Origin of the sequence: Scopulibacillus darangshiensis (assembly GCF_004341035.1) — a bacterium.
In the GTDB taxonomy this organism is placed as follows: domain Bacteria; phylum Bacillota; class Bacilli; order Bacillales; family Sporolactobacillaceae; genus Scopulibacillus; species Scopulibacillus darangshiensis.
Map to the genome: position 1 here is coordinate 7,258 of NZ_SLXK01000005.1, position 57,671 is coordinate 64,928.

Below are 57,671 nucleotides of genomic sequence, written 5' to 3' on the forward strand. Positions count from 1 at the left end.
AGTCTTCTTTATACTTTAATATGTTTTATGTTCGCTAAAGCGAATAGGCGGAATAAAGTATAAGTGCGACTAAGGCTTTCACCATTATGTGCTTGGTGAAAGCCAAGTCTTCTTTATACTTTAATATGTTTTATGTTCGCTAAAGCGAATAGGCGGAATAAAGTATAAGTGCGACTAAGGCTTTCACCATTATGTGCTTGGTGGAAGCCAAGTCTTCTTTATTTCAATGTGTTCAAATACTTTACCGCATCGTCGAACGTGCTGACAGGGACGATTTTCATGTCTGTACCAATGTCCTTTGCTGCTTCCTTGGCGTCTTTCGCTTCGTGATCAGCTGTCGGCGCGAAGAAAATCTGTGCGCCTGATTTATCTGCGCCAACGACCTTTTCTTTAATTCCGCCGATCGGACCCACCTTGCCGTCCATTTGGATGGTTCCGGTACCCGCTATTTTAAAGCCTTTTGCTAAATCATTATTAGTCAGCTGATCATAAATTTCTAACGTCATCATCAGACCAGCTGACGGACCGCCAATATTTTTAATATCAAAGGAGATTTTCGGTTTCACCTCAATATCACGTTCATTGCTTTGGATAATCCCAATGCCGTACTTCGTTTTTCCTTGTGTCAATTTACCTGGGAATTTCCCGACATCAACATTAACCGTCTTCACTTTCCCGTCCCGTTTGATTTTCAATGAGAGACTGTCATCTGGTTTTAATCCTTTTACAAATGGCTGGAGGTCCTTTATCGTTTCGACTTTTTTACCGTTCGCTCCTACTATAATATCCCCCTCTTCTAATTCCTTAGCGGCAGGCATATCGGAAATAACATTTAAAATTAAAATCCCTTTATTATTAATCTTAGGTTTCTTCCCAGCAGCTTTATAGGCGACATATGTTGCTGTTTCCTGTGCATCCACCATATAATTTTGCTGTCTTAAGGCATATTCTTTCTGATTTTCATCAGGAAGTTTGACGTTCTGTGCCTTAAGAAGATTCGTATAGTCATTGCCATCATATTTTGCCCATAGATATTGGTAGACATTTGCTGCACCGACATATATGTATACAAGCATGAACTGACCGTTAACTTTGTGGCCGTCCTTTACTTTGATAATCCCATTAACCGATTCTGCAGCCCCAGGTTTTTCTACATAATAAGGGAGCTTATAGAAATTTAGTGCAACAGCAATAATTAAGATAATGATTAGCCCATAAAAAGTGATCGTACGACGCTTAGATTTCAAATCGATTGCTCCTTCCAGTTCTTTATTGCATTAAGGATTTCAGGAAGCTGTTCCCTGGCAGTATCTTCCCCTATTTTAATGATTTCATCGATGCTTGTGAATGCTTTTGAATGGAATTGTCCCACGTTTGGCCTAATCACAACATCTGCATTCAACTCCTGTGACTTCACCATTTCCTCTTGCATAATGTCGATGCTCTGCATAATCACGTCGTAAATCGAGGATATTTCAGGCTGCCTTTTAAATCTTGCTACATCCACACCAATAACGATGTCGGCACCCATATCCTTTACAACGGTGACTGGAACCCGGTCAATGACACCGCCATCCACAAGCAATCGCCCGTTTTTTTTAACTGGCGTAAATATTCCCGGTATCGATATGCTTGCTCTTACGGCCTCATAAAGATAGCCTTCATCAAAGACAACACGCTCACCAGCCAGTAAATCAGTTGCGACGATCTTTAATGGCGTCTGGCAATCCTTAAAAGTTTTATTGTGGGTTATGGCTTTTATAAGCGATGTTACCTTTTTCCCGGACACAAATCCCATTCTTGGGAAAATAAAATCGAGATAGTGCTCTCTTTTAAAAGTCATCGCCATTTTATACATACTATCATATCGGTGTCCCACGCTGTATAAAGCGCAGACAAGCGCTCCTATGCTAGAACCGGCGAGATAATCAATAGCTATTCCTTCTGCTTCAAGAACCCTTAGCACTCCCGCATGGGCAAAACCTTTGGCCCCGCCTGAACCTAGTGCGATCCCAATTGTTGGTTTCATTATGATCTACTCCCCTTCGGCAGGTCTAAAATATAAGTCTCCTTCGTATATTTAATTTAGGGACAGGTTCGTTCCTTGCTCCTTATTATATGCCTATGTAAAGAAAACTTGGCTTATCGCCAAGGTTAAAAATGGCGAAAGCCTTAGCCTGCACCATGTACGCCAGAAAGGAGTATCCATCGTTGAATGCTTCCAAAGTCAAAACATATGTATTAGCACTTAGTGCTTTATTTATTGCTGCAGCAATCGTTGCCTTTCCAAAAGTTTCGGTTGATGCATCATTGAAAGGGCTGACATTGTGGTGGAATGTTGTTTTCCCATCTTTGCTCCCCTTCTTCATTGTAGCAGAACTATTGATCGGTTTCGGTATCGTGACATTTATCGGTGTATTATTTGAACCGATCATGCGTCCTATTTTTAAGGTTCCGGGTGTCGGCGGATTTGTTTTTGTTATGGGACTCGTATCAGGATTCCCTGCGGGCGCCAAGTTTTCAGCCAGACTTTATGAAGAAAAAAAGTTGACCAAAACCGAAGCTGAAAGGCTCGCAAGTTTCACCAACTTTTCGAATCCTTTATTTTTATTCGGGGTTGTGGCATACGAATTTTTTCACCACCCCGCTTTGGGCATTGTCTTCGCCTTAGCCCATTACTTGGGCAATATTTGTGTTGGTTTGATCATGCGTTTTTATAAACCGCATGAAGCCGATGAAAGCAACGGAAAGGATACTAAACGCCTGTTTTACGGCAAGGTCATTATCGATGCTTTAAGGAAAATGCATGAAGAACGGCTAAAAAACAGAAAACCCGTGGGTAAAATGCTTGGCGATGCTGTCCAGTCATCCGTGTCGACCTTGCTTATGGTAGGCGGTTTTATTATTCTCTTTTCAGTACTAAATCAATTGCTTGCATCATTAAATGGGACTGAAATAATCGGTTTTCTGATTCAATACATCTTTGCCTTTGTCCATTTTACTCCGGAACTTAGTCAAGCGATCGTGCCAGGATTATTTGAAATTACCGTGGGGGCTGATAAAATCAGTTCCGTATCCGCTCCTCTTATTGAACAAGTTATTTTGACAAGCTTTATTTTGGGGTTCAGCGGACTGTCAATTCAAGCCCAGGTGACAAGCATTTTGTCCGAATCAAATTTAAGCGCCAAGCCATTTTTTATCGGACGCTTTTTCCACGGCACCTTTGCGGCTATTTTTGCCTATTTCCTCTTCCAGCTTGTTGATATCGATACCATTGGCAGCCGCAACGCTATTCCGGTTTTTGGATTTTTCGAGCACCATCAAACACTCATGTCATTCGTGCCTTATTTGCAGGCCGGATCAATCATTACCCTCACGACCCTTATTATTTATATTTTATCCAAAGCCGTCGTCATTTCAAAGCAAAACCCCCGCTAGGACTTTTTAGGCCTGCGGGGTCCGGAATTTTTCTTTCAGGGCAGCTTCAACATGGTCCGGAACAAGGTCCGTGACAGAGGAATGGTATTTAGCGACTTCCTTTACCATGCTTGAACTCAAAAATGAGTACTTATTGTTTGTCATCATAAAACATGTCTCGATATTATCATCAAGGTTCTTATTAAGCGATGCGATCTGAAGTTCATATTCATAATCCGATATCGCCCGTAATCCCCTCAAAACCACACCGACATTTTTCTTTCTGACGTAGTCAATAAGCAGCCCTTCAAAAAAATCAACTGTGACATTTGGAATGTCTTTGGTTGTTTCTTTTAACAGTTCAACACGCTCCTCAACTGTAAATAACGGTTGTTTTCCCGAATTATGTAATACCGCAACAATAACATGATCAAATATTTTAGCACCGCGCTTAATAATATCAAGATGGCCATATGTTACCGGGTCGAAACTCCCCGGGCAAATTGCTATTCCTGTCACTCATAATCCCCCTCATTCTCTTCTCTTAGATATCTATAAATAGAGACGGCTGTTTTCCCGTGGTATGTTTGATGTTTCCATTGTTTAAGTGATGTGGAAAAATACTCAGGCAAGCAAATGGCATCATCATGTTCGACAACGACAATCGCCTCTTCTTTTAGAAGGTTCCCTTTTAATAATAAATTTATTTCTTTGGAAATTTGCTGTTTCGCATAAGGCGGGTCCATAAAGACTAAATCGAATTGCGCTTCTCTTTTGGTCAATATGGCAAGCGCTCTATTAACAGTATTGCGGTAAATATCCGCTTTTTCCTTAAAGTGGCAGCGGCTGACATTTTCTTTAATAGCAGCAATCGCAGGACCGAATTTATCGATAAAAACAGCTTGGTCAATCCCCCTGCTGAGTGCTTCAATCCCTAACCCGCCGCTGCCGCTATACAAATCAAGCGCTTGTCCCCCGGAAAAAAAGGGACCGATCATATTAAAGATCGTTTCTTTGACTTTATCAGTTGTCGGCCTGGTGTTATTCCCGCCAACCGCTTTAAGTGGCCTGCCTTTGCATACACCTGCAATGACTCTCATCGTGATCATTCCTTAAACAAAAATTAAAGTTACAGTTATGTAAAGTGTCGCTCTTATCCTACCACAAAATGTTTGAGAAGCCCAAGCGCCTTAGTCACATTCTTATATACAAAAAATGTATAGGACGTTTCACGCCTGTCAATAATAGGTGTTGACAACATCCATACAGATGTTGTCAAAGACCGCGGAGACTTACGTTTCCCCATAAGTTTTTCCGCCGGTTTCTCCTCTCCCATTGTCTTGGCATACAATCGTATGCGTGAGGCAACCCGCAGTTTTCACTGCGGGTTTTTTTATACCTTAATAAAGTTTAAGCTCGCTAACACGAAAATTTATAAGACAGTTTCTATAACTGGATCCTTTTCACCGAAGCTCTTTTTCTTTTCGTACGTCGTCTTTACTTCTTGTAAATATGATCGCTCTACATCTCTAATATATTTTATTGATGCCAGTTCGGAAATAATTTTGTCTAGCTGGCTGCTGTCACAGTAGAGCACAGCATATTTCATTTTCTTTGAAACATAATGAACATGTCCAAATTTCCGCAGCGTCCTAACATGCTTTAAGTTATTCAGCCAAACGATTAAGCCTGATCGATGTCCTAATATCATTTTTTTTGCTCCTTGCTTAGATTGCATTCTTTATCCGGCTAATGACAGCCGCACGCACCGCCGCTGCCGCATCCCCCGCCGCAGGCTTTGTCAAAAAAGGGATCGCCGGTTGGTACTTTAACTGATTCTGATACAGCTCTGGCAATATGAAGACTGATCTCGTTCAGCAATTGTTCCATTTGTTCCTCAGCTTTCTTGTAAGTCGATATCGCGTCATTTAGATCGACATCTCTTTTTATATCCATCATCTGTTTGATGACTGTTTTATAATCTGGATGATACTTACCGAAGCGCTGCACTTCATCGTATTTTTCTCTTATTATAAGAAATTCGCTGATCAAAGATTGGGCATCTTCATCGCTCTCCAGTTTATCCTTTAATCTGCGATAAGTTAAATACACATCAGAGTGTTTCAACATGTCAACCAGTCCATCAGTTTCATCTAATACAGAAACATGGTCCATGGTGGCAATCATCCTATCACCTCCACCTTTATTTTATCATGTGTCCACAAAAATGCCATACTTTCGACACTTCCGCTTGTAAAAGAAAAAAACTGATTACCGCTAATCAGCAATCAGCCTTTCATTCTAATCTTTACTTTCCTTCTTGCCTTCCTCTTCACTGCCCATTACCGCGGCCATGTCAAAAAGCATGGAAAGGAAATCGACTCTTTCATTAAAACGATCTATTTTTTTGGAAAAGGTTCTGCCAAAGAAATCATCTGCCTCTTGTTTAAAATTGGGGAAATCACCAGGCGCACGGCTTAATTGGCGGTACCATTCCGGGTGCATTCTGAGAAAATACTTAAGCTCCGACTGCTGATCAAGATAATATTGAATATCATTCCTCATGAGTTTATCACTCTAATCCCTCTTATACATATAAGGTTGGTTTTCATAGGTTTGACTTTGAGTTTGGTACCCTTGTGTCGGTTGAGAGATGTACGACTGTCTCATCAACCCTGTATCTTTTTTCGGCTGAAATTGTACGATTAAATCCTGTATATTATTGAGCGCACCATTAAGAAGTTCAAGTCTTTCTTGCAAATTATTCGTATCAATATCATTTATAAAGGACAGAATTTTTTTAAAGCCGTCTCCAGATGAACTTTTTTCACTCTTCGTTTCTATGCCATACGTTTCCCATATCTCATGGTCCTCTCCAAAAAGCACCCATTCCTCAAAGATGTCATTCCATGTTTTATCTTGTTCTTTTACACCTTTAACTAATTCGGGATGCTCCTGAACAAAGCGTTTGAAGGCTTTTATCGACTCAGCTGTTTTCTCCCTAGCCACGACCACCCCTCCTTCTGCTGGCACAAAACTAACCTATTACATCATAAGATTAGAAAAGGCTCTGGGTGAGCCCATTTTCTTAATTTACAAAGATTGATAAAATGAGAACAGTGATTAAAACTATCTTTACAAAAAAAGAGGGATTAACATGAGGGCAGATGAAAAGTCAGCGGTCAATGACCTATTAAAAAAAGTTTTAGAAGAGGCAAATAGGGAGGAATTAGATGTCCTTGAACAGCTTCTTAACGGTATCAGAGCAAAACAAACCAAACAATCCCGTACATACATTAACGGGGTTCTAGAATATAAGGGCGGATTAACCGGGGAGGGCACCTATGAAGCCGAAATCAAGCTGAACCCCTTCATTATGAATCCGTTAAATATCGTTCACGGAGGAATGACCGCAACGTTCGCTGATACCGCCATGGGAACTTTAGTTAACGATATCCTTGGCCAGGACATGACAAGTGTTACTTCCGAGATTAAGGTGAATTATTTGAAGCCTGCGGCAGGTGATACATTAAAATGCAAGGCAATAGTTGTCCATAAGGGAAAGAATCTTTGCTTCGTCACCGCCGATATTTTATCCGACCGAGGCAAACTTGTGGCCCATGCCAGCGGATCTTTTTTTATCGTTCCTGTCCCAAAAGGGTTAACTAAAAATAGTTCTATGTAAAAGAAGAGACCGTCGGCGTACGGTCTCTTCCAGCCATTTATATGACCTCATCACTTTTCCTCCCCGTAAGATAAGAAATGATGCGCTGCCCTGACAAAGATATTGATCCCCTTTTCCAAAGCCGCCTCGTCAATATTAAAGCGTGCATGGTGATGCGGATATATCGCATCCTTTTCCTTATTCCCAGCACCAACATAAAAGAATGCTCCAGGAACTTTATTTTGGTAAGCAGAAAAGTCTTCTCCAGCCATGTTTTTCTGATCATAATCCAGAGCACCATCGCCGTAAACTTCCCGAACGGTGTCCTCTACCATCTTCGTGACCTCTTGATCATTAATGACAGGGCGGTAGCCTCTTTCATACTTGAATGTGTATGCCGCACCATGAGCCTCAGTGACGCCCTTAATAACACGTTCCATTAATTCGGGAACCATTTCCCGTAATTCAGGATTCAAACTTCTTACGGTACCGCAAATGTCAACAGAACCAGGTATGACATTGTGAGTTGTCCCGGCTATAAATTTGGTAACCGAAATAACAAGATTTTCTAAAGGATCAATATTCCTCGCAACAATATGTTGAAGATTAGTTATCGTTTGCGAAGCTACTGCAATGCTGTCTATTGTTTGATGCGGCATAGCAGCATGGCCGCCTTTACCTTCAATGGTCAAATAGAAGGTGTCTGGCGATGCCATCATCGGACCATAAACGATGCCAATTTTCCCGTATTCAAGAGGAGACCATAGGTGGGTGCCAATTACCCAGTCGACATTGTCCATTACGCCTGTCTCGACTAATTCTTCCGCACCGCCGGGGAAAAGCTCTTCGGCGTGCTGAAAAATCAATTTCACGTTGCCGTGGCATTCATCTTTCATTTGAGACAGGATCTTAGCTGTCCCAAGCAACATGGCGGTATGACCGTCATGACCGCAGGCATGCATGACACCATCATTTTTTGACGCGTAGTCAAGTGTATTCTCCTCTTTTATTGGGAGGGCATCAATATCCGCACGTATTGCTAATGTTTTTCCAGGATAACGTCCATTTATCACACCAACCACACTCGTTCTGGCAGGCCGTGACAGCTCGATATTTCCAAAGGATTGCAGGGTTTCGTAGACAAACTGGGCGGTTTCAACTTCATGATAAGATAATTCTGGGTGTTCATGGAGATAACGCCGCCATTTAACCACCTCAGGTAAGATGTCTTTAATCTTGTCGCTTAATTGATGTGTTTGTTCAATCATCACTCACCCCTCCATTCCCACATGACTATTGAATGTTCTGATAATATTATAGTTGAAATAATCATTATTTACCAACCCGATGGGTAAGTGAAAAACCAACCCCCGAATGAGAGAGTTGGTTATTATTGTTGAAAAGGGTGGACAAAATCTTGTGTATAATAGTCGTGGTATACACCGACACCTAATTCTGTAAACATATCACTTAACATGTTTTTACGGTGCTCTTCACTATTAAGCCATCCCAAAACCACGGCACTGGCGTCTGTGTACTGTGCAGCAATATTCTCTCCTGCGGCTTCAAATGAAACACCCGCTTTTTCCAAACGTTTGCTTAGGTCACCTTGCCATTTCGAATCGTGAGAGAAGTAATTTTTGACACTCATTTCTTTACTATGCTGGAATGCTGCCCCAGAAGCGGACGCGCTCCAGTCTAATTGATTGACATTGTAGCGGTGGCGAAGGATATTTGTCATGTCAAAAATTTCTTTTGCCGTTGCCTGATCAATTGCCTGCCATTTCTCATCGGAAAGTTTCGGTTCCTCCGGTATTTTCCCCCGAAAAGTCAAAGTATAAGGCTTTTGTTTAATTAGAACCTCAGGTGTCATATAACGGACACCCATTAGCCGGTCAGTAATATGATCAAAATTGAGCTGCACCCAAGAATCGCCAAATTTTATAAGAGGACGGACCATGAGATCGTCCTCGGTGAACTCAAATTCAATTTTTGCTTGATCGTACTTAAATGATACCGTATCGGATAACGGCACTTTCTTGTAGATATCATCTGAATGCTTTCCTATACCAAAAGGCTCAGTCATTAGTTCTTTTCCTAATGCATAGATGGTTGTGACTTTACCGCTATCATTATCCAACCCTATTTGTACATAAGATTCTGTACCGATGCCATACACCCACCATTTGTAACCATAAGGTGTCGGGTCAATCCTCTCAGGCTTTCCGAATTTCTTTTGTATGTCGTTTTTCGTTTTTCCCATAAAAGTGTAAAGCCCTTTGTCAGGTACTTTAAAACCAGTTTGGGTCGGCCCGTCCGCTAAGTTGTCTGTTTTCTTCGGGTCCATGTCTTTTGAAGGTGTTCCGGATAAATTGAATAAAAACGTAAATGCAAACACAAACACCGCTATAATTAGAATTAGAACATTCGTTTTACGCGAGACGGCTCACTCCCTTTCTTACTTGATTAGTTATATTATATCAACGATTCATATGAAAAAGACACCAAAACGTTGTCATTAACAATAGTTTAACAACTAAACAACGAATTTAACGAAGCCCACACGACAAGAATGGAACTTCCCCTGGGCTCTAGACTTAGTTTTACCACTTTCTTCCCATTCAAAACGATTGATTCCCTAGTGCTCCATCCGAAATACGCGCTTAAAACATTGCAATTCGCCTTTTTTCGTACTATTATAAAAATGGAGACTAAACTGATTGTAAGGAGGTCAAGATATGAAATTTGAAGAATTCGATTTAGAAGGCATTGTTTTACCCTTCCCGGAGCTCGAGCATATCATGTCCAAAGCTGGTTTCCTTCGAGGCGGTCCATGGGATTGGGAACGGGTGACCTACGATTTTAAGTTTGAAAACAAGAATGATGGAAGCATCTATTATCTGCGCTTTCCTGTTGTCGCTGTGGAAAGTGAAATTGAACGGAATGATGCTCACGTGAAGCTTTTTACACCTTATTTAGGTAAACATTATTACCCGCATGGCATAGAGTATGATGAAGAATTCCCTGAATATGTCGTGAACATTTGCAAGGATCGCTTGAGTAAGATAAAAGAATCCATAAATGAATTCAGGAGCTAAGGCCTATTACATAATTATATAAATAAAAAAGTGACCAAGCGCCATAGGCAATGGTCATTTTTCTTTATCTGCTTTCAATATTTTGCCCATATAAAATTCATCGATTGTCCTATCCTCTAGGACGATGGCCGATTTCCGCATACCTTCCACCCTATAGCCCATTTTATTATATAAATACATTGCATGACGGTTATGTTCCATCACCGTTAGTTCAAGTCTGTGAATCCCCTTTTCTTTTGCCCATTGATGTGTCACACCAAGCAGCTTGGTGCCAAGTCCCCTACCTTGAAATGGCGGCAGAATCCCTATTACGATCGAAGCCCTGTGACGGACCCTTTTCAATGCGCTTCCAAATATGCCTGCATACCCAACAAGCTGTTCTTCATCCTCAGCAACAAAGATGGTTGAGAAACCCTTATTATGAATTTTTTCTATCCGCGCTCGTTGTTCCTCTAAGGTTGTTGATCTCTCCCCGGGTTCATAAAGCATATACTGAGTTTCTTTATCTAACCCGCGACTTAACCGCAAAAAAGCTTCAGCGTCACTGACTGAAATCTCCCTAATGATCATATTATCACCCTTTATTTATTACAGGTTAGAAAATAACTATTCCTAAAAGGACACAGTCATGCCTATAAATAATAAAAACCACCAATAAAGTGGTTTTTATGTCCCGAATATTGCTTTTAGCATACTGATTTCCATTTCCCCCGGCCATAACACAATCAGAAGAACGTAAACAACGATCCCTGTTACAGCTGTTCCAAACCAAATGACAGCAGTATAAGGGCTAATCTTCCTGTGAAGGGCAAATTTCTTTTTGATTGCGAGAGTAATGCTGATCACTCCCATAATCCCGCCTGTCGTTGCCAAAATAATGTGAAACACCAGGAAGATGGTATATGGCAGCTGCCATTCTTTTGGACCGCCGAATGAGACATTGCCAATAAAGATCGTCCTTGACATATAGATAATAAAAAATGTTAAGGCAAAGCACGAGGCGGTAACCATAAGTTTCTGGTGTCTTTCTTTATTTCCTTTTCTTATGGCATACCAGCCAAATGCAATGAGAATCGCACTAATTTGTATACATGCTGAGCTGATGGTTGAGAGTACGTAAGTTATCATATCGTCATTCCTTTTGCTTAACTAAGCGGATCGCGCGTCACTTCTAAATAACCGTATCCGCTTACTTCATTGTTTTCTTCCTCTTTATCTTGTTTTTTCTGCTTCTTCACCCATTGGTAGAATACAAATCCAAGGGCACATCCATAAACAATTTCCTGCATGATCTTCATGATAACACCGCCTAGTTGCTGGTCGGCCACAGTAGGCAGCACAGCAAATAATTGAGGCGCATCAATATAAGCGCTGTAAATAACCCTTTCACTAAATATAATCAGCGCACACGCAGGTGTTAATAATACCCCATTGGCAAAGATATATCCCATTTTTTGCAGTTCTGAAAGTCCGTCCTTTTCCGGAACGGGGCAAAACACTGGCCACCACATAAAAAAGGCAAACATGATTAAGGCATAATGATAGATCATATGAAGCCCCATGTTTGACGTCATTTGATTAAATATGATGGGGACATGATATATTGAGAAAAAAATATTAAAAAACAATATAGCTATCAAGGGTCTAGTCATAAATGAAACGATGGGGCCAATGATCGGCAATGATATCACTTTTCTTGCCAGCCATGCCGGTGTCCCGACAAGTAATAGCGGCGGCATAGCCAGATATATTAATGCCATTGAAGTCATATGGGCACTGAACAAATAAGTATGCCCAAGTTCCGAAATCGGGCTTCCATAAGCTAAAAACAATAAAAATAATCCTGAAAAAAAGCTCCACATTCGAATGCGTGATAATTGCTCACCTTTATCGCCAAACTTCCTCGTCAATGGACCTATTAGGATCAAATAGATGACCGCCAATATAATAACATATATTATCCATTCATAGTTCCACATTGACAATATTGACACATTTGAAGTTGATGAATTCATCACGGACGACTCCTTTCTATTCCTTCAGCCAAGTCTTTTAGAAATGCTATCTACAACTCATTTTATAGGAACCACCTTTTTCTTCAACACCCTTTTGAAACATTAAAAATAATGACACAAATACAGTTAAAACCCCTCTTCTTCGCAGATCACTTGCGGGTGAGAGGGGTTTTTTGCATAACCTAAGAAATCCATACGATAGAGACAAAAGTTAAAACCGTGATGAAGGCAACTAATGCCCCGCTAAAGATGAACAACGTCGGAAAACCGTGGTCCTTATCCTTCAAATGCATGAAATAATAAAGCTGGAACAACACCTGAACAATTGCAAGGGTAACGATAAAAAATGATGTAAAATGCTTTGGAATGCCATCGATCATAACCGTTCCAAAAGCGAGTAGTGTAAAGATGATCATTAATCCAAAGGAAACAAGATAATGCTGCATTTCACGCTTCCGCTGTTGTTTTTGAATATACATTGTCGTTTCCGATTGTTTTGTAGCCACTTTTTACCCCCCTAATATGCCAAGAAGATAGACAACCGTAAAGATAAATACCCAAACGACATCAATAAAATGCCAATATAAACTAGCGACATAATATTTTGGCGCCGTTACAGTCGTAATGCCCTTTTTAAAACTTTGGATCATCAGAGTTGAAATCCACACCACTCCAAAAAGCACGTGACAGCCGTGAAAACCGACCAGAGTATAAAAGGCTGAAGAAAATGCACTGGTTGTATAACCTAGATCCTCATGCATATACTCTGTAAATTCCGTGATTTCAAGACCTAAGAAAGCAAGACCGAGAATAACCGTAATCCAAAACCACAGCTGCATTCTCCCTAAACTGTTGTCTCTCATCGCCATTATGGCAAAAACGCTGGTTAAACTGCTTGTTAAAAGAATAATTGTGGACAAAAAGGTCAGCGGCATACCGAATATATCTTCAGCCGCAGGACCGCCGCTCGTTTGGTGGCGCAGGGCAACGAAGGTTGCAAACAAGGTACCAAACAAAACCGTTTCTCCACCAAGGAAAAACCAAAAACCAAGGAATTTATTTTTTCCTTCCAAGGTTGATTTTTCTGGATGAAGGGGTAGCGCTGTGACGTTATCTTTTACACTGCTCATCCTCTACCGAACCCCCTTTTCGGTTTCAATAACCTCTTCTTTATGAATATGGAAGCCTGGGTCATCCTTAATAGAACGCGCTAGCATGCATAGGAAGAAGAGAACAACACCGGCACCGGCAACAAATAATGCCGGTTTGCGAACGCCATCATGGGCGCTGAAAATGAAACCCAAACTCGCTATCGTTAAACTGATTGACATCAAGAATGGAACAATTGATGATGACGGCATATGAATGTCACCAACCGGTTCGGCAGCAGTCATTTTGTCTTTACCATCCATTTTTTCCTTCCAAAATGCATCAATTCCTTTAACTAGGGGTGTTTGTGCAAAGTTATATTCCGGCGGCGGTGATGCGATTGACCATTCAAGTGTCCGGCCCTGTTCCCATGCGTCACCTTTTGCTTTTTCACCCTTTACTGCTGAATAAGCAATATTAATCAGCATAACAATCACAGCGAAGAACATTAGGAAAGCGCCGATCGTACTGACCATATTAAAGGCGTCGAACCCTTCACCCTTAAGATAGGTGAAATAGCGGCGCGGCATCCCCATGAGTCCAAGAAAATGCTGGAAGAAAAATGTTAAATGGAAACCAATAAAGAATAACCAGAAGTTTATTTTACCAAGGGTTTCATTTAGATGCCGGCCAAACATTTTTGGCCACCAATAATAAAATCCCGAGAATAAACCGAAAATTAAACCGCCTACAATAACGTAATGAAAGTGTGCTACAACAAAATAACTGTCATGGTATTGAAAGTCAGCAGTTGGAACCGCTAACATAACACCGGTGACACCGCCCATGACGAAGGTTGGAATAAAACCGACGGCGTATAGGTTGGCTGTATTAAAGGTGATTTGGCCGCCCCAAAGGGTGAAAATCCAGTTGAAAATCTTGATACCCGTCGGAACAGCAATTGCCATTGTCGCAATAGCGAATATAGTGTTGGCAGACGGGCCGAGACCTACAGTGAACATATGGTGAACCCACACCATAAAGGCTAAGAATCCAATCAATATTGTCGCGAACACCATCGATGAATAACCAAAAAGGCGCTTTTTCGAAAATGTGGCAATGACTTCAGAAATGACCCCAAATGCCGGAAGGATCAAAATATAAACTTCTGGGTGTCCAAAAATCCAAAATATATGCTCCCAGATAATAGAGTTCCCGCCGTTTGCTTCATTAAAGAAATTGGCGTCAAAGAGTCTGTCGAAGAAAATAAGAAATAATCCGACAGTTAATGCCGGAAAGGCAAATAAAATCAGAACGGCTGTAATGAAAACAGTCCATGTGAATAATGGCAGTCTCATAAATGTCATTCCAGGTGCCCTCATATTAACGATTGTGACGAGGAAGTTGATTGCTCCCATTAGCGTTCCGGCACCGGCAACTTGTAATCCCAATACATAAAAATCCATGCCGTTGCCTAAAAATTCGGATGATAAAGGGGCGTAGGCTGTCCAGCCGCCCGCAGGAGCACCTCCCAAGAACCAGCTGAGATTTAAAATAATCCCCCCCATGAAAAACAACCAAAAACCTAATGCGTTAACAAACGGGAATGCCACATCCCTTGCACCAATTTGCAGCGGGATGACAGCATTCATCAAGGCGAAAATGAACGGCATAGCTGCCAGAAATATCATTGTCGTACCATGCATGGTAATCACTTCATTGTAATTATGACCTACAAGGAAGGTGTTTTCAGGAACAGCCAGCTGAATACGGATCAACATGGCTTCAATACCGCCTATGAGGAAAAACAGCCCGCCGCCAAATAAATATAAAATAGCAATTTTTTTATGATCTACGGTTGAAAGCCATTCCCAAAGCCAGGAAAAAAAACCGCTGTTCTGTTTAGGCTGGGATAGACTATGAGCATTAACAGACACGATGGTTACCTCCTTTTAATCAATATTCAGTCTATTTTTTCACGGATAAGGAAAACAAATAATCCGCCAATGCGTTGATTTGATCGTCTGATAGTTCATCCTCGAATGAAGGCATTTCTGCGCCCGGCTTAATCTTACCAGGATTTTTTATCCATGCTTTTAAATTCTTTTTATTATGCTCTTTAAACCCTGCAATGTTCTCACGGTCGGCAAAATTCGATAGATTAGGAGCGGTTTGCCCGCCTTTTTCGCCTACGGCGTGACAGCTCATACAATTGTTTTTAAAGATCTGCTCCCCTTTTTTGGCTGAAGCGGTCGTTGGCGCTGAAGGACCGTCCTTCATGTCTTTTGACCATTGCTTAAACTCATCCGGGCTAACCGCTTTCACATTAAAATACATGAGTGCGTGTGAAGATCCACAAAGCTCGGCACAGCGGCCTTTATATGTACCCTCTTTATCAGCATCAAGCCATAACGAAGTCGTTTGGCCTGGGTTGGCATCTATTTTACCTGCCAATGCCGGTACCCAAAAAGCGTGAATCACGTCTTTAGATGTCAGCTCAACAACAACTTTTTTGCCTGTCGGGATGACAAGATCTTGAGCTGTCTTAATTTTTTGATCAGGGTATTCGAACTCCCACCAATATTGATGGCCGGTGACCTTTACCTTAATAACATCGTCACCTTTGGCAACATGCGTATCCGAATGTGCGAATGTTTTTGAAATTGTAGGGACAGCTAGGATGATTAATAGAATGATCGGTATGATCGTCCATAATAATTCTAGCTTGGCATTCCCTTCAACTTGCTTCGGAATAAAATCTTCCTGACCGCGCTTCTTACGAAACTTAATAATCGCGTAGGTAAAAAGGACAATAACTACAACCATGACCAGAACCATGATCAGCAAACTGAAGAGCATTAGATCTGCCTGCTCTTTTGCAACAGTTCCCATCGGGATGAGCGTTGATAAACCTTCTTTTCCACATCCGGACAGCAATAATGCTATTGCGAACAATGGAAAGAGGCGAAGCGATAGTCGCCATTTCTTCATGACTTTAAACCTCTCTTTCCCTAAGATAGTTGAATAAATAAAAAATTATAAATAAATTGACCGCAGTTGACTGCAAATTTCCGATTGAATATATAAGTTCCTAATAAATGCGAAGCTTATACCATCTTACAACTTGCAGGCTGCGGCCAATTATACACATAGGTTGTTGATTCTAAATAGCTGCGATAACCATAATAATAAATAAAATCGTCATATAATTCAGTGAAAAGACAAACATGATTCTTGCCCACTTCATAATATCCTTCATATAAAGTCCCGCGATTGCAAATCCCAGCCAACCAAAGCCGAGAACAACAGCAGCAATCATATAGATAGGCCCTAATGTATAAAGGAAGAATGACACAGGCACCAGAAAGGCAACGTAAATAATCATTTGCCTTTTTGTCATTTCAAAACCGGCTACAACCGGCAGCATTGGAATGCCCGCTCTTCGGTATTCCTCAACACGTTTCATTGCCAAAGCCAAAAAATGCGGCGGCTGCCATAAAAACATGATTAAAAATAAAATCCAAGGTTCACCAGAGCTGAATGCCGGGTCAATTGCAGCCCAGCCGATCACGGGCGGCACTGCACCGGATATCCCGCCGATCACTGTGTTGATTGAATGGGTTCTCTTCAACCACCAGGTATAAACAACAACATAAACAAATAACCCTATTAAGCCAAAAACAGCTGCAACATACGAAGCTTGTAACAAAACCAAGATACCTAGGGCGGACATAATAATCCCTGACCAAAGCACTTGTTTGCCGCTTAAGCGCCCTGTTGCAGACGGCCTTTCTTTGGTTCTCTCCATTAATTGATCAATATCACGATCAATGTAGTTGTTCAAGGCGCAGCCCCCGGCCATAACTAGTGCTGAACCTAATAAACCAAAAACAACATGCCAGATGTTATCAAAAAATGACTGCCCCGTAATTTCAAGCGCGAGCCATATGCCAGTAAAGGTTGTTATTAAATTTGAAATCACGATACCCATCTTGAATATTGTTAAAAAATCCTTCCAAGTTCCCGCCGATTTGGCTTCTGATAGGGTACCCGCTTCCATCACTTGTGATGTCTCATAGGATGTCACAGGTTTATTCATAAATCAAAACGCCTTCTTTCCATTATTTATACAGCATCATGTGCACAAAATCCATAGTATTATTTGTAGATAAATGTCTAATCCTGTTCACAAATGAATGATTTACCTCGTATGATATATGTTACGATAAGAAGGAATTAAAAACCATACCATTAATTATTATATACGAACATAAAAGGTTTGTATACTTTGTGAGCAATTGACATAAAATCGACAAATTTACGAATTGTTTAGACTTGAATATTAATGTAGAAGATTAAGAAGGTGTTACTATGGATCGAATATTACGTTGGCTCAGTGTCCTAACCTCTTTTGTTGTGTTACTTGTCGTTTTAATGGGCGCACTTGTAACGAATACTGGTTCAGCTGACGGCTGCGGGGCGACCTGGCCGTTATGTTATGGAGAAGTGATCCCTACCGGTGCACACAAGGAAACCATGATTGAATTCAGTCACAGGGCCGTTGCGGGATTGGCGGGTATCCTCGTTGTTGTGCAAGCTGTATGGGCTTGTATAAAGTTTCCCAAAAGAAAAGAAATTAAGTTTATGACCATTTCATCCGTGTTTTTTATCGTCTTGCAAGCCCTTATGGGAGCGGCTGCCGTCATTTGGAGCCAGTCGTCGATCGTTCTGGCATTACATTTTGGTATTTCATTACTTTCATTTGCCAGCACTCTGCTCTTAACAATACTTATTTTCGAAGAGCTTAGCTTTAGAAAACGAATGATTCCGGACATTAGCAAAGGGATGACATGGAACTATATTCTTTTAAGCCTTTACTCTTACATTGTTATTTACTCAGGCGCTTTTGTCAGACACACTGATTCAAGTCTTGGATGTCTTGATTTTCCAAGGTGTAATGGCGAATGGGTTCCGGATCTTTACAGCCGAGCGGGGATTCAATATATCCATAGAACGCTTGCCGGACTCATTGTGATTTGGCTGCTCATTACAATTATTATTGTCCTTTTACGCTACAAACGGGAAGGTTATGTGTTAAACGGCACTTTAATCGCATTCCTTTGTGTTGTCCTTCAGGCTATATCCGGTGTCATTGTTATCTATTCACGGATGGAACTGCCATTTGTCCTTATGCACTCCTTATTCGTAACCTGCTTTTTCGCTACCCTCACTTTTGTTGTGATGATTGCTTTGCGAAGAAAGGAAAAAAGGTATTGATCAGCAGACGATCAATACCTTTTTTATACCATTTTTAATTCAACTCAATGAGTAAATCACCTGATTGAATCGCATCGTTTTCCTGTACATGAACTTGTTTGACAGTGCCGGCAAACGGCGCCTGGACGGTAGTCTCCATTTTCATGGCTTCCGTTATAATTAGGTGATCCCCTTTTTGCACTTTTTTGCCTTTTTCAACAAGGACCTTAATAACAGTCCCTGGCATTGAAGCCCCCAGTTGATTAGGGTTAGCTGGATCCACTTTTGGTTTTAGCACTTCTGTTGTTTCAATATTTTTATCAATGATAACGACTTCACGCGGCTGTCCATTAAGTTCGAAATACACAGTGCGTTTTCCATCTCTTTGTGCTTCGCCAAGCGAGACTAGTTTTACAATAAGGGTTTTTCCTTCCTCAATTTCAACTGCAACCTCTTCTCCCAGCCTTAGGCCATAGAAGAATATCGGCGTATCAAGCACTGACACATCACCATACGTTTCCGTTGATTGATGATAGTCCAAAAAGACTTTTGGATAGAGTGCGTAAGAGAGCAGCTCTTCAACCTTCGCCTTACGGTTTAGCTTCTGTTCTAACGTTTCCCTTACATCCCTGAAATCAATAGGATCCAGAAACTTTCCAGCACGGTCTGTCAAAGGTTCTCTTCCTTTTAAAACAATTTGCTGCAGCTCTCTTGGAAACCCTTGATAAGGCTGACCCAGCACTCCTTCAAAAAATGAAATGACTGAATCTGGAAAATCGAGCTTTTCACCTTTTTCAAAGATATCGTCTTCGGAAAAGTCATTTTGCACCATATAAAGCGCCATATCGCCGACCACTTTGGAGGATGGCGTTACCTTAACGATATCGCCGAACATTTGGTTAACCTTGCGGTACATTTCTTTAACCTCTCCCCAACGGTCACCCAAACCAACCGCCTGAGCCTGCTGCTGAAGATTGCTGTATTGTCCGCCCGGCATTTCATATTTATAAATTTCTGAATTAGGCGCCTTCATCCCGCTTTCAAACGGTTGATAGTAATCTCTGACACCTTCCCAATAGTGACTTAGACTATCGAGAGCTTCTATACTGACCTTCGGCTGGCGCTCATGATAGGCAAGAGCGTAATGAAGGGCGTTCGCACTTGGCTGTGAGGTCATGCCAGACATTGACTCAATTGCCACGTCAACAATATCCACTCCGGCATCGATCGCCTTGGCGTAGGTATAAATCCCATTCCCGCTAGTATCATGCGTATGCAAATGAATTGGCAAATCAACAGCTTCCTTAAGTTCTGATATTAGCTGATAGGCTGCCTCTGGTTTTAGAAGGCCCGCCATATCTTTAATGGCAAGGATATGTGCGCCTGATGCTTCAAGCTCTTTTGCAAGGTTTTTGTAGTAGTTTAAATCGTATTTCGTTCTTTGAGAATCAAGGATATCCCCGGTATAGCATATTGTGGCTTCAGCCAGTTTGCCAGTTTCCCGGACCGCATTAATAGCAAGTGTCATCCCTTTAAGCCAGTTCAAACTATCGAACACCCGGAAGACATCCACACCGCCTTCAGCTGCTTCTTTAACGAACAACTTAATTAAATTATCGGGATAGTTCTTGTATCCTACGGCATTTGAGCCTCTTAAAAGCATTTGGAACATGACATTCGGCATTTTTTGACGAAGAATGTTAAGCCTGTCCCAAGGATCTTCTCTCAAGAAACGGAGTGCTGTATCATATGTTGCCCCGCCCCACACCTCAGCTGAAAACAGGTTTGGCACAAGCCTTGCTGCATGTTCTGCGACCCGCGTTATGTCCCGTGTCCTCATCCGTGTCGCCAATAAGCTTTGGTGGGCATCACGATAGGTGGTATCAGTTAAAAGCACCTCTTTTTGGGCTTTAATCCAGTCGACCACGCCTTCTGGACCTTGCTCATCAAGCACTTGTTTTGTGCCGCTCGGCACCTTTTCCGACAGTTTAACGTGCGGGAGTTTTGGTTTATCAAATAAAGGTTTCTTGCTTTGTTTGATGCCCGGAAAGCCATTCACTGTCGTGTTGGCAATATATGTGAGCATTTTTGTACCACGGTCAAGGCGCCTTGGAAACACGAACAATTCAGGCGTCGTATCAATAAATGATGTATTTATATCACCGGCTAGAAATGTCGGGTGTTTGACGACATTTTCGAGGAAGGAAATGTTTGTTTTAATCCCTCGGATTCTGAACTCTTGTAAGTTTCTTAACATTTTAAATGCAGCATTTTCAAAGCTTAATGCCCAAGTCGACACCTTCACAAGCAATGAATCGTAATGAGGAGTTATGACGGCGCCCTGGAATCCGTTGCCTGCATCAAGCCTTACACCAAAGCCTCCGCCAGTCCGATAAGCCATAATCTTACCGGTATCAGGCATGAATTGGTTACTTGGATCCTCCGTCGTGACCCTGCATTGGATTGCATAGCCATTTGGAAGGATTGCATCTTGTTCAGGTATGGCCAAAGGTTTCTCGTTAAGCTTGTACCCTTCGGCAATCCGGATTTGTGATTGAACAATGTCAATACCCGTGATCATTTCTGTTATGGTATGTTCGACCTGTACCCGAGGATTGACTTCAATAAAATAAAATTCGCCATTTTCGGTAACCAAATATTCAACAGTGCCGGCATTTTTGTAACCGACGCTTTTCATCAACTGCACAGCTGAATCACATATGTCGTGTCTGAGTTTATCCGATAGTGTCAGACTGGGCGCTATTTCCACGACCTTTTGATGGCGGCGCTGCACAGAACAATCTCTCTCAAACAAGTGAACCGTCTTGCCATCCGCGTCAGCTAAAATCTGAACTTCGATGTGCTTTGGGTTTTCAATAAATTTCTCAACATACACAGCATCTTCTCCGAATGCCGCTTTTGCCTCGGATTTGGCTCTTGCGTATGCATCATCTAATCCCTGCTCACTTCGGACGATTCGCATGCCCCGTCCGCCCCCGCCTGAAACGGCTTTAATCATGATAGGGTAGCCATGAGTTCCTGCGAAATCTCTAATGGCGTCAATGCCTTGGACGGGACCATCACTGCCGGGAACTACCGGTATTCCTGCCCGTACAGCGGCATCACGTGCCTTAGATTTATCACCAAAAGTCAAAAGCTGTTCAACATCAGGGCCAATAAATACTATGCCCTCTTCCTTACATCGTCTGGCGAACGTGGCATTTTCCGATAAGAAACCATAACCCGGATGGATCGCATCCACCTGATGGGCTTTGGCGATCTCGATAATACCCTCTATGTCCAGATAAGCATCAATCGGCTTTTTGTCCTCTCCAACAAGATAAGCTTCATCAGCTTTATAGCGGTGAAAGGAACCTGAGTCCTCTTTTGAATACACGGCGACAGTCCGAATGTTCAATTCGGTGCACGCCCGAAAGACTCGGATGGCGATTTCTCCGCGGTTTGCAACTAATACTTTTTCAATTTGTTGTGTTGACACGCTCCATCTCCTCCTGTGTACTTTGGTTCTTTCTTCTCATATTTACGAAGGCTGATATATTTATAAGCACCCCAATGGTAAATGTCATGATGACCAAAGAGGAGCCTCCATAACTAATAAAAGGCAATGTCACACCAGTTAGTGGCATAAGGCCTGATGCAACCCCAAGATTAACAAATGTCTGGATTGCTACAAAGCTTGAAATGCCTATTGCCAGCAAACTGCCAAAAACATCCTTACATCGGATGGCGATAACGATCGCTTTAAAAACAAGATAGCCCAGGCAAAGAATAACAAATAAAATGCCAAGGACCCCAAGCTCCTCTCCAATAATCGCAATGATAAAGTCGGTATGAGCTTCGGGCAAGTAGCCCGCCTTTTCTATGCTTTGACCGAGGCCTTTCCCTATCAGTCCCCCAGAAGCTATCGCAATGTAGGAATTGATCAACTGCCACCCATCCCCCTGCATATTAGAGAAAGGGTCGTATGCTGACGATATACGGCTTGCCTGCTCGTTTGTCATAACAAATAAAAACAGAATTAGAATAGCAGACGCAGCGAGGCCAAGCAGTGACATTAAATGCTTAAACCTCATCCCAGAGCACAATATTATCGCTCCAGCAATGCCTGCGATGATCATGGCACTGCCAAGGTCCGGCTGTAAGGCAACGAGCAGGAATAGGATGCTGATCATCACCAAAGGCGGCATGACACCTGTTTTGAAATCTGAAATAAAAGCTTGTTTGTTCGAAAAAACGGAAGCTAAATAAATGATGACTGTCAATTTGACAATTTCAGCAGGTTGAATGTTAAATGGACCAAGCGCTATCCAGGATTGTGCACCGCCATGGGCTTGACCAAAAACAAAAACCAATATTAACAGCAAAATAGAAACCAGAGTAATCGGTTTAACTATGGCCTTATACATTTTATAAGGTATGATCATACCGATAAAACCGCATATGACAGCGACTACACACCATACTAATTGTTTGATGAAAATGTAATCCCCAGATTTCTGAAGTTTCATGATCGCATAGATCTCACTTGCACTGAAAACCATAATCAGGCCAAAACCTATCAGTAAAAGTGTCGTTACAAGCAATGAATAATCATAGTGACGAAATAATTTTTTTAACATGCATTTCACCCGTTATTATAGCGTTGAATTCTATCTTTCTATCAATCTATCGTCTTTAAGTATATCTGATTTTGGCATGCATTTCACTATACAAACAGATGATTCATCAAAATGCAATAATAGAAAGTTATAGTAATTTATCTAAATAACGCGACAACGTGATGAAACTAAATGGTATGAAAAAACTCAGAACTATCCGCTTATAGTGATGATAGTCTGAGTCTTGATTATTTATCGCGGGTCGATGCATCATGAAGTGCTGATAGCTGTCTCTCAAGTGATTCCAGCAGCTTTTTGCCATCCTGTTCATTCACAAGACCTAATCTCACTGCAAAATCAATCTCCCGTGACAGACCAAACATTTGCGTATCCAACACTTCCTCATAAAGAGGGCATTGAGGCATCGTTAAATTCTCCATTTGTACTTCAATTAATTTAAGGATCTTATGAGCATCAGCTTTAAGTAACTCATAGGCTTTCTCGCGATGACCTGCTGCAATCTCAGTAGACAAATTGATCCCCTCCGTCTCAATCACCATCCTGTCTTTCATCTTAACGGTTACGGGACAAAATTGCAAGAAATTATTCCTTGTATGTTACTCAGGATGACAAATCATGTCATACAATTTATACTTTATTAAGAACGTTATGTTTTAAGAAATGAGGGATCTGCATTGCACCAAATATTATCCTTATCCGGACAAGTTAAGTACACGATTACACTTGATCCAAGCGTTTGGATTTTCGATGATCGTAAAATGGAAATCGGGGATTACTTTTCTAAGGCCGAAAACCCAACAAATGAAGAAGATTATACTAATCAAACCGAACTTGGCAAGCAAATGGCCAAACCACCTATAAAACAGAGTGTGAAAAAGTATCGAAAAAACCAATGGTTGACTGACTCATTCGTCATCCCCGCCAAACCTTTTATCGAGAACGCTGAACCGCTTGAATCAGCCGGGAAGATTATTTTCGAATTAAAAAACGATGAACGTTATGAATTGCCGCTTGAGGATGCAAAGGAAGGTGTTTTCGCTTTTTCCAGTAACGGCAAGGCTCTTAAGGAGGATGGGCCCATCCATTTTTACTACGGGGACGGCTCTAACCGAAGCCATCCCGTAAAGGGCATAATCGAGATCATTGTTGGGTAGTCTGCGAGCTCCGCTTTTGTCAAGCGGAGCCTGTTTTATAACAGATCAGCTGCGATTTGCGCTAAATTGGAACGCTCGCCTTTAGCGAGCTTGACATGGCCGCTGAACGGCTGCTCCTTCATTTTCTCAACAACATATGTTAACCCATTATTATATTCGTCCAAATAAGGGTGGTCGACTTGCTGTGGGTCACCCATTAACACAATCTTGGTTTTCTCTCCCACTCGCGTTAGAATTGTTTTCACTTCGTGTTTCGTCAGATTCTGCGCTTCATCAATGATCATGAATTGTTCAGGGATGCTCCTGCCCCTAATATAAGTGATCGCTTCCACCTGAATAGAGCTGATGCCGGCAAGAATTTTCTCAATCTCTCCCGAGCGCTTTGTATTAAAAAGAAATTCAAGATTATCATAAATCGGCTGGAGCCAAGGTCTCAGCTTCTCTTCCTTTTCGCCAGGCAGATAACCAATATCTTTCCCAAGCGGTACGACCGGTCTTGCAATCAAAAGCTTCTTATAAATTTTCTGATCCTCAGTCTGCATAAGACCCGCAGCAAGAGCGAGCAGGGTCTTCCCTGTCCCCGCCTTACCGACAAGTGTTACAAGGTCAACATCTGAGCGCAAGAGAAGCTCCAAGGACATCACTTGTTGAACATTGCGCGCCTTAATGCCCCAGGTCACATCATGTCCAAAAAGACAGGGCAGGAGCAGTTCCCCGCCTTTATCAACCATGCCAATAGCCGACCCTTGGTTTGTCATGCTTTTTAACAGTATAAATTGATTGGGGTGATATTCCCTTGGTGTGACTTCCTTTATTTGCAAACTCTTGTCTAAATAAAATTGGTTGATGCTTTCTTCAGAGACGTATAATTCTTCATAGCCAGAATAAATATCATCAAAATTAATGACCCTGTCATTCAAGAAATCCTCTGCGATCAGCCCTAGAGCATCGGCTTTAATTCTTACCAGTGCATCTTTGCTGACCAGAATGACCGGCCTCGGTTCTTCCTTTTCCTCCTCTTCCTTCATTAAGTTTAATGCCACAGCAATAATACGGTTATCATTCGTCATTTCTAAAAAGGTGTCTTGCAGACATTTAAATGAGCGGTGGTTAAGTTCAACTTTAATCGACCCGCCGTTTTCAAGAGCAATCTTCTGATGCAGCTTGCCTTTTCCTCTTAAATTATCCATAATACGGGCAACTTGTCTTGCGTGGCGCCCGATTTCATCCATATTTCTTTTTTTTGAATCAATTTCTTCCAGCACAACTGCCGGGATGACAATTTCATTATCATCAAAGGCGTAAATCGCGTAAGGATCTTGTAATAACACATTTGTGTCCAGAACATATATTTTTGCCAATATGTCGCCTCCTGTGATAACAGTCTCTTTTCTTTTTTATCAATGTATGTGCAAAAGAATAAAGATAGACGGCGTTACAAAAAATAGCTACAAATAAGCTTAAGGAGGATTATAATGAAAAATCGGATAAGCCTTTTAGGTATCAGTGTTTTAATATTGTCTGGTTGTACCGCGAATAACAATGAATCGGATCAACAGCAATCCATGGAAAATAACGTTCACGAGGTAAAACAAAGCGTGAATGAATCAAATAAAAATCTAAGCGGCGGACAAATTGCTAAAAGGCTTGTATCATTGGCTAATAGCACGCCCGATGTGAAGGATGCCACAGCTGTTGTATTTGGGGATTATGCCGTGGTCGGTCTTGATCTCGACAAAGATCTTGACCGCAACAGGGTTGGCACAATTAAATACTCGGTGACACAAGCATTAAAAAATGATCCATATGGAGCCAATGCTGTCGTGACGAGTGACCCGGACACAGTCCAACGGCTAAGAGAGATGGGAAAGGCTATCCGGAGCGGTAATGCAGGACCTGGTATTGCCAATGAATTAGCCGCTATCGTCGAACGATTGGTCCCTGACTTACCGCAAAATGCAAATGAACCAAGCCAAAACAAAAATAATCCAAATAATACCCGTTCAAATATCAATAATAAACCTCGCCAACAGAAGAACAAACCATTGCCGAAACAGCAGCCTTCCATTAATAACAACAACCAAAAAAAGGAACTTAAAAATCAGCAAAACAACGAGGTAAAAGAATGAAGCATAAACTCCCCTCTATGAGGGGCATTTATGCTTTAGCAAAGCTGCGGATTTTGATATACTTAACGCATAAGGTGGTGGCACTTACATGCGTGTAAAATGCGTTTTATGTGATAAGATTGAGAAAATTGACGATGAAACATTGATGGCAAAACGGTTAAGAAACCGTCCCGTCCATACTTATATGTGTGACGTTTGCACAGAACGGATTGGCGAGCGCACCAAAGACCGCTGGGCCACCGGCCAATTCAAGGTGCATCACCGCAAACCCAAGGAAAATGAGAGCTAAAGAAAACTCGCCGATTGGCGAGCCTTTGGCGAAGACAGAGGCGTAGTTGCGACGCACAGGACGTGCTAGTACTGGTGTTGTAACAGGATGTTACGTCTTTAGCCAGTGCACTTATGTGCGTCAGAAAGTTATACTTTCTGATTAACTAATAAAAAAAAGCAACCGCAAAGCGGGTGCTTTTTTAGTTACGCTTCTTTATTATTGGATCGCTTTTTTGAAGCATTGAGCCTGATTTTATAAATAACAAGAACGAGAGCTGCAAAAAACAAGGAACCGACGATCGGCAGCTGCAGGGCTAGTATTGCCAAAATAAGACAGCCTACCAACAACAAAATGTATATGACAGCGGATTTGAGGATCGGTAACTTTTTCGCAAATCCCAATTTGTACACAACAATTGATAAAACGACAATCGTCGCATATAAAATCACAAACATATAATCAGAGGTAATCGGATTGTCCAACAGCCATTGCGGATAAGGTGAAAAATCAAATGCCGTTTTCCCATTCACCAGCGGCGCCTCCCGTCACTCCTTAATTATCTTGCTACTTTCTTTTTCTTATCCGACCGTTCTCTTTCGGATTTATTTAAGATTTTCTTTCTCATCCTGATGTTTTCCGGTGTAATTTCGCAATACTCATCATCATCCAGATAAGCTAGTGAATCTTCAAGCGACATTTTTCTAGGTGTTTTTAACGTCACTGTTTGATCCTTTGTTGCCGAACGGACGTTTGTCGCGTGCTTTGTTTTGGTTACATTGACAGTCAAATCATTTTCGCGATTATGTTCGCCGACGATCATGCCCTCATAAACCTGTACACCAGGCTCTAAGAACATAACGCCGCGGTCTTCAAGCTGTCCCATGGCATACGTCGTGGTTTGCCCTGTTTCCATCGCTACCAGCACACCTTGCCTTCTTCCGCCAATCGTTTCATTAATGATTGGGCTGAAATGGTCAAAGGTATGGTTCATAATACCATAGCCGCGAGTTTCTGATAAGAAATCACGGCGATAACCGATAAGACCTCTAGAAGGTATCATAAATTCAAGCTTGCTTTGGCCGCCTTCCTGTTGTTCCATATTCAACAATTCGGCTTTTCTTTTTCCTAATGATTCAATAACAGAACCGACGTATTCTTCAGGAACATCGATTTGAACACGTTCGTATGGTTCACATTGTTTTCCGTCAATGTCTTTAATAATAACAGACGGCCTTGAAACAGCCAGTTCATAGCCTTCCCTTCTCATATTTTCAATGAGAATAGAAAGATGAAGCTCACCTCGTCCGGAAACCACCCATGCATCAGGGGTATCCGTGTTTTCAACCCTTAAGCTGACATCTCTTTCCGTTTCAGCACTCAAACGTTCTTCAAGCTTGCGGCTTGTCACGTATTGACCTTCTCTTCCAGCAAATGGGCTTGTGTTAACCACAAATGTCATTTGCAATGTCGGTTCATCAATCGTTAAAACTGGAAGCGGGTCGATATGATCAACATTATTAATCGTCTCGCCGATATTAATGTCCTCAACACCTGTAATGGCGATTAAATCTCCGGCAACAGCTTCTTCAATTTCGACTTTTTTCAAAGCGAAAAATCCGAATAATTTTGTTACGCGGAATTGTTTGACGCTGCCGTCGGTTTTCACGAGTGCAGCCTGCTGCCCAACTTTAATTGATCCGCGGTAAATACGGCCGATACCAATTCGCCCAACGTAATCATTATAATCAAGCATTGTGACTTGAAATTGCAGACTTTCATCACGATTATCAACCGGTGCAGGGACATGTTCGATAATCGTATCAAATAAAACATCCATACTTTGATCCACTTGATCGGGTTCAGTGCCGGCGACACCGTTAACAGCTGATGTGTACACAACTGGAAATTCAAGCTGTTCTTCATCTGCACCCAAATCAATAAACAAATCCAGTACTTCATCAATAACAGCTTCAGGTCTTGCCATTGGTTTGTCGATTTTATTTACGACAACAATAGGTTTAAGCTTTTGCTCCAATGCCTTTTTCAGTACAAAGCGAGTCTGAGGCATACAACCTTCATATGCATCAACAAGGAGCAGTACACCGTCAACCATTTTCATGATTCGCTCAACCTCACCGCCAAAATCAGCGTGTCCCGGTGTATCAACAATATTTATCTTAAAGTCCTTATATGACAGGCTTGTGTTTTTTGCTAAAATGGTGATGCCGCGTTCTCTTTCAATATCATTTGAGTCCATAGCCCTTTCATTGACATGCTCATTTTTCCGAAAGGTTCCCGATTGAAGCAACAGTTGGTCGACTAATGTCGTTTTACCATGGTCAACGTGAGCAATAATTGCTACGTTTCTTAGTTCTTCTCTGCGATTTGTCATTTTGTTTTAACTCTCCTCATAATTGCAATAAACCATATAATTATAACACAAAAAATTGTTTATTTGACTTTTTCTTTTATTATTATTACGCTACACTATAAATGGAGGCGGAAATCATGAACATTATCTTGTTATTTATGGCTGTACTTGTCATCGCATGCTTGGTGGCTATTGGTGGAGCTGTTGCCTATGGCAGCGCAATTGGTGTTATATTAGCCATCATTGGCGCATGTGTTTTTATGGGACTTGGTTTCGTAATCAGAAGCAAAATGTCCTCTTAACTTAAAAGGAAAAAGCGGGATGCATCCCGCTTTTTTTAATGTGCTTAGCTTCTCCAAATAAAATTTTTTTAATCAGCCTTTTGAATAAATTTCCCTTTGCTAACCTCGTTCTTGATGTGTTGAACAATTTCTTCTTGCAAACCTTTTTTCCCGACAAGGAGGGAATTTTGATTAAGCAAATCAATTGGCGAGCCGTCAACTCTGGTCGCTTTTCCCCCGACTTCCTCAATCAGTATAAGACCCGCACCATAATCCCATGGGGCAAGCCTCATGGTGAAATAGGCATCTAATGTCCCTGAAGCGACATAAGCTAGTTCAATCGCTGCCGAACCGTAAGAACGGGTCCCGCGGCAGGACTTTGCGATGGGCTGCATGATCTCGGGATCAATTCTGCGGTTTTTGTTCACCCATGTCGCATTTATTGAAAATAAGGATTCATTAAGTTTGACATCCTTCAGCATCGGAAGCTTAGCCTGGTTAAGGAATGCCCCCTGCCCTTTTATACAATGATATAAATCATCCGCTATAACATCATAGATAAATCCGGCACGTCCGACACCATCTTCATAAATACCGACCGAAATAGCGAAATGCCTGCGCTGGTGAACAAAATTCATCGTCCCGTCTATAGGGTCAATCAGCCACAAAATGCCTTCAGACGACGTCACATCGTCCCCAAATCCTTCCTCGGAGATGATCCTGTGATCAGGATAATGCTGATGAATGCGCTGAATAAAAAATTGTTCTATCTGCTTGTCCATGTTTGTAACCAAATCATCATATGAGGTCTTATATTGAACATCGAGTTGATCAGTAAATGATTGCTCTAGAATCCCCCCCGCTTCTTTCATCCATTCTGTTACATTACAATGCAGTGCTTTCCAGAATTCATTTTTCATAACATACTCCTTTATCCTCTAATACATTACTTTAATCTTATTCTTTTGCAAACATCTGTTAAAAATTCCCGACCTGAATTTGTTCTATTATAGAGTATGACATAAAATAGCGATACAAAAAACTTAAAAAGCTTACTTTTCACTTATTAGGAAAAGTAAGCAAAATACTGGGGTATATTTATAACTGCATAATTCGGACCCTCGCAATCATAAATCGGGAGGGTCCCCCTTTCAAGCCTCTAAACGCAACATTTCCTGTCTTAGTTTTTCTAATCGTACTTTGCATGCCTTAATTTCTGCGGCATTATCTTCAATCATTGCATCGTGTAGTGTTGCCAATTCATAATCGATTTCCATTCTCACAACAGGGATACGTTTTTCAGCGTCCGTTCTTTTTAGCGTTTGAATGACCTGTTTCATGGTAACCTACACTTCCTTCCAATGTTTTTTCATAGTCTGGAGTTCAGAGCCGATAACTTAATTTTCTGATTTATTAAGTTATTAATATCTTATGATTTTTATCAATTCTATGCAACACATTCAGATTCTTGATTAATAAATTCCTCAATTGTCACGCCTTTAAACCTGTTAAAAATTATTAGGTGTGCTAACTGGACATCCAATATTCTTCTCATTAAACTATTGTTAAGTGATCTGACAAGGGAGGAGCATGTTATATGATATTCAAAGGATTCACAAAAAGCGACTTTAATGTTTTTTCGATAAATGGACTTGACGAGAGGATGGCCGCGATCCAAAATACCATACAACCCAAATTTCAGGCTATTGGAAATGAACTAACTGATACACTGTCCTCATTGACTGGCAATGAGATGTATTTACATATTGCAAAACATGCAAGACGCACAGTCAATCCGCCAAAGGATACTTGGCTTGCCATTTGTTCTGACAAACGCGGCTACAAAAAGCATCCCCATTTCCAAATTGGTTTGTTCGGGGATCATGTGTTCATTTGGTTAGCCTATATTAATGAACTAGCGGAAAAACAAGAAGTTGCCAAACGCTTTCTTAACCATAGGGATGATGTCAGGTCGATGATTCCTCGTGATTATGTCATTTCTGTCGACCATACAAAGAATGAGGCCGAAGCAGCGGAACAGGCTGATTTTACTCGCGTGCTGCAGCGTTTCCATGATGTAAAAAAAGCGGAATTTCTTGTTGGACGGCATATTCCTGCTGATGATCCTGTTTTAAAAAATGGGGAAGCAATTATAAAACTCGCAGAAGCCACTTTTGACACACTCATGCCAATATATAAATTAAGTTATAAATAGAAAAACCTTTGGAAGGGTTAACCCTTCCAAAGGTTTTTCTAATTCCATTTATTACTGATCGTCTCGGCTTCCGCGACGATCCTGTTTATCAGGTCAGCGACCGACGGTATATCATTGATGCGGCCCGCTATTTGCCCGGCCCAGCCAAAGCCGTTGTCGGTCTCACCTTGCCAAACAAAACGTTGGTTTGTTTTACCGCTTATATATGATTTAAGTGCTTCATAGGTTCCTTCCGTCTTTTCAATATCAAGGATTTTTTGAGCCCATGAATTATTTATTGCCCGGGCTGGTGCTCCCAAACTTTTCTTTATAACAAGTGTATCTGTCTCCTGCATATCAACAAGCATTTGCTTATAGATACTATGGGCATGTGTGCATTCTTCTGTCGCTATAAACCGTGTCCCCATCTCAATCCCTTCAGCACCAAGAGCAAGGGCAGCCATCAAACCGCGGCCATCGCCAATTCCTCCAGAAGCGACAACAGGTATCGATATGCTGTCGGCTACAGACGGTGTCAGAACCATAGTGCCTATATCTTCTTTTCCAAGGTGGCCGCCGCCTTCTTGTCCGACAACCATGACCGCATCAGCACCCAATGATTCCGCTTTTTGCGCTTGTCTTTTTGATGAAACAAGGACAAGCTTCTTTGCTTTTGATGCTTTCAGGGCATCAAAGACAGGCGCCGGATTCCCGCCTGTTATCGTAATGACAGGGACCTCCTCTTCCACAGCAATATGTAGAAAATCAAGATATGGTCTGCCATGCTGGCCAATCGCATAATTTACGCCGAAAGGCATGTCCGTTAATTCACGAATACGATGGATTTCCTTTCGAAGCATGTCGGGACTGTCACATGACATCGCTGTCAGCTGACCAAGTCCTCCTGCATTTGACACAGCAGCACCAAGATCCGAGTAGGCCAAGTAAGCCAATCCTCCTTGAATAATCGGATATTTAATACCTAAGAGCTTCGTTAAGCGTGTTTCCCAATTCATAAATGTCTCTCCCCTTCTATAGATTATTAAAATTCCGCTTGAATAAGGATGATGAATTAGACTATGATAGATCTAGTTTGAATAAAATGAGGTGCAGCTATTGTCTCAACATGAAACACCACTTTTTACTGGTTTGCTAAAATTTATCGAATCCAATCCGATTCAATTTCATATCCCGGGCCACAAAAAGGGACAAGGCATGGATCCTGAATTCCGAGATTTCATAGGTGAAAATGCCTTAGCCATTGATTTAATTAACATTGCGCCGCTTGACGATTTGCATCAGCCTCATGGGATGATCCAAAAGGCACAAGAACTTGCTGCAGAGGCTTTCTCGGCAGATGCAACCTTTTTCTCTGTCCAGGGAACAAGCGGAGCGATCATGACAATGGTGCTGTCTGTTTGCTCGCCGGGTGATAAAATCATCGTACCACGAAACGTTCACAAATCGGTATTGTCAGCCATTATTTTTTCCGGTGCCACACCGATTTTCGTCTATCCGGAAATTGACCGTGAATTAGGTATTTCACATGGCATCTCATCTGATGCGGTCCAAAATGCTTTAAATCAGCACCCTGATGCCAAAGCACTGTTAATTATAAACCCAACCTATTTTGGCATTGCGGGTAACCTCAAATCAATTGTTAACCTGGCACACGACTATAACATCCCCGTCTTGGTTGATGAGGCCCATGGGGTTCATATCCACTTCCATGAGCAACTGCCGGTTTCTGCGATGCAGGCAGGCGCAGATATGGCTGCTACAAGCGTCCATAAGCTCGGCGGTTCATTGACCCAGAGTTCAGTATTGAATGTCAGAGAGGGGCTTGTATCGGCTAACAGGGTCCAATCAGTGATCAGCATGCTGACAACGACATCAACATCATATATTTTACTTGCGTCACTCGATGCCGCCAGGCGTTATTTGGCGACAGAAGGACATGAACAAATAACCATTGCCATTAAGCTTGCTGAATATGCCAGGGTTAAAATAAATGAAATTAAAGGCCTCTATTGTGTCGGTAAGGAAATCCTTGGTTCCAAAGCCACTTATGATTTTGATCCGACGAAACTTTTAATATCGGTAAAAAGTTTGGGGATCACCGGGTATGATGCAGAGGTTTGGCTCAGGGAACATCATCACATTGAAGTCGAACTTTCTGACTTATATAATATACTCTGTCTTGTCACACCTGGCGACTCGCAAACGACAGTTGATAAGTTAATTACTGCTTTGGAACATATGGCGGCATTTTTTGAAGCTGAAGGACAGGTCCTAAAACATAAAGCCTTGCCGGTGCACGTCCCGCAAATGCCAAAGTTATCTTTATCCCCTAGGTCGGCTTTCTATGCTGAATCAGAATCGGTCCCTTTTTGGGAATCCGAAGGGCGAATTATAGCGGAATTTGTCATGGTCTATCCGCCGGGCATTCCAATCTTCACACCAGGTGAAATTATTACCCGGGAAAATCTGGATTACATTATTGAAAATATTGAAGCCGGTTTGCCTGTACAAGGACCTGAAGACTTAGAGCTAAAGTTTTTAAAAGTTGTTAAGGAAGCAGCACCAATAAAATGAATATAAAAATGGCAGCTGTCACACCATCACTGTGACAGCTGCCATTATTTATTTTCAAAGCTCGTTATAGATTACTTTTTGTTTTCCTTCTTATTTTTACAGTCCGGGCATTTACTATACAGTGTTCTTACTTTTGAATCCTCCACATGGTCGATGGTGCAGTTGCACTTTTGACAAATGATGATTCCCATTTACCCAGCTCCTTTTTTGTAAGCGCTTTATGATACTCATATAATATGACACATTATTGCCGATGTCAACCCCAATAGTATGTCATATTTATTTCGTATCTGTCATAAAAGGATGTCCTTATTGTGTTTTTATTAGCCTAGGATCAAGCATCGTATAGCCTTTCTTTTTTAAGCCTTTGATAATACCTTTAAGTGCAATATTCGTCCAGTCACGGTCATGCATCAACAAAATTGATCCATTAACCAGATATGGGTTATCGGTCATTATTTTAGTCAAGGCATCTGGATTTTCATACTCTTTATTCCAGTCATAACCAAACGCCCAATTCATAAGTGTCATATTGTTATCCTTTGCCAGCTCTTTTGTATAATCCGTGTTCTTTCCATAAGGGGCTCTAAAGAAGTGCGGCGGATTACCCGTTATATCTTTTATTTGACTGTAGACAGACATCATCTCTTTTTTCTGCTCAGGTTTTGATAAAGTTGTAAGATCCGCATGAGAATAAGTGTGGTCACCTAAAAAGAAACCCATATCACTAATTTTCTTCACAACCTGCTTTTTCTCATCTGTATTTAAGAAATGGCCATTGAGGAAAAAAATGGCCCCGACATGCATGGCTTTAAGTTTCTTCGCCATTTCCAAAGCATGTTCATCAGGAGCATCGTCAATTGTAATTAAGACAACCTTTTTATTGCCATTAGGGTCGATTGGCTTAACCGTCCATGTCTTGGGATCAACCTCATATTGCGCCGTTTGCACACCCTCTTTTTTAATGACTTTATCAGGCTGCTTTGCATTTGCTTGGCCACTTGCTTCCTTAGTCGCTTCTTTACGATGCTCCTTTTTTTCCTTCGGCCCATCGCCCTGTTCATGCTTTTGATTTTTTGTGCTTGCTGAACCGGTTTCGTTAGATGCACACCCTGCTAATACGATTAATAAGGTCATTGCTAGAAAGATAACTTTTTTCACTTATAATCCTCACCCGTCTATATGTAATCTGACATTAACTTGGGGACTTCTGCCAATTGTTTTATGACCCCCATAAATCATTGTAACGGAAAAGTGTGTTTTTTAACACTCTATTAGAGGAGCGTTGCAATTTCATAACAAATCGCTACCACGCGGGGATTTGGCATTAAATCATGATAGAATATGGCTAGCTCATCGAGAACGACAGTAATGGAGGAATATCATGCATTTAATAAAAATAGCAAAAATCCTTCCTTTTGTATTGTTGCTTTTTGTATCCAGCGGTGAGGCCAAATCAAATGATCATACGTCCGATCTATTGCGGCAGCTAAAAGGTGGCGGGCTGCATACGATCGTTCTTACCAATGAAAACACAAGTATGGTTGGAGAATATTATTATGCCTTATTAATGATGAAAGACCGGCTACCCAATCATTCTTATGACATTCATATTTATCAGGCTGAAAGGCAAGCAAGCCTCGCCAGAGTTCTGCATATAAAAAAATATCCTGCTCTGGTCCTCATATCAAATAAAAAGCAGGTTGTCACGATCCAAGGCGACAAGAAGTGGGATTATATTTACAATAAGCTTGCAGCTTACGTCAAAAGACCATCATCTAAAATAAGATGATGGTCTTTTGGTTTAATAACACTATATTTATTTTGCGATATGGATCGGCATGCCAAGGGCAACTTCTGCAGTTTCCATTGCAATTTCACCCAAAGTAGGGTGTGCATGGATAGTGAGCGCGATATCCTCAGCAGTCATACCCGCTTCAATCGCCAAACCTAATTCAGAAATCATGTCACTTGCACCTGTTCCGGCAATTTGTGCACCGATAACAAGTCCGTCTTCTTTGCGAGTGACAAGCTTCATGAAGCCATCAGTATCATTAAGTGATAGGGCACGGCCACTTGCTGCAAATGGGAATTGTGCGACTTTCACATCGTAGCCCTGTTCCTTAGCTTCACTCTCGGTTAGGCCAACCGAAGCAAGTTCGGGGTCAGAGAAGACAACCGCCGGCATGGCTAAGTAATCCACTTCAGCATGTTCACCGCTGATCGTTTCAGCTGCAACCTTACCTTCATAAGAGGCTTTATGAGCAAGTGCAGGACCCGCTACGATATCACCAATCGCGTAGATGCCGTCAACATTTGTTTTGCACTGTTTGTCAACTTTAATCAAACCGCGGTCAGTCGTTTCGATACCAGCCATATCCAGTCCAAGTTCTTCAGTATTCGGACGGCGGCCGACTGTAACTAACACGTAATCTGCCTCAAAGGTTTCTTCCTTACCTTTAATTTCGGCTTTGACTTTTACGCCGTCTTTCGTTTCTTCAACACCTTGTGCCATCGCTTCAGTGTGCATGACAACACCTTTTTTCTTAAGGCGTTTTTTCACAATGGCACTCATTTTCTTTTCAAACCCTGGAAGAATAGATTTAGACCCTTCAAGGATAACGACTTCAGTTCCGAAACCGGCATAAGCGCTGCCAAGCTCAACGCCGATATAACCGCCGCCAATAACAACCATTTTCTTAGGCGCTTCTTTCAAAGCAAGGGCACCGGTTGAAGAAATAACGCGGTCACTCCATTTGAAAGTCGGCAATTCAATCGGGCTTGAACCTGTAGCAATGATACAGTTATTGAACTTATAACGTGTTGACTCATAGCCGCTGTTAACACGAACTTCATCTTTTTCGACAAACAGAGCTTCACCTTTAACGATTTCAACTTTATTTGCTTTCAAAAGACCTTCAACACCGCCTGTTAATTTGTTAACGACGGAGCCTTTCCAATCCTGAAGCTTGGCAAAGTCCAGGGTTACCTTCTCAGTTGAAATCCCCATGTCATCAGAATCTTGGGCATGCTCATAACGGTGGCTGGCACTAATAAGCGCTTTAGATGGAATACATCCCACATTCAAACAAACACCGCCAAGTTCACCTTTCTCAATAATGATTACTTTTTGTCCTAGTTGTGCCGCTCTTATTGCCGCGACATATCCTCCCGGACCAGCACCAACGACAACTGTATCGACCTCTGTAGTAAATTCACCTACTACCATTCGCTTACCCCTCCATTATTAGTCGTTGTGGATCATTCAACAACCTTTTTATTTTATTTAACGCGTTCTGTGCGGTAGCACCATCAATAAGACGGTGGTCAAAGCTTAATGATAACGCAAGAACAGGCGCTACAACAACTTCACCATCGTGAACAACAGCTTTTTCGGCAATCCGGCCGATGCCAAGAATAGCTACTTCCGGGTGATTGATAACCGGTGTAAACCATTGTCCTCCTGCTGAACCAATGTTCGTGATTGTGCAAGAGCCGCCTTTCATATCGTCACCGGAGAGCTTGCCATCACGGGCCTTTTCAGCATATCCGCTGATTTCATTTGCCATTTGGTACATGGATTTGCGATCAGCGTCTTTAATTACAGGTACAAGAAGACCATTATCAGTATCTGTGGCAATGCCGATATTGTAATAATGCTTGTACACGATTTCTTCATTTTCATCATCGATTGATGCATTAAGCACTGGATAGTCTTTCAATGTTGACACAAGAGCTTTTACAACATACGGCAAGTAGGTCAGTTTAACACCTTGATCCGCCGCTTCAGCTTTGAATGCTTTGCGATGTGCCACAGTCTTCGTGACATCGACTTCATCCATAAGGGTCACGTGAGGTGCGGTATGCTTGGAATTAACCATTGCTTTAGAAATCGCTTTACGCATGCCGCGAATTTTTTCACGGGTTTCTTGACCAACTTGGACAGTTTCGCTTTGAGCAGCTTTTTCTTCCGTTTTTGCCTCGGCTTTTTCATGTGTTCCTTCTTGTTCAGGTGTTTCTTGATCACCAGACAGATATTTTTCAATATCATCTTTAAGCACGCGGCCATTATCTCCTGAACCTGTAACCTTACTAATATTAACGCCTTTTTCTCTAGCGTATTTTCTTACAGAAGGCATAGCAATGACACGCTTTTCGCTTACTTCTTCTTCATCTTCATTTACTTTAGCTTCAGGTTTGTCCTCTTTGGACTCCTCTTTCTTCTCGTCGGACACAGGTGCTTCGTTCTTATCCTCTTCTTCTGCTTCACTATCATCTTCGCCTTCAGCGTCGAAGGTAACGATGGTTGTTCCCACTTCAACCGTGGCTCCTTCGTCGACCTTTACTTCCAACACCTTGCCATCAACAGGGGATGGAATTTCGACAACAGCTTTATCGTTTTGCACTTCCGCCAGAACATCATCTTCTTTTACTTCGTCACCGGCTTTGATGAACCACTTAACGATTTCACCTTCGTGAATACCTTCACCAATATCCGGCATTTTAAAATTATATGCCATGAACGGGTTGCCTCCTTTTTGTGCCAATTAGAAATTCAAAATATCTTTAACTTTTGCGACGACATCCTTCTCATCCGGCAGCCAGACATTTTCCGCTGAAGCAAATGGGAAGACGGTATCCGGTGCAGTAACACGGCCTACTGGAGCTTCCAAATGCAGGATAGCACGCTCATTTATTTCTGCTATAACATTTGCCGCGATACCTGCTTGTTTTTGTGCTTCCTGAACAACGACAACGCGATTCGTTTTTTCAACGGATTTTATGATTGTATCAACGTCAATCGGACTGACCGTTCTTAAATCAATGATTTCAACACTGATATCTTCTTTTTCGAGAAGCTCGGCGGCTTTTGAAGATGTCTGAACCATTGCACCATAAGTGACGATCGTCACATCGCTTCCCTCGCGTACAACATTAGCCTTGCCAAGCTCGACAGTATACTCTTCCTCAGGAACTTCCCCTCTGAAAGAACGATAGAGTTTCATGTGTTCAAGGAAAATGACTGGATCGTTATCGCGAATAGCGGAAATCAGCAACCCCTTGGCATCATATGGATTAGAAGGGATAACAACCTTCAATCCCGCTGTTTGGGCAAAAAGGCCTTCTAAGTTATCAGCATGCAATTCAGGCGTTTTTACACCGCCCCCAAATGGTGCACGAATTGTCACAGGTGCATGATATTGGCCTCCTGACCGATAGCGCAGGCGGGCCATTTGGGAAGCGACGCTGTCCATTGCTTCGAAAACGAACCCAAAAAATTGAATTTCCATAACAGGGCGATAATCTTGCATAGCAAGACCAAGCGCCAAACCGCCGATTCCAGACTCTGCAAGCGGTGTATCAAAAACGCGGTCTTCGCCGAATTCATCCTGTAATCCTTCTGTGGCTCTAAATACACCGCCATTTTTACCTACGTCTTCACCAAAAACAAGGACGTTCTCATCGTTCTTGAGTTCAGTGCGAAGCGCATCAGTTATTGCTTGAATCATTGTCATTTGCGCCATAGGTTATTTCGACTCCTTTTTACGATATTCTTCCAGTTGTTCAGCCAAATTGTGAGGAAGTGTTTCAAACATAATGCCAATGAGATCAGTTACTTTTTGTTTTGGCGTTTTATCCGCTTCTTTAATTGACTTTTTGATATCCTCTTTCGCCTGATCAACAATTTTGTCTTCTTCTTCTTTTGACCATAGATTTTTGCCTTCAAGGAACTTACGGAAACGGACAAGCGGATCCTTCTTTTCCCACTCGTTATCAAGATCTTCGGTACGGTAACGAGTCGGGTCATCACCAGCCATTGTATGCGGACCATAACGGTAAGTAATCGTTTCGATTAATGTAGGATTACCTTTGATGGCATGTTCACGCGCTTCTTTGGCAACAGCATAAACAGCTAATGGGTCCATGCCGTCAACTTGAACACCGCGAATACCAGCTGCAACTGCCTTCTGTGCCAATGTTTTTGCAGCAGTTTGTTTCTCAACAGGAACCGAAATCGCAAAATGGTTATTTTGGGATATAAAGACCGCTGGAGCATTATACGCGCCCGCAAAGTTTATACCTTCATAAAAGTCCCCCTGTGATGTTGCACCGTCACCGAAATATGTAAAGGCGACATTTTTCTTCCCGCGTTTTTTAAGCCCTAATGCAATCCCTGCTGTTTGTGTACATTGCGCTGCAATAATAATTTGCGGCATTAACGCATTGACACCATCCGGAATTCTTCCGCCTTCAAAATGTCCTCTGGAATATAGAAAGGCTTTTGTTAAAGGCAAACCGTGCCAAATCAATTGTGGGATGTCACGGTATGACGGCAGCAGCCAATCCTCCTTATCCATTGCAAATTGGCTTGCAAGCATCGATGCCTCTTGCCCGGCAACAGGAGCGTAAAATCCCAGACGCCCTTGTCTGTTAAGTGAAATAGCACGTTGATCCAACACTCTAGTGTAAACCATTTGTTTCATCAATTCTTTTAATTCATCATCAGAGAGATCAGGCATCGCCTTTTCATTTACAATTTCTCCATCTTCATTGAGAATTTGAACCATTTCAAATTGCTTCTCAACTTTTTCAAGCTTTTTTGTAGCCAATCCTTTCACCTCTTCCTTATTGATTAAAAATTAAGCCTTATGACCTAATAGCAGTATGGGTAAAATGAGATTCTTTTATTTTAATGAATGTGGTAATAAATCTTATAAAATGGGACAATCATTCCTCATTGTTTTTCCCGAATTCCCTTTGAATTAATCACCATGTTTTATTTGAACCAACGCTTCCATTATGCTGCTATTAGAAAAGTGTTATTTATAGTCTTTCAAAAATGACACCTTAAAACTGTCTTAATGAAAAATAATATAAGGACTAATACAACGACCGCCCTACATAAGTGTATAATAACTGCTTAAAATAAGTCAATAATAAGCGTTTAGATATCATTCCATAAACTGTTACAGTACAAAAGAGCAGACTGTATCATATCTGTTTTAATCTATGTAACCGATAACTTCCGTATTTATTTCTTTATATCCGCATGTTTATAAAAGGATAACTTGGCCTGGTTGAATGTTTTTGTCGCCTTATTAAAGTCATCTTGATTTGCTTTTATTTCCTTATAATAATTGTCCGTTTTTTCCAGCTGATTCTGCAATGTTTCAAACGTCACATTCTTTTCTTTTAATAAATCATAGAGCTTGCGATCGCATTCAATTGCAGCCATATAGTTTTTGTAAAGTTTACTGAATGCACCGTAACGCTTATCCATGGTTTTTACGAGAAACACTGCATCCTCTTTTGCCCTAGGATCATTCAATTCTTTAATGTCATCCTTTATCTGAATGAATGTTTCGTACGCATGATCGATGATTTCTTTTTCTTTTCTCATCAACTGTTCCCGTTTATTTGCCGATTTTGTTGCTTGTTCACTTAAGCTTGCAATCTCTTTTTCGTTTTTGGATAAATCGAGGTCAAGGATGTTATTGTAAAGTTTTTGTTCACGATTTTCTGCCCTGACAAGTGACTGCTGCAGCTCTTTAAAATCACCTTCAATTGAAGCCGATTTATCAAGTCCATGTTGAATTTTTTCACCTGGACCTTGAGTGAAACTACAGCCGGCAAAAAGCAAACAAACCGCAACTAATGTTGCGATTGACTTAACTCTGTTCAAGCATGTCCCCCCTTTTGGCAACACGTCATTCGCCAATGTAAATTAGTATAGCATAACTTATATAGGCGTACATACAAACTCATCAGGGCAAAAAACATATGTTATAAATGTACCAGTTATATTTTAATGGGAGGTATTGGCATGGAGAACATGAGCAACATGGGGAATATGGCGAATATGGGGAATATGGGAAATTGGGAACCAAATATGATGCCTCAACATCCAGTCAGCCCGGCACATATGGCTAATGCGCCAATGGCGCCGATAGGACCAATGGGCTGCGGTTGTCACCAAATGGGACCTGCAAATATGGCAAATCATGGTCCAATGGTGTCACCGGCTGGATGGGGTTGTCAGCCGGCATGCGGTGACAATCGCAACTTTATATTAATTGTCGTTCTTTTCATCTTGCTGATTATTGTCGGCGCTTCAGTAGGAATCTAAACTTTAATAATAAAGGCTTGTATCCCGCAAGATACAGGCCTTCAATAAATAATCAATTATTTTTATGTTAATAGTCATTATGGTAAAATGTACATAGTGAATGGCTGATCGATAAGACCAGATAGGAGTGTTTGGAAACATGCTAACTATGGATGACATCATTAGGGAAGGTAATCCAATATTAAGGGAGACGGCTGTGCCTGTTGAATTACCTCCGACGAAGGAAGAAAGCAATACATTAAAACAAATGCTTGAATTTCTTATAAACAGTCAAGATGAAGAGATAGCAAATAAATATCAGTTAAGACCGGGAATTGGTCTTGCTGCACCGCAAATCGGCATCAGCAAGAGAATGATTGCATTATATTTAGATGACGATAAAGGTAAACTCCATAAATACGCATTGTTTAATCCCAAGATAGTGAGTCATTCAGTAGAGAAAACTTATCTAGAAAGCGGTGAAGGCTGCTTGTCCGTTGACCGCGACGTCCCAGGCATTGTCCCACGGTTTGCGCGTGTTAAGGTCCGCGCTTTCGACTTGGACAATAAAGAGGTTACGCTAAAGCTTAAAGGAATGCCGGCGATTGCCATCCAACATGAAATAGACCACCTTGACGGCATTATGTTTTATGATCATATAAATCATAACGATCCTTTCAAGATTCCTGACGGTGTTCCTACTGATAGATAAAAAACTTGGCGATAAGCCAAGTTTTCTTTATACTTTATGATAATTTAAATTCCCTTTTGCGGGAAAGGCGGAATAAAGTATAAGCGCAACTAAGGCTTTCGCCATTAAGGCCTTGGCGATAAGCCAAGTTTTCTTTATTTATACACCTGTGAGTAACCCGACTTCTTGCAAGCCATGGTAAATGCCATCTTGGTCAACATGTTTTGTAATAAACCGCGCGGCATTTTTGGTTTCATCCAAAGCATTCCCCATTGCAATCCCGTAATTTACAAATGATAGCATCTGGATATCATTAAGTGCATCGCCAAAGGCATACGTGTGTCTTACATCTATTTTAAGACTATCTAATAACTGTTTGATCCCCAATGCTTTAGAGCCCCCGGCGGGAATAACATCTGTTGAATATTGGTGCCACCTAATATATTCAAAATCAGATTTCAATTTAAGATATTCAGCCTCATCGTTTGCCTCACAGAATAAAAGGGCTTGATAAATCTCATTGTTATTATGGAACGACATATCAAATAACGGCGGGTTCATTTTCAAATCATTGAAGCTTGTTTTTATAAAGGGGTCGCCATCCCGATTTGATGCCATTGATTCCGAGGAAAAAAACGCCATCGGGTGACCAGCAGCTGTCGCCTTTTCTTCTAACAACACGAGAGCTTCAGCCGAAAGTGGATTTTTAAATACGACATTATTGTCATGGACAACGTATTGCCCGTTGAAGCTTACAAATGTATTAATATTAAGCTCTTTGCGGATCTCCTCAAACATGAACGGAGCCCTTCCAGTTGCAATTGCCGTAATAACACCATTTTCTTGCAAATGTTTTATAGCCTGCCTTGTAGAATCCGGGATCTGTTTTTCATGATCTAATAATGTGCCATCAATATCAAAAAAGACAATTTTTTGTTTGGTCACGGGCTGAATCCTCCTAGCTTTTCATTGATGGGCATTTCTTTGATGCGCCAATAATAATTATAACAGTTTACTAAAAAAACTTATGCATCTCAAGTCTTTTGTCCAAACTAACATTGGTGTTTTATATCAAACATACATGGTTCACAGTATTTTTGCGCAAAATAAAATAAGCCATGTGTCTATTGTGTGGTCAAGCTTTCCTCATTTCACCTGGTAAGACATCAAGGAGGGATGACCATGTTACGAAAAGTGAAACAAAGATGGCTGAGACGGATGAGAGATCTGCTAAACAATAAAAACCGTTTAGCACAGGGTTAATCACACGGCCGGCGTTTCTAAAGGCGCCGGCCAAATATTACTTTGAATCAAGGGAACATGAATATTAATGAAAAACATTTGTGTTTCCTATATAATAGAGGAAGATTAGTTCTACAGGACATATAAGGAGAGGTTGACATGATTTACAAAGTGTTATATCAGGAATCAAAACAAGAAGTACCGATTAGGGAAAATACAAAAACGTTATATATGGAAGCAGACAGTGAGCGTGTTGTTCGAAAGAACCTGGCTGACCGCCAATATAACATTGAATTTATCCAAGGACTAGAAGGGGATTTTCTAAATTACGAAAAATCCTCGGAGAATTTTAAAATGGAGAAGATATAAAATATGAAATTTGTAAAAAACCATCAAACAGCAGTTTTTGCATTAGGAGGCTTAGGTGAGATCGGTAAAAACACCTATGCTGTCCAATTCCAGGATGAAATTATCCTAATTGATGCTGGCATTAAATTCCCTGAAGATGAGCTTCTTGGTATTGATTATGTCATTCCTGATTATACTTACCTGGTGAAAAATGAAGAAAAAATAAAAGGTCTGTTTATCACACACGGCCATGAGGACCATATCGGCGGCGTTCCTTATCTGTTAAGACAAGTGAACATACCTATTTACGCCGGGAAGCTTGCTGCCGGGCTAATTAGAAACAAACTTGAGGAGCATGGGTTGTTAAGACGGACGAAGCTCCACATCATTGGTGAAGATGATGTAATTAAATTCCAAAAAACTTCTGTAGCCTTTTTCAGAACAACGCACAGTATCCCTGATTCATATGGGATCGTTGTCAAAACACCTCCGGGCAATATCGTTCATACCGGAGACTTTAAATTTGACTTCACTCCCGTTGGGATGCCGGCTAACTTGACCAAAATGGCCGAAATCGGCAAAGAAGGCGTGTTATGTCTGCTTTCAGACAGCACAAATGCTGAGGTACCTAATTTCACCATGTCAGAACGTCAAGTTGGAGAAAATATTACTGATATTTTCCGCAAAGTAAAAGGAAGAATTATCTTTGCAACCTTTGCATCCAATATTCACAGACTTCAGCAAGTCGTAGAAGCTGCCGTTAGCACGGGCAGAAAGGTTGCTGTTTTTGGCAGAAGCATGGAAGCTTCAATTACAATTGGACAAGAATTAGGTTACATTCGAGCTCCCAAAGAAACTTTCATCGACCATCAGCAAATTAATCGCCTGCCGGAAAACAAAGTAACGATCCTTTGTACCGGGAGCCAAGGGGAACCAATGGCTGCTTTGTCCCGGATCGCAAACGGCACACACCGGCAAATCCAAATCATACCTGGCGATACCGTTGTGTTCTCATCATCCCCAATACCAGGGAACACAGTGAGCGTTAATAAAACAATTAACCAATTGTATCGCGCTGGTGCAGAAGTCATTCATGGACCATTAAGCGATATTCATACATCAGGCCATGGCGGTCAGCAAGAACAGAAGTTAATGCTTCGCTTAATTAATCCAAAGTTCTTCATGCCTATCCATGGGGAATACCGCATGCTAAAAAAACATATGGAGCTTGCCAGAGATTGCGGTGTACCGCTTGACCACTCCTTTATAATGGACAATGGCGATGTGCTCGCCCTTGAAAGCAATGAAGCCAGTGTTGCCGGGAAAATCCCTTCCGGCTCAGTATATATTGACGGCAACGGAATAGGTGATATCGGCAACATCGTATTGAGAGACAGAAAAATCCTTTCCGAAGAAGGCCTTGTCATTGTCGTCGTCAGCATTAACATGAAGGAGCACAAAGTGCTTGCCGGACCTGATATCATATCAAGAGGTTTTGTCTATATGAGAGAATCCGGAGATCTGATTAATGACGCTCAAGTTCTGTTAAGCAGGCATTTGCAAACTGTAATGGAGAGAAAAACAAGACAGTGGTCTGAAATTAAAAATGAAATCACCGATACTTTGGCGCCATTCCTTTATGATAAGACCCGCCGTAAACCAATGATCCTTCCGATTATTATGGAAATTGATTGAAAATAAAGCTCCCTATCCATTTGGAAGGGAGCTTTACATTTATATTAACAAGTTATTCGTTTTCCAATAGTTGTTTTTTAAAACGGTCGATATCTGAGTCTGAGCCAATGACGATCAAAATATCCCCGCTGTGAACCGTTTGGTCGGCTCTTGGCGACACATTAATCTTCCCGCCCACTTTAATTGCAACGATGTTGACGCCATAGTTGGCCCGGACATCCAGCTCAATAAGTGTCTTCCCGTCCATCTTTCGCCCGGCAATAACCTCTACTATGCTATGTTCATGGGATAGTTCCAGATAATCGAGCACACTTGAGGATGTTATATTATGGGCAACTCTAACGCCCATATCCCTCTCAGGATGTGCCACCCTGTCAGCCCCAATTTTATTCAAAACCTTCTCATGATAATCATTTTGCGCTTTAGCTGTAACTTTTTTGACTCCTAATTCCTTCAACATTAACGTTGTTAAAATGCTCGCTTGAAGATTATCGCCAATCGCTACAATCACATGGTCAAAATTTCGGAGCCCTAAGCTTTTCAGCACACTTTCATCAGTTGAATCAGCGATAACCGCATGAGTTGCGATGGGTGTGAATTCATTGACGCGATCTTCGTCCATGTCAATAGCCAGGACCTCCGCGCCCTCTTCGCTTAGAGTCCGGCAAATACTGCCGCCAAACCGGCCAAGGCCAATCACTGCGAATTGTTTTTTCACGATCATTCCTCCATATCATATAAAGCCCTTATATCTAATCTAGCTAACCGGGTCAATAAAATCAACATTGGTATGGCGAGAGCCGCTGCCATTGATCCAATGAAGACAATGACATAAGCACTCCCTGATAAATTAGAAAGACCTGTATTTACTCTAATTAATGGATAAAGAATATAAGGTAAATGGGAGATCCCATAGCCGAAAAAGGCAAAGAAAAATTGAAGCAATACAAAGAAAAACGCTGTGCCATATGCCATTTTGCGAAATACCAAAGTAACCGCAATAAAAAAACTGACGAGCGACAGTAAAAACATCCAAGCCAGATTCAGCATATTATTAAAGTGCTCAGGGTTATGAATTTGCAGCGCCGCAAATACGAGACCGCTTGCTAAAACCGTCGGCACGCTCATTGCTAAGGCATAGGTCCTTAATTTTTCCATAGCAGGCTGATTGCCCACTTTTGACGCTAAAAAGATCAGGAACATCGCGCTTATATAAAGGACACTGATCACGGCAAGTATAATAACCGCCCACGTATAAAAGCTCGTCATTAAGCGGCCAAAAATAGAAATGATATGTCCCCCGCCCTCATGGATATAGCCGCCTTCACTAAGGGTTAAAGCTGTGGAAAGCACTGCAGGAATCATGAGGCCTGTTAATCCATACAAGAATAAATGAATATTACTCCTTGTCATCCCGTTATGATTGTAGGCATAGAAGGAACACCTAATGACAATTAAAACTAACACGATCATCCCCGGGATAAGCAGTGCCGGACGGAAATATTCAGCTGTCTTAGGGTAAAAATCGAGCACAACAGCAAAGAAAAGAATAGTCAAAGCGCCCGCTGCTTCCCAAAATGGGGATAAGTATTGGCGGAGAAAATCATTCAGCACAAGCTTTCCGCCCGCTAATCTTTCGTAAAGGGAAAAAAGCCCTGCACCGAAATCAATTGAAGCAACGATAAGATAACCGTAAAACAAAATCCATAATACAATGATACCTGCCCATTCTGCCAAAGGTGCCACCTCCTATTCCCTAATGTGTTATATTTTCAAATTTGTGATTCATTTCACATAACAATATACAAATTTAATCCTTTTACCGTTATAATATACTAAATCCATTGTCTTTTAAAGTCTGAACAAAATAGAAAATAAAAAACCGCTCTTCGCGGTTTTTTATTTTTTGTATTATGCAATTTCTGCATTATTAAATTGACTAACAACGAGCTCAAAGTATTTACCGTGTTTTTTCATAAGTTCATCATGATTGCCTTGTTCCAAAATATTTCCTTCTTCCATAACAACGATTTTGTCAGCGTCCCGAATGGTCGAGAGCCTGTGGGCAATGATGATTGACGTTCGGCCTTTTAACAATTTCTTCATTGCCTCTTGAATGATAAGCTCCGTCTCTGTATCGATGCTTGCCGTTGCTTCGTCTAATATAAGAATCTTAGGGTTTGCAAGCAGTGCCCTCGCAAACGACAACAGCTGTCTCTCACCAACTGATAAGACGTTGCCGCGCTCTTCCACTTCCGTTAAGAAGCCGTCAGCCAGTCTTTCTATAAAATGGTTTGCTCCTACAGCCTCCGCCGCCTTAATGACCTCGTCATCCGTGGCATCCGGGCGGCCGAAGCGAATGTTTTCCATGATCGTTCCTGAGAAAACAAAGGTATCCTGGAGCACTGTACTGACGCCCGCTCTTAGTTCATCCAATTTTATATCCATGATATCGATCCCATCAAAACTTACCTTGCCTTTGGTTGGATCATAGAATCGGCCAATTAAGTTGGCAATGGTCGTCTTGCCTGATCCGGTATGGCCAACAAGAGCAAACGCTTCCCCAGCTTCAATGTGGAGATTAATGCCCTTTAGGGCTTTTCGGGTTTCGTCATAGCTGAATTCAACGTCAGATAACTCAATTGTTCCATTGATGTTATCCATGCTCTTCGCATCCGGCTTTTCTTTTACGTTTGGTTTTTCATCAAGAAATTCGAAAATCCGTTCCGAGGACGCCATGGCGACAAGCAGCTGATTGTAAACTTGACCAAGCCTCGAAATCGGTGCCCAGAACATACCGAGATAAAAGGCAAAGGAAACAAAAACGCCGATCTCAATGGTCCCTACATTAATTAAATGGGAGCCGTACCAAATTAAAATCACTGAACCTATCGCATTAGACATGTCGACAAACGGGCGAAATACAGCGTTTTTTTGCGTTGCTTCCCGCCAGGCATCATAGTTTTCCGTATTAACGCCATTAAAGAAAGACATGTTTTCTTTCTCCTGTGTAAAGGATTGGGTTACCCTGACCCCTTGAATACTTTCATTTAAATGTGAATTCAATTTTGACATTTTCAAACGGACCTTCTGCCAGGAACGACGAATACTGCGTCTAAGCTTTGTTGATATAAGAAACATTAAAGGCATAACGATCAGCACAGCTAAAGCCAACTGCGGACTCAAGGAAAAGAGAATGACAAATATGCCTATAAGCATCACTAAATCCATTAAGGTATTAATAACACCGTTCGTAAACAAATCTTGCAATGAATTGACATCATTAATAATTCGGACCAAAATTGAACCCGCAGACCGTGAGTCAAAAAAACGGTGTGACAACCGTTGAACATGGTTGAACAAATGCTTTCTCAAGTCATGGATCACATATTGACCAAGCTTGTTCGTTAACCTGATCCGGTAGACATTACTTATATAGTTTGCCAAATACAAGAGCGCTGTTATGGCAACCAAAATGGAAAGCAGCGTGTAATCCTTGTTTTTTATTGCTTTATCAAAAGCGTATACACCAATAATAATCGGGACAATAAGCCTGACGGCTGTTCCAACAATCATCGATAATATGGCGTATGGAATCAATGTTTTCAAATAAGGCTTCATGTATCCGAATAATCTTGAAAGCTGCTTCCAGTTAAATGGTTTTTCGATGACATTATCAGTCTTATAGTAAAATCTTTCTTTTCCCCGCCTTGATTCTGTCGTTGCATCCTTATTCATTCCCTCACCTCCTAATAGACCTTTTGTTTGATTAAATCTGCATCCTTATACTGAATGTTATAGATTCTCTTATAGGTTCCGTCCGTTTGTTCAAGCAGCTCTTTATGGACGCCTCTCTCAATAACCTTGCCATTCTCCAGAACGATAATTTCATCAGCATGCTGGACTGATGAAATTCGGTGGGCGATGATGAAAGTTGTTCGCCCCTTCATCAATTCCCTAAAAGCTTCTTGAATCTTAGCTTCTGTCTGCATATCCACCGCACTTGTTGCGTCATCCAAGATAAGAATGCTTGGATTCACAAGCAATGCTCTTGCAATCGAGATTCGCTGTTTTTGGCCACCCGAAAGGCCCATGCCCCGTTCACCAAGCACTGTATCATAGCCATCAGGCATTTGGCTGATGAACTCATGAGCTTGAGCACGCTTCGCTGCATCAATCACCTGTTCATCTGTGGCATCGGGATTTCCGTAAGCGATATTGTCCCGGATTGTTGATGAAAACAAGAAATTTTCCTGCAGGACAAAACCAATATTTTTCCTTAATGATTTTAGTTCATATTGATCAACAGACTCGCCATCAATTAAGATTTGTCCTGATGTCACATCATAAAAACGGGCTATAAGCTGGGTTATGCTCGATTTCCCGGCCCCTGTTGCTCCCATTAGGCCAATCACCTGACCCGGTTTTGCTTCAAAAGAGACATCCTCCAATGCGTACTTATCCTCGCTAGGATACTTAAATGATACGTGATCGAAGGCAACATGCCCCTTTAATTGATCAGTCACGATGGCACCGTCCGGTGAGTAGATGTCCTCTGGCTCATCAAGAACCTGCAGTAGCCTCTCACCTGAAGCCTTAGATTGTGAGAAGGTATTAATAATAAAGCCCAACCCCATTAAAGGGTCCATGATGTACCATACAAGGCTGAAGAAGGCAACGAGTTCTCCAGGCTGAATGCGGTCAATCGTTACAAAATAACTGCCAAGGGCTAATAATAATACGACACAAATATCGCCGATGAACTCCATTAAAGGGAAATATTTAGCCCAGATCTCGGATGTATCAAGATAATCTGTTTTATATTTATTATTGCTCGAAGAAAAGCGATTAATTTCATAGTCTTCTCTTGATAGAGACTTAACTGTGTTCATCCCGCTGACATTTTCCTGAACTCTGGTATTCATTCCAGCAAGCGACAATCTGATTTTTCGGAATGCCGGATGGACTCTTCTGTCAAATCTATAGACAGCCACTCCCAAAAAGGGCGTCATTAATAAAGTAATCAACGCCAGCTCCCAGGAGTAATAAAACATGACCACGAGACTGAAACCAATGATTAAAATAAAGTTAAACAATTGGGCAAAACCAAAAGACAGAAAGAACCTAAATCCCTCAACATCCGCTGTTAACCGTGACATAAGGTCCCCTGTTCTCGCATTATCATAATAACGAAACGGCAAATATTGCAGTTTTTTATAAAGCGCCTTTCGTAAATTATAAACGGAGCTGATCCCGAACAGATCTCCCCAATACTGATGAAAATACGATGAAAGACCTTTGACCGCCATAATTAATAGAAAGCCGATAGCCAGATAAGGAACAAGATTAAAATGATTTCCAATGATGACCCGGTCTATTGTTTGCTGCAGCATAATTGGATAAACAACACTAATGCCTGTAACAAACAGTAAAAAGAAAATTGACCCGAAGAATAGCTTCTTATATGGCCAGTAAAACTCTTTGAGACGTTTGAAAGTGTCCAACGCTTGCACCACCCATCCTTCATATCTTTTGAAGCCAGCCCGTTCTAATTGGAAATGATCCAAAAACAGAGCGTTATATAAATATATCGGATTTCGAAATAAATAACCATGGCTCAAATGATTGAAATATGCTAAGAATAAGACATTTCTTTCAACATGGCTTCATTTTGCTATAAAAACACTACATTATTGCGATTTTTTTTGAGATTTCTTCGATTATCTCCCCACTTTATTGCATCAAAATCCCATTTATTTAATAGGGTTTTGACATCCCTTAGTCCATTAAAGAAAACTTGCCGATTGGCAAGCCTTTCACAGGCGCAGCCAGAGGCTTAGCTGCACTTATGTGCGTCGGAAAGTTTATACTTTCTGATTAACTAAAGAAAACTTGGCTTATCGCCAAGCTTTTACTTTTTACGGCGAAAGCCTTAGTTGCACTTATACTTTATACCGCTTTTTCGCTTTAGCGAATTTAAACTTTCTTAAAGTACAAAAAAAGGATCTAACATAAAAGTTAGATCCCTTAAGTATGATTTTTAATTAAACTTTAAGTGTATCTTGACCAGGCTTCCAGTTCGCCGGGCAAAGTCCGCCTGTTTGGAGGGCTTGCAGCACACGCAGTGTTTCATCAACATCACGGCCGATATTGTTGTGGTTAACAACGCTGTATTGCAATTCTCCTTCGGGGTTAATGATGAAGAGACCGCGGAGTGCAACGCCTTCTTCTTCGATTAGAATACCGTATTTTCTTGTAACTTCTTGATTATGATCCGCGGCAAGAGCATATTTAAGATCTCCTAGACCGTTATCTTCGCGCGGCGTATTAATCCAAGCAAGGTGTGTGTGTATCGTATCTGTAGAAACACCAACAACCTCTGCATCAAGATCCTCGAATTCATCGAAACGGTCGCTTAGAGCTGTGATCTCAGTCGGACAAACAAAAGTGAAGTCCATAGGGTAAAAGAAAAGGACTGTCCACTTATCATTTTTCATATTTTCCTCAAGGCTGACTTTACCAAATTCCTTGTTTGGTAATACGGCTTCCATTTCAAAGCGGGGAGCCTGTTTACCTACCATACGTTCTGGCATAATCTAAATCCCTCCTGGTACATTTTCCTCTTTGATCTGAGGTTACAATAGTCATTATAGTACACGCCTAAATTTAAGTCAATTTTAAATGATAATAAATTTAATCTAGGCAGATAGCCTAACCAAAAAGGCTGTAAAACAACATTTCTCAAATGAATGTTATCATTTGAAGACTCCTCTTATTATCGTTTATAATTTCAATTAGTATTCCCTAAATAGTGTTTCCTAATAATGATACCCGTATAAGGAGCTGAGATGATGATCGACTTGCTAGCAAAGATCCATTGGGAAGACATTTTAAAAAACACCGGTTTTATTATCCTAAAGATTATTGTCATTCTAATTGTATTTTGGATCGCCAAAAAAGTTGGCGAACGATTTATTGACCATACCTTCACCAAGGTTAAAGGAAAGAAAGCGGCATCTATTGGGCGTGTACACACTTTAGAACGCCTCACAAAAAACATCTTTTCCTACGTCTTATCCTTTATTTTGATTGTTATCCTTTTCGGCATTTTCCATTTTGATGTGTCCGCACTGATTGCCGGTGCAGGCATAGTAGGACTTGCCATTGGATTTGGTGCGCAAGGCCTTGTAAGTGATGTCGTCACAGGCTTTTTCCTGCTGCTTGAAAGACAAATGGATGTCGGTGATTACGTCACTTTAGCCGGCTATGATGGCGTTGTAGAAGAAATTGGTTTGAAAACAACGCAATTGAGAGGGTTCGATGGGACGCTTCATTTTGTTCCCAATCGTGAAATTTCAAGTTTAAGCAACCATTCAAGAGGAAATATGAGAGCCCTCGTTGACATCGGGATTTCTTATGATGAGAATGTTGATAACGCTTTGGGTGTTTTACAAGCGATTTGCAAACGGATAAAAGAGGAAAATGAGCTAATTATCGAAGGCCCTGATGTTCTTGGCGTGCAAACACTTGGTAGTTCAGATGTCGTCATTCGCATTATTGCCCAAACAGTAAATGGCGAACAATTCGGCGTTGAAAGAGAAATACGCAAAGCGATCAAAGAAGCCTTTGATGAACATAATATCGAAATTCCTTATCCACACCAAGTCTATGTCCATAAAAAAGAGCAAGAACGGGATGCCTAGCCACAAGGGGGCTGACCCCTTGTTTTCATCCGGTAAACACATCGCCGTTAGGGTAGCGGATGTTGCGCTTACCGGGCGCTGACAATGAGAAAGCCAATGTTAATAATCCTAGACGGCCAAAGAACATCATCAGCATGATAATCCAGCGGCCTGGCGTTGACAGCTCCCCAGTCAATCCCATAGAAGCCCCCGTGGTTCCGAAGGCAGACACCGTTTCAAATAATATTATCAGAAATGACCCATGACCGTTTTCAGTTATCATTAAAGCTATGACAGCAACAAACAATACAGTTAAACTAACAAATACGATTGTAATCGAACGCATGATAGTCGACATCCTGATCGTTCTGTTAAAAGCGATGGTTTTATCTTTTCCGCGGACAAATGAAACAACAGCAAGGATAATGACGAGAAACGTCGTGATTTTAATTCCGCTCGCGGTTGATCCGCTTCCGCCTCCAATGAACATCATCAGCATAAAGGTAATAGCCGTTCCCGGTTCTAAATTGGCATAATCTATTGTGCCAAAGCCCGCTGTACGAGCTGAAATACCTTGAAAATAAGATGACAAAAGTTTTTCTTGCAAGGTCATGTCACCAATGGTACCCGGATTATTGTATTCGAGAACAAAAAAGGTCAGAATGGCTATAACATTGAGAATAATGGTCCCATATATCATCAGTTTGGAATGTAATGAAAGCTGATGGAATTCCTTGCTGTACCAAATATCAATCAATACAGTAAAGCCAATGCCCCCTGTTGTTATAAGCAGGGTTACGACTAAATTTACGATCGGGTCACTGGAAAATTGTCCTAAACTTTTTGGCCAGAGGGCAATCCCGGCATTATTGAAAGCTGTAATGGAATGAAAGAGACTATAATACGCCCCTTTAAGAAAGCCCAGCTTTGGAATCATGACCAATGACAAAAAAATAAAGCCCACGAGCTCAATAGCTAAAGAGATGAGCAAAATCATTCTAACAAGACGAATGATTCCTCCTACCGACGGATGGTTCAATGACTCCTGCAGCAGCATGCGCTGCTTGAGACCGATCCTTTTTCCGAGCAGCATAATAACAAGAACAGCAAAGCTCATAAAACCTAACCCGCCAATTTGTACAAGGCATAACATAATGATTTGCCCAAAAAGGGTAAACGCTGTGCCAGAATCAACAACTGCTAAACCTGTGACTGTAGTGGCTGAGGTGGCTGTAAATAGCGCATCCAAAAAACTTATAGGTTTTGTCGTTGATATTGGCAACCATAAAAGGATGGCCCCTAACAAAATAAATACAGTATAACCCAAAGCCAAGATTTGAGGTGGATTCAGTTTTATTGATTTGGGATTCTTAATTCCATTTAGAGCAGCCACAGTATCATTCCCTTAATCCTAAAAAAATTATCCAGTAAAGACATCGCCATTTGGGAAACGAATATTCCCTTTTTTGGGTACCGAAAGCGAGAATGCCAGAGTTAGCGGCCCCACCCTTCCAAAGAACATCATAAACATAATAATGCAGCGGCCAGGTGTCGACAAATCATCAGTGAGCCCCATTGACAATCCCACTGTCCCAAAGGCAGAGACAGATTCAAACAGTAACCTGATGAATGATGCATGCTCAGTTATCGTCAACAGAAGCGTGCCAATAAATAAGACTGTCATACTTATTACAGCTACAGAAATTGCTCGTATGACGGTTGAAAATCGGATACTTCTACCAAATACAACCGGTTCATTTTTCCCGCGGATAAAGGTGATAACTGCAAGCAATATGACAAGAAAAGTCGTTACTTTGATACCGCTCGCCGTAGAGCCGCTCCCGGCACCAATGAACATTAACATGATTGTAATAATAACTGTTCCAGGGTGAAGGTCGGACATGTCCACGGTCTGAAAACCGGCAGTCCGTGGCGTTATTCCTTGAAAATAAGATGTTTGCAGCTTATCAAATAATGACATTTTCCCGATTGTATCCGGATTATGGTATTCAAAAACAAAAAAGATAAGAACGGCCGTCACGTTTATAGTAAGTGTTCCAACAATCATCAATTTGGAATGTAGTGAAAGCTGATGGAATTCCTTGCTGTACCAAATGTCGGACAAAACCGTAAAACCAAGACCACCCGTTATGATCAGCAGAGTAATAACGAGATTAACGACGGGGTCGTCGTAAAATCTAGCCAGGCTGTCGGGCCATAATGCAAAACCGGCATTATTAAAAGCTGAGACGGAGTGGAACAAGCTATAATACACACCTTTAAAAAAGCCGAGTTTTGGTACCCAATCCAATGATAAAAGGCAAGTCGCCACAAATTCAATGGCTAATGAAAAAATTAATAATACCTTCACAAGACGGACAACACCGCCGACCGAAGGCTGATTTAAAGCTTCCTGAACAAGCATCCTTTGCTTTAACCCGATCCTTTTTCCAAGCAGCATGATCACTAAGACGGCAAATGACATAAATCCCAAACCGCCGATTTGGATCAAACACATAATGACGATTTGGCCAAATAAATTAAATGTCGTTCCAGGGTCAACAACGACAAGCCCGGTCACTGTCGTTGCCGAAGTCGCTGTGAATAAGGCATCCAAAAAACTAATGGATTTATTCGTAGAAATGGGCAGCCATAAAAGAATGGCTCCCGTAATAATTAGTAATAGGAAACCCAGCGCTAATATTTGCGGTGGATTAAGTTCACGAAGTAACTTTTTATTAGACTTCTCTGTGCCCGCCAAATTATGTCTCCCCTTACACGCAACCTATTTACGAACGCTTTTGATACTTACCTTTTTAATTTGGGTCCCTTCAGCTTCCAAAACCTCGAGTATCACATCATTTGTCTCTACAATCGTTCCGACATCGACATCGTCCTTTTCTGATAAAATATAGCCTCCGATGGTATCAACCTCTTCGTGCTGCAGGTCTGTTTTTAATAAATGATTAAGATCATCGATCAGCATTTTACCATCAACAATATAATCATCTTGAGCGTTTTTTTGCAGCATCGGTTCTTCATCTTCATCAAATTCATCACGGATTTCTCCGACAATTTCTTCAAGTATATCCTCAACTGTGACGATGCCTGAAGTCCCGCCGTATTCATCAATTAAAACCGCCATGTGGACCCGTTCTTTTTGCATTTTAACTAATAATTTTTTGATCGGCATCGTTTCCAAGACACTGATCATCGGTCTGATAAAATTTTGCAGATCCTGCCTGCTGGCGAGTGATGCGTGAAAAAGTTCTTTAATATTAACCACACCTATAACATGGTCCTTATCCTCTTTAACAACCGGGTAACGGGTATATTTTTCGTTTCTCATGATCCCAATATTTTCTTCAAGGGACCGATCTTGATATAAGCATACAACTTCAGTCCTAGGGACCATGATTTCCCTGGCTATGCGGTCGTCAAACTCAAAGATCCGATTGACATAACGATATTCCGATTGATTGATTTCACCGCTTTCATAGCTTTCAGAGAGTAAGAGCCTCAATTCTTCTTCCGTATGAACATTCTCCTGTTCACTTATTGGCTTGGCACCGAAAAGTTTGGCAACGAGAATGGCGGATCCGTTCAAGACCCAAATGAATGGATACATCACATAATTAAAAGCGATTAATGGTCTGGCAAAGGAAAGCGTAACCTTTTCCGCTTGCTGGATGGCAAGGGTCTTCGGCGCTAACTCTCCAAGAACGACATGAA

The 57,671-nt window shown here is 41.4% G+C and carries 59 protein-coding genes (1 of these 59 running past the window's edge); 16 read left to right on the forward strand and 43 right to left on the reverse strand.

The genetic code is table 11. The features are described from left to right. Window positions 1–218: 218 nt before the first annotated feature. Both EV207_RS05235 and EV207_RS05240 read right to left on the reverse strand, forming a co-directional pair. A complete protein-coding gene (locus EV207_RS05235; protein ID WP_132744386.1) occupies window positions 219–1,247 on the reverse strand; it encodes a SepM family pheromone-processing serine protease in 1,029 nt (342 codons plus the stop codon). Continuing rightward, entirely contained in the window at window positions 1,244–2,032 is a 789-nt protein-coding gene (locus EV207_RS05240; protein ID WP_132744388.1) for a patatin-like phospholipase family protein, read from the reverse strand. Before EV207_RS05240 ends, EV207_RS05235 begins: the two co-directional genes overlap by 4 nt. 179 nt (window positions 2,033–2,211) lie before the next feature. Here EV207_RS05240 and ylbJ point away from each other — a divergent pair, with 179 nt between their 5' ends. After that, the gene (ylbJ, locus tag EV207_RS05245; protein ID WP_132744390.1) at window positions 2,212–3,438 is read left to right on the forward strand and encodes a sporulation integral membrane protein YlbJ; all 1,227 of its coding nucleotides are present in this window, start codon (window positions 2,212–2,214) and stop codon (window positions 3,436–3,438) included. Between the two features lie 6 nt (window positions 3,439–3,444). On the opposite strand, the gene coaD is transcribed toward ylbJ, so the two are convergent. The 6 genes from coaD to ylbD all read right to left on the reverse strand — a co-directional run bounded on the left by coaD (window position 3,445) and on the right by ylbD (window position 6,426). Next, window positions 3,445–3,936 (reverse strand): pantetheine-phosphate adenylyltransferase, encoded by a 492-nt coding sequence (coaD, locus tag EV207_RS05250; RefSeq protein WP_132744392.1) that lies wholly within the window; start codon window positions 3,934–3,936, stop codon window positions 3,445–3,447. After that, complete coding sequence (rsmD, locus tag EV207_RS05255; RefSeq protein ID WP_132744394.1) at window positions 3,933–4,517, reverse strand: 16S rRNA (guanine(966)-N(2))-methyltransferase RsmD; 585 nt, start codon at window positions 4,515–4,517, stop codon at window positions 3,933–3,935. The genes coaD and rsmD overlap by 4 nt, the downstream gene beginning before the upstream one ends. 332 nt (window positions 4,518–4,849) lie before the next feature. Then, window positions 4,850–5,128: a YlbG family protein gene (locus tag EV207_RS05265; RefSeq protein WP_132744398.1), complete on the reverse strand. Its 279-nt coding sequence runs from the start codon at window positions 5,126–5,128 to the stop codon at window positions 4,850–4,852. A gap of 38 nt (window positions 5,129–5,166) precedes the next feature. Then, entirely contained in the window at window positions 5,167–5,604 is a 438-nt protein-coding gene (locus EV207_RS05270; protein ID WP_132744400.1) for a YlbF/YmcA family competence regulator, read from the reverse strand. A gap of 114 nt (window positions 5,605–5,718) precedes the next feature. Continuing rightward, complete coding sequence (locus EV207_RS05275) at window positions 5,719–5,982, reverse strand: YlbE-like family protein (RefSeq protein ID WP_132744402.1); 264 nt, start codon at window positions 5,980–5,982, stop codon at window positions 5,719–5,721. Window positions 5,983–5,994: 12 nt separating this feature from the next. Further along, complete coding sequence (gene ylbD, locus EV207_RS05280; RefSeq protein WP_165886837.1) at window positions 5,995–6,426, reverse strand: spore coat protein YlbD; 432 nt, start codon at window positions 6,424–6,426, stop codon at window positions 5,995–5,997. Between the two features lie 148 nt (window positions 6,427–6,574). Between ylbD and EV207_RS05285 the strand changes: the two genes are divergently transcribed. Then, window positions 6,575–7,102 (forward strand): PaaI family thioesterase, encoded by a 528-nt coding sequence (locus EV207_RS05285; protein ID WP_132744406.1) that lies wholly within the window; start codon window positions 6,575–6,577, stop codon window positions 7,100–7,102. A 50-nt stretch (window positions 7,103–7,152) separates the two neighbouring features. Here the strand turns inward: EV207_RS05285 and EV207_RS05290 are convergent, their stop codons facing one another. Together EV207_RS05290 and EV207_RS05295 are read right to left on the reverse strand one after the other, a co-directional pair. Beyond that, on the reverse strand, window positions 7,153–8,349 hold the full coding sequence (locus tag EV207_RS05290; protein ID WP_165886838.1) for a M20 family metallopeptidase: 1,197 nt from the start codon (window positions 8,347–8,349) through the stop codon (window positions 7,153–7,155). 122 nt (window positions 8,350–8,471) lie between these two features. After that, window positions 8,472–9,479 (reverse strand): CAP domain-containing protein, encoded by a 1,008-nt coding sequence (locus tag EV207_RS05295; RefSeq protein ID WP_243646954.1) that lies wholly within the window; start codon window positions 9,477–9,479, stop codon window positions 8,472–8,474. A 340-nt stretch (window positions 9,480–9,819) separates the two neighbouring features. Here EV207_RS05295 and EV207_RS05300 point away from each other — a divergent pair, with 340 nt between their 5' ends. Further along, window positions 9,820–10,179 carry a YugN family protein gene (locus EV207_RS05300; RefSeq protein ID WP_132744410.1) on the forward strand — a complete coding sequence of 120 codons (360 nt, stop codon included), beginning with the start codon at window positions 9,820–9,822 and terminating at the stop codon, window positions 10,177–10,179. A gap of 54 nt (window positions 10,180–10,233) precedes the next feature. Here the strand turns inward: EV207_RS05300 and EV207_RS05305 are convergent, their stop codons facing one another. The 8 genes from EV207_RS05305 to cyoE form a co-directional block, all read right to left on the reverse strand. Continuing rightward, window positions 10,234–10,749, reverse strand: a complete 516-nt coding sequence (locus tag EV207_RS05305; RefSeq protein WP_132744412.1) for a GNAT family N-acetyltransferase — start codon at window positions 10,747–10,749, stop codon at window positions 10,234–10,236. 96 nt (window positions 10,750–10,845) lie between these two features. Next, window positions 10,846–11,307 (reverse strand): DUF420 domain-containing protein, encoded by a 462-nt coding sequence (locus EV207_RS05310; RefSeq protein ID WP_132744414.1) that lies wholly within the window; start codon window positions 11,305–11,307, stop codon window positions 10,846–10,848. Between the two features lie 17 nt (window positions 11,308–11,324). Beyond that, window positions 11,325–12,194 carry a cytochrome c oxidase assembly protein gene (locus EV207_RS05315; RefSeq protein ID WP_132744416.1) on the reverse strand — a complete coding sequence of 290 codons (870 nt, stop codon included), beginning with the start codon at window positions 12,192–12,194 and terminating at the stop codon, window positions 11,325–11,327. Between the two features lie 182 nt (window positions 12,195–12,376). After that, window positions 12,377–12,700, reverse strand: a complete 324-nt coding sequence (ctaF, locus tag EV207_RS05320; RefSeq protein ID WP_341539792.1) for a cytochrome c oxidase subunit IVB — start codon at window positions 12,698–12,700, stop codon at window positions 12,377–12,379. Window positions 12,701–12,703: 3 nt separating this feature from the next. Then, window positions 12,704–13,324: a cytochrome (ubi)quinol oxidase subunit III gene (locus EV207_RS05325; protein WP_132744418.1), complete on the reverse strand. Its 621-nt coding sequence runs from the start codon at window positions 13,322–13,324 to the stop codon at window positions 12,704–12,706. Between the two features lie 3 nt (window positions 13,325–13,327). After that, window positions 13,328–15,220, reverse strand: coding sequence for a cytochrome c oxidase subunit I (gene ctaD / locus EV207_RS05330; RefSeq protein WP_132744420.1), 1,893 nt, complete (start codon window positions 15,218–15,220; stop codon window positions 13,328–13,330). Window positions 15,221–15,251: 31 nt separating this feature from the next. After that, window positions 15,252–16,274 (reverse strand): cytochrome c oxidase subunit II, encoded by a 1,023-nt coding sequence (gene coxB, locus EV207_RS05335; protein ID WP_132744422.1) that lies wholly within the window; start codon window positions 16,272–16,274, stop codon window positions 15,252–15,254. A 172-nt stretch (window positions 16,275–16,446) separates the two neighbouring features. Then, entirely contained in the window at window positions 16,447–17,382 is a 936-nt protein-coding gene (gene cyoE, locus EV207_RS05340; protein WP_132744424.1) for a heme o synthase, read from the reverse strand. Window positions 17,383–17,654: 272 nt separating this feature from the next. Between cyoE and EV207_RS05345 the strand changes: the two genes are divergently transcribed. Next, complete coding sequence (locus EV207_RS05345) at window positions 17,655–18,560, forward strand: COX15/CtaA family protein (RefSeq protein WP_132744426.1); 906 nt, start codon at window positions 17,655–17,657, stop codon at window positions 18,558–18,560. Between the two features lie 34 nt (window positions 18,561–18,594). Here the strand turns inward: EV207_RS05345 and pyc are convergent, their stop codons facing one another. The 3 genes from pyc to EV207_RS05360 all read right to left on the reverse strand — a co-directional run bounded on the left by pyc (window position 18,595) and on the right by EV207_RS05360 (window position 23,718). After that, the gene (gene pyc / locus EV207_RS05350; RefSeq protein WP_132744428.1) at window positions 18,595–22,038 is read right to left on the reverse strand and encodes a pyruvate carboxylase; all 3,444 of its coding nucleotides are present in this window, start codon (window positions 22,036–22,038) and stop codon (window positions 18,595–18,597) included. Further along, window positions 22,019–23,179: a putative lipid II flippase FtsW gene (ftsW, locus tag EV207_RS05355; RefSeq protein WP_132744430.1), complete on the reverse strand. Its 1,161-nt coding sequence runs from the start codon at window positions 23,177–23,179 to the stop codon at window positions 22,019–22,021. The genes pyc and ftsW overlap by 20 nt, the downstream gene beginning before the upstream one ends. Window positions 23,180–23,406: 227 nt before the next feature. Beyond that, window positions 23,407–23,718 carry an Fpa/YlaN family protein gene (locus EV207_RS05360; protein ID WP_424511350.1) on the reverse strand — a complete coding sequence of 104 codons (312 nt, stop codon included), beginning with the start codon at window positions 23,716–23,718 and terminating at the stop codon, window positions 23,407–23,409. Window positions 23,719–23,853: 135 nt separating this feature from the next. On the opposite strand from EV207_RS05360, the gene EV207_RS05365 reads away from it, so the two are divergent. Continuing rightward, window positions 23,854–24,333 carry a peptidyl-prolyl cis-trans isomerase gene (locus EV207_RS05365; protein WP_132744434.1) on the forward strand — a complete coding sequence of 160 codons (480 nt, stop codon included), beginning with the start codon at window positions 23,854–23,856 and terminating at the stop codon, window positions 24,331–24,333. A gap of 35 nt (window positions 24,334–24,368) precedes the next feature. On the opposite strand, the gene EV207_RS05370 is transcribed toward EV207_RS05365, so the two are convergent. Next, window positions 24,369–25,694, reverse strand: a complete 1,326-nt coding sequence (locus EV207_RS05370) for a PhoH family protein (protein WP_132744436.1) — start codon at window positions 25,692–25,694, stop codon at window positions 24,369–24,371. A gap of 114 nt (window positions 25,695–25,808) precedes the next feature. On the opposite strand from EV207_RS05370, the gene EV207_RS05375 reads away from it, so the two are divergent. Next, window positions 25,809–26,462, forward strand: a complete 654-nt coding sequence (locus EV207_RS05375; protein WP_132744438.1) for a YhcN/YlaJ family sporulation lipoprotein — start codon at window positions 25,809–25,811, stop codon at window positions 26,460–26,462. A gap of 88 nt (window positions 26,463–26,550) precedes the next feature. Beyond that, window positions 26,551–26,751 (forward strand): YlaI family protein, encoded by a 201-nt coding sequence (locus EV207_RS05380; RefSeq protein ID WP_132744440.1) that lies wholly within the window; start codon window positions 26,551–26,553, stop codon window positions 26,749–26,751. Window positions 26,752–26,936: 185 nt separating this feature from the next. On the opposite strand, the gene EV207_RS05385 is transcribed toward EV207_RS05380, so the two are convergent. Together EV207_RS05385 and typA are read right to left on the reverse strand one after the other, a co-directional pair. After that, entirely contained in the window at window positions 26,937–27,218 is a 282-nt protein-coding gene (locus EV207_RS05385; protein WP_424511351.1) for a YlaH-like family protein, read from the reverse strand. 71 nt (window positions 27,219–27,289) lie between these two features. Then, on the reverse strand, window positions 27,290–29,125 hold the full coding sequence (typA, locus tag EV207_RS05390; protein WP_132744442.1) for a translational GTPase TypA: 1,836 nt from the start codon (window positions 29,123–29,125) through the stop codon (window positions 27,290–27,292). Between the two features lie 116 nt (window positions 29,126–29,241). On the opposite strand from typA, the gene EV207_RS22950 reads away from it, so the two are divergent. Next, window positions 29,242–29,406 carry a DUF5325 family protein gene (locus tag EV207_RS22950; protein WP_165886839.1) on the forward strand — a complete coding sequence of 55 codons (165 nt, stop codon included), beginning with the start codon at window positions 29,242–29,244 and terminating at the stop codon, window positions 29,404–29,406. A 68-nt stretch (window positions 29,407–29,474) separates the two neighbouring features. Here the strand turns inward: EV207_RS22950 and EV207_RS05395 are convergent, their stop codons facing one another. Next, on the reverse strand, window positions 29,475–30,305 hold the full coding sequence (locus EV207_RS05395) for an inositol monophosphatase family protein (RefSeq protein WP_132744444.1): 831 nt from the start codon (window positions 30,303–30,305) through the stop codon (window positions 29,475–29,477). A gap of 231 nt (window positions 30,306–30,536) precedes the next feature. Beyond that, window positions 30,537–30,725 carry a hypothetical protein gene (locus EV207_RS05400; RefSeq protein ID WP_132744446.1) on the reverse strand — a complete coding sequence of 63 codons (189 nt, stop codon included), beginning with the start codon at window positions 30,723–30,725 and terminating at the stop codon, window positions 30,537–30,539. Between the two features lie 257 nt (window positions 30,726–30,982). Between EV207_RS05400 and EV207_RS05405 the strand changes: the two genes are divergently transcribed. Then, window positions 30,983–31,600 carry a YktB family protein gene (locus EV207_RS05405; RefSeq protein WP_132744448.1) on the forward strand — a complete coding sequence of 206 codons (618 nt, stop codon included), beginning with the start codon at window positions 30,983–30,985 and terminating at the stop codon, window positions 31,598–31,600. A gap of 38 nt (window positions 31,601–31,638) precedes the next feature. Here EV207_RS05405 and EV207_RS05410 read toward each other — a convergent pair whose 3' ends face one another. After that, window positions 31,639–32,595, reverse strand: a complete 957-nt coding sequence (locus EV207_RS05410) for an NAD(P)H-dependent flavin oxidoreductase (protein WP_132744450.1) — start codon at window positions 32,593–32,595, stop codon at window positions 31,639–31,641. Between the two features lie 100 nt (window positions 32,596–32,695). Here EV207_RS05410 and EV207_RS05415 point away from each other — a divergent pair, with 100 nt between their 5' ends. Beyond that, entirely contained in the window at window positions 32,696–34,174 is a 1,479-nt protein-coding gene (locus tag EV207_RS05415; protein WP_132744452.1) for an aminotransferase class I/II-fold pyridoxal phosphate-dependent enzyme, read from the forward strand. Window positions 34,175–34,245: 71 nt separating this feature from the next. Here the strand turns inward: EV207_RS05415 and EV207_RS05420 are convergent, their stop codons facing one another. Together EV207_RS05420 and EV207_RS05425 are read right to left on the reverse strand one after the other, a co-directional pair. Continuing rightward, a complete protein-coding gene (locus EV207_RS05420) occupies window positions 34,246–34,365 on the reverse strand; it encodes a GapA-binding peptide SR1P (RefSeq protein ID WP_132744454.1) in 120 nt (39 codons plus the stop codon). Between the two features lie 118 nt (window positions 34,366–34,483). Beyond that, window positions 34,484–35,335 carry a polysaccharide deacetylase family protein gene (locus EV207_RS05425; protein ID WP_243646955.1) on the reverse strand — a complete coding sequence of 284 codons (852 nt, stop codon included), beginning with the start codon at window positions 35,333–35,335 and terminating at the stop codon, window positions 34,484–34,486. Window positions 35,336–35,558: 223 nt separating this feature from the next. Between EV207_RS05425 and EV207_RS05430 the strand changes: the two genes are divergently transcribed. Further along, window positions 35,559–35,966 carry a hypothetical protein gene (locus EV207_RS05430; protein WP_132744456.1) on the forward strand — a complete coding sequence of 136 codons (408 nt, stop codon included), beginning with the start codon at window positions 35,559–35,561 and terminating at the stop codon, window positions 35,964–35,966. A 27-nt stretch (window positions 35,967–35,993) separates the two neighbouring features. Here EV207_RS05430 and lpdA read toward each other — a convergent pair whose 3' ends face one another. The 5 genes from lpdA to EV207_RS05455 all read right to left on the reverse strand — a co-directional run bounded on the left by lpdA (window position 35,994) and on the right by EV207_RS05455 (window position 41,858). Then, window positions 35,994–37,403 carry a dihydrolipoyl dehydrogenase gene (gene lpdA, locus EV207_RS05435; protein ID WP_132744458.1) on the reverse strand — a complete coding sequence of 470 codons (1,410 nt, stop codon included), beginning with the start codon at window positions 37,401–37,403 and terminating at the stop codon, window positions 35,994–35,996. Window positions 37,404–37,407: 4 nt separating this feature from the next. After that, entirely contained in the window at window positions 37,408–38,694 is a 1,287-nt protein-coding gene (locus EV207_RS05440; RefSeq protein ID WP_132744460.1) for a dihydrolipoamide acetyltransferase family protein, read from the reverse strand. A gap of 27 nt (window positions 38,695–38,721) precedes the next feature. Beyond that, window positions 38,722–39,699, reverse strand: a complete 978-nt coding sequence (locus EV207_RS05445) for an alpha-ketoacid dehydrogenase subunit beta (RefSeq protein ID WP_132744462.1) — start codon at window positions 39,697–39,699, stop codon at window positions 38,722–38,724. Between the two features lie 3 nt (window positions 39,700–39,702). Next, entirely contained in the window at window positions 39,703–40,743 is a 1,041-nt protein-coding gene (gene pdhA, locus EV207_RS05450) for a pyruvate dehydrogenase (acetyl-transferring) E1 component subunit alpha (RefSeq protein WP_132744658.1), read from the reverse strand. Window positions 40,744–41,207: 464 nt separating this feature from the next. Then, on the reverse strand, window positions 41,208–41,858 hold the full coding sequence (locus tag EV207_RS05455; protein WP_165886840.1) for a YkyA family protein: 651 nt from the start codon (window positions 41,856–41,858) through the stop codon (window positions 41,208–41,210). Window positions 41,859–41,999: 141 nt separating this feature from the next. Between EV207_RS05455 and EV207_RS23675 the strand changes: the two genes are divergently transcribed. Continuing rightward, window positions 42,000–42,302: a YjcZ family sporulation protein gene (locus EV207_RS23675; RefSeq protein ID WP_279389171.1), complete on the forward strand. Its 303-nt coding sequence runs from the start codon at window positions 42,000–42,002 to the stop codon at window positions 42,300–42,302. A 139-nt stretch (window positions 42,303–42,441) separates the two neighbouring features. After that, window positions 42,442–42,993 carry a peptide deformylase gene (gene def, locus EV207_RS05465; RefSeq protein WP_132744466.1) on the forward strand — a complete coding sequence of 184 codons (552 nt, stop codon included), beginning with the start codon at window positions 42,442–42,444 and terminating at the stop codon, window positions 42,991–42,993. A gap of 138 nt (window positions 42,994–43,131) precedes the next feature. On the opposite strand, the gene EV207_RS05470 is transcribed toward def, so the two are convergent. Next, entirely contained in the window at window positions 43,132–43,917 is a 786-nt protein-coding gene (locus EV207_RS05470; protein ID WP_132744468.1) for a Cof-type HAD-IIB family hydrolase, read from the reverse strand. Window positions 43,918–44,373: 456 nt separating this feature from the next. Here EV207_RS05470 and EV207_RS05475 point away from each other — a divergent pair, with 456 nt between their 5' ends. Beyond that, window positions 44,374–44,583 (forward strand): DNA-dependent RNA polymerase subunit epsilon, encoded by a 210-nt coding sequence (locus EV207_RS05475; RefSeq protein WP_132744470.1) that lies wholly within the window; start codon window positions 44,374–44,376, stop codon window positions 44,581–44,583. 3 nt (window positions 44,584–44,586) lie between these two features. After that, entirely contained in the window at window positions 44,587–46,257 is a 1,671-nt protein-coding gene (gene rnjA / locus EV207_RS05480; protein WP_132744472.1) for a ribonuclease J1, read from the forward strand. Window positions 46,258–46,309: 52 nt separating this feature from the next. On the opposite strand, the gene EV207_RS05485 is transcribed toward rnjA, so the two are convergent. From EV207_RS05485 to EV207_RS05505, 5 genes are all read right to left on the reverse strand, one after another. Next, window positions 46,310–46,981 (reverse strand): potassium channel family protein, encoded by a 672-nt coding sequence (locus EV207_RS05485; RefSeq protein ID WP_132744474.1) that lies wholly within the window; start codon window positions 46,979–46,981, stop codon window positions 46,310–46,312. Next, complete coding sequence (locus EV207_RS05490) at window positions 46,978–47,994, reverse strand: cytochrome d ubiquinol oxidase subunit II (protein WP_132744476.1); 1,017 nt, start codon at window positions 47,992–47,994, stop codon at window positions 46,978–46,980. Before EV207_RS05490 ends, EV207_RS05485 begins: the two co-directional genes overlap by 4 nt. 174 nt (window positions 47,995–48,168) lie before the next feature. Next, window positions 48,169–49,995: an ABC transporter ATP-binding protein gene (locus EV207_RS05495; RefSeq protein WP_132744478.1), complete on the reverse strand. Its 1,827-nt coding sequence runs from the start codon at window positions 49,993–49,995 to the stop codon at window positions 48,169–48,171. Between the two features lie 11 nt (window positions 49,996–50,006). Further along, window positions 50,007–51,761, reverse strand: coding sequence for an ABC transporter ATP-binding protein (locus tag EV207_RS05500; RefSeq protein WP_132744479.1), 1,755 nt, complete (start codon window positions 51,759–51,761; stop codon window positions 50,007–50,009). A 540-nt stretch (window positions 51,762–52,301) separates the two neighbouring features. Further along, window positions 52,302–52,850: a peroxiredoxin gene (locus tag EV207_RS05505; RefSeq protein WP_132744481.1), complete on the reverse strand. Its 549-nt coding sequence runs from the start codon at window positions 52,848–52,850 to the stop codon at window positions 52,302–52,304. 258 nt (window positions 52,851–53,108) lie between these two features. On the opposite strand from EV207_RS05505, the gene EV207_RS05510 reads away from it, so the two are divergent. Next, window positions 53,109–53,960, forward strand: a complete 852-nt coding sequence (locus EV207_RS05510) for a mechanosensitive ion channel family protein (RefSeq protein ID WP_132744662.1) — start codon at window positions 53,109–53,111, stop codon at window positions 53,958–53,960. Between the two features lie 25 nt (window positions 53,961–53,985). On the opposite strand, the gene EV207_RS05515 is transcribed toward EV207_RS05510, so the two are convergent. The 3 genes in view from EV207_RS05515 to EV207_RS05525 are tightly spaced (at most 27 nt apart) and all read right to left on the reverse strand, a layout consistent with a single transcriptional unit that may run on beyond the window. Then, complete coding sequence (locus EV207_RS05515) at window positions 53,986–55,332, reverse strand: TrkH family potassium uptake protein (protein WP_243646956.1); 1,347 nt, start codon at window positions 55,330–55,332, stop codon at window positions 53,986–53,988. Window positions 55,333–55,359: 27 nt separating this feature from the next. Further along, entirely contained in the window at window positions 55,360–56,700 is a 1,341-nt protein-coding gene (locus EV207_RS05520) for a TrkH family potassium uptake protein (RefSeq protein WP_132744483.1), read from the reverse strand. 24 nt (window positions 56,701–56,724) lie between these two features. Further along, window positions 56,725–57,671 carry the 3' portion of a hemolysin family protein gene (locus tag EV207_RS05525; RefSeq protein WP_132744485.1) on the reverse strand. 340 nt of this gene lie beyond the right edge of the window, so the window shows 947 of its 1,287 coding nt (coding positions 341–1,287); the start codon falls outside the window, past its right edge; the stop codon is at window positions 56,725–56,727.

What these genes read in the sequence shown, in the direction of transcription:
- def (WP_132744466.1), top strand. Translation starts at nt 42,442, where the DNA reads ATGCTAACTATGGATGACATCATTAGGGAAGGTAATCCAATATTAAGG.
- EV207_RS05485 (WP_132744474.1), bottom strand. Translation starts at nt 46,981, where the DNA reads ATGATCGTGAAAAAACAATTCGCAGTGATTGGCCTTGGCCGGTTTGGC.
- EV207_RS05290 (WP_165886838.1), bottom strand. Translation starts at nt 8,349, where the DNA reads ATGATTGAACAAACACATCAATTAAGCGACAAGATTAAAGACATCTTA.
- EV207_RS05495 (WP_132744478.1), bottom strand. Translation starts at nt 49,995, where the DNA reads ATGAATAAGGATGCAACGACAGAATCAAGGCGGGGAAAAGAAAGATTT.
- EV207_RS05345 (WP_132744426.1), top strand. Translation starts at nt 17,655, where the DNA reads ATGGATCGAATATTACGTTGGCTCAGTGTCCTAACCTCTTTTGTTGTG.
- EV207_RS22950 (WP_165886839.1), top strand. Translation starts at nt 29,242, where the DNA reads ATGAACATTATCTTGTTATTTATGGCTGTACTTGTCATCGCATGCTTG.
- EV207_RS05410 (WP_132744450.1), bottom strand. Translation starts at nt 32,595, where the DNA reads ATGAATTGGGAAACACGCTTAACGAAGCTCTTAGGTATTAAATATCCG.
- ftsW (WP_132744430.1), bottom strand. Translation starts at nt 23,179, where the DNA reads ATGTTAAAAAAATTATTTCGTCACTATGATTATTCATTGCTTGTAACG.
- EV207_RS05510 (WP_132744662.1), top strand. Translation starts at nt 53,109, where the DNA reads ATGATCGACTTGCTAGCAAAGATCCATTGGGAAGACATTTTAAAAAAC.
- EV207_RS05270 (WP_132744400.1), bottom strand. Translation starts at nt 5,604, where the DNA reads ATGATTGCCACCATGGACCATGTTTCTGTATTAGATGAAACTGATGGA.
- EV207_RS05380 (WP_132744440.1), top strand. Translation starts at nt 26,551, where the DNA reads ATGCGTGTAAAATGCGTTTTATGTGATAAGATTGAGAAAATTGACGAT.
- EV207_RS05300 (WP_132744410.1), top strand. Translation starts at nt 9,820, where the DNA reads ATGAAATTTGAAGAATTCGATTTAGAAGGCATTGTTTTACCCTTCCCG.
- EV207_RS05405 (WP_132744448.1), top strand. Translation starts at nt 30,983, where the DNA reads ATGATATTCAAAGGATTCACAAAAAGCGACTTTAATGTTTTTTCGATA.
- EV207_RS05275 (WP_132744402.1), bottom strand. Translation starts at nt 5,982, where the DNA reads ATGAGGAATGATATTCAATATTATCTTGATCAGCAGTCGGAGCTTAAG.
- EV207_RS05325 (WP_132744418.1), bottom strand. Translation starts at nt 13,324, where the DNA reads ATGAGCAGTGTAAAAGATAACGTCACAGCGCTACCCCTTCATCCAGAA.
- typA (WP_132744442.1), bottom strand. Translation starts at nt 29,125, where the DNA reads ATGACAAATCGCAGAGAAGAACTAAGAAACGTAGCAATTATTGCTCAC.
- cyoE (WP_132744424.1), bottom strand. Translation starts at nt 17,382, where the DNA reads ATGAATAAACCTGTGACATCCTATGAGACATCACAAGTGATGGAAGCG.
- rsmD (WP_132744394.1), bottom strand. Translation starts at nt 4,517, where the DNA reads ATGAGAGTCATTGCAGGTGTATGCAAAGGCAGGCCACTTAAAGCGGTT.
- EV207_RS05375 (WP_132744438.1), top strand. Translation starts at nt 25,809, where the DNA reads ATGAAAAATCGGATAAGCCTTTTAGGTATCAGTGTTTTAATATTGTCT.
- EV207_RS05310 (WP_132744414.1), bottom strand. Translation starts at nt 11,307, where the DNA reads ATGATAACTTACGTACTCTCAACCATCAGCTCAGCATGTATACAAATT.
- coxB (WP_132744422.1), bottom strand. Translation starts at nt 16,274, where the DNA reads ATGAAGAAATGGCGACTATCGCTTCGCCTCTTTCCATTGTTCGCAATA.
- EV207_RS05265 (WP_132744398.1), bottom strand. Translation starts at nt 5,128, where the DNA reads ATGATATTAGGACATCGATCAGGCTTAATCGTTTGGCTGAATAACTTA.
- EV207_RS05400 (WP_132744446.1), bottom strand. Translation starts at nt 30,725, where the DNA reads ATGAAACAGGTCATTCAAACGCTAAAAAGAACGGACGCTGAAAAACGT.
- lpdA (WP_132744458.1), bottom strand. Translation starts at nt 37,403, where the DNA reads ATGGTAGTAGGTGAATTTACTACAGAGGTCGATACAGTTGTCGTTGGT.
- EV207_RS05430 (WP_132744456.1), top strand. Translation starts at nt 35,559, where the DNA reads ATGCATTTAATAAAAATAGCAAAAATCCTTCCTTTTGTATTGTTGCTT.
- EV207_RS05475 (WP_132744470.1), top strand. Translation starts at nt 44,374, where the DNA reads ATGATTTACAAAGTGTTATATCAGGAATCAAAACAAGAAGTACCGATT.
- EV207_RS05315 (WP_132744416.1), bottom strand. Translation starts at nt 12,194, where the DNA reads ATGAATTCATCAACTTCAAATGTGTCAATATTGTCAATGTGGAACTAT.
- pdhA (WP_132744658.1), bottom strand. Translation starts at nt 40,743, where the DNA reads ATGGTTCAAATTCTCAATGAAGATGGAGAAATTGTAAATGAAAAGGCG.
- EV207_RS05505 (WP_132744481.1), bottom strand. Translation starts at nt 52,850, where the DNA reads ATGCCAGAACGTATGGTAGGTAAACAGGCTCCCCGCTTTGAAATGGAA.
- EV207_RS05285 (WP_132744406.1), top strand. Translation starts at nt 6,575, where the DNA reads ATGAGGGCAGATGAAAAGTCAGCGGTCAATGACCTATTAAAAAAAGTT.
- EV207_RS23675 (WP_279389171.1), top strand. Translation starts at nt 42,000, where the DNA reads ATGGAGAACATGAGCAACATGGGGAATATGGCGAATATGGGGAATATG.
- EV207_RS05420 (WP_132744454.1), bottom strand. Translation starts at nt 34,365, where the DNA reads ATGGGAATCATCATTTGTCAAAAGTGCAACTGCACCATCGACCATGTG.
- EV207_RS05440 (WP_132744460.1), bottom strand. Translation starts at nt 38,694, where the DNA reads ATGGCATATAATTTTAAAATGCCGGATATTGGTGAAGGTATTCACGAA.
- EV207_RS05445 (WP_132744462.1), bottom strand. Translation starts at nt 39,699, where the DNA reads ATGGCGCAAATGACAATGATTCAAGCAATAACTGATGCGCTTCGCACT.
- rnjA (WP_132744472.1), top strand. Translation starts at nt 44,587, where the DNA reads ATGAAATTTGTAAAAAACCATCAAACAGCAGTTTTTGCATTAGGAGGC.
- EV207_RS05360 (WP_424511350.1), bottom strand. Translation starts at nt 23,718, where the DNA reads ATGGTGATTGAGACGGAGGGGATCAATTTGTCTACTGAGATTGCAGCA.
- EV207_RS05395 (WP_132744444.1), bottom strand. Translation starts at nt 30,305, where the DNA reads ATGAAAAATGAATTCTGGAAAGCACTGCATTGTAATGTAACAGAATGG.
- EV207_RS05305 (WP_132744412.1), bottom strand. Translation starts at nt 10,749, where the DNA reads ATGATCATTAGGGAGATTTCAGTCAGTGACGCTGAAGCTTTTTTGCGG.